51 protein-coding genes (1 of these 51 only partly in view) are annotated in these 43,110 nt (G+C 67.7%); 19 read left to right on the top strand and 32 right to left on the bottom strand.

Annotated elements, in window-relative coordinates; translation table 11 throughout:
- Positions 1-289 precede the first annotated feature (289 nt).
- The 3 genes from SOM26_RS15770 to SOM26_RS15760 are packed head-to-tail and all read left to right on the top strand — an operon-like array spanning position 290 to position 3,121.
- Positions 290-1,321 carry a glycosyltransferase family 2 protein gene (locus tag SOM26_RS15770; protein WP_320453665.1) on the top strand — a complete coding sequence of 344 codons (1,032 nt, stop codon included), beginning with the start codon at positions 290-292 and terminating at the stop codon, positions 1,319-1,321.
- Entirely contained in the window at positions 1,318-2,796 is a 1,479-nt protein-coding gene (locus tag SOM26_RS15765) for an oligosaccharide flippase family protein (RefSeq protein WP_320453664.1), read from the top strand. The genes SOM26_RS15770 and SOM26_RS15765 overlap by 4 nt, the downstream gene beginning before the upstream one ends.
- Before the next feature lie 46 nt (positions 2,797-2,842).
- Complete coding sequence (locus tag SOM26_RS15760; protein ID WP_320453663.1) at positions 2,843-3,121, top strand: hypothetical protein; 279 nt, start codon at positions 2,843-2,845, stop codon at positions 3,119-3,121.
- A 63-nt stretch (positions 3,122-3,184) separates the two neighbouring features.
- Here SOM26_RS15760 and SOM26_RS15755 read toward each other — a convergent pair whose 3' ends face one another.
- The 7 genes from SOM26_RS15755 to SOM26_RS15725 all read right to left on the bottom strand — a co-directional run bounded on the left by SOM26_RS15755 (position 3,185) and on the right by SOM26_RS15725 (position 8,353).
- A complete protein-coding gene (locus SOM26_RS15755) occupies positions 3,185-4,048 on the bottom strand; it encodes a DUF4167 domain-containing protein (RefSeq protein WP_320453662.1) in 864 nt (287 codons plus the stop codon).
- Positions 4,049-4,331: 283 nt separating this feature from the next.
- Positions 4,332-5,144 carry a peptide chain release factor N(5)-glutamine methyltransferase gene (gene prmC / locus SOM26_RS15750; protein WP_320453661.1) on the bottom strand — a complete coding sequence of 271 codons (813 nt, stop codon included), beginning with the start codon at positions 5,142-5,144 and terminating at the stop codon, positions 4,332-4,334.
- 201 nt (positions 5,145-5,345) lie between these two features.
- A complete protein-coding gene (gene prfA / locus SOM26_RS15745) occupies positions 5,346-6,419 on the bottom strand; it encodes a peptide chain release factor 1 (protein WP_320453660.1) in 1,074 nt (357 codons plus the stop codon).
- On the bottom strand, positions 6,416-7,738 hold the full coding sequence (hisS, locus tag SOM26_RS15740) for a histidine--tRNA ligase (RefSeq protein ID WP_320453659.1): 1,323 nt from the start codon (positions 7,736-7,738) through the stop codon (positions 6,416-6,418). Before hisS ends, prfA begins: the two co-directional genes overlap by 4 nt.
- Before the next feature lie 48 nt (positions 7,739-7,786).
- Complete coding sequence (locus SOM26_RS15735) at positions 7,787-7,960, bottom strand: hypothetical protein (RefSeq protein ID WP_320453658.1); 174 nt, start codon at positions 7,958-7,960, stop codon at positions 7,787-7,789.
- A 108-nt stretch (positions 7,961-8,068) separates the two neighbouring features.
- On the bottom strand, positions 8,069-8,218 hold the full coding sequence (locus SOM26_RS15730; RefSeq protein WP_320453657.1) for a hypothetical protein: 150 nt from the start codon (positions 8,216-8,218) through the stop codon (positions 8,069-8,071).
- Positions 8,219-8,224: 6 nt separating this feature from the next.
- Positions 8,225-8,353, bottom strand: a complete 129-nt coding sequence (locus SOM26_RS15725) for a hypothetical protein (protein WP_320453656.1) — start codon at positions 8,351-8,353, stop codon at positions 8,225-8,227.
- Positions 8,354-8,421: 68 nt separating this feature from the next.
- On the opposite strand from SOM26_RS15725, the gene SOM26_RS15720 reads away from it, so the two are divergent.
- The 4 genes from SOM26_RS15720 (at position 8,422) to ppa (ending at position 12,260) form a co-directional block, all read left to right on the top strand.
- The gene (locus SOM26_RS15720) at positions 8,422-8,859 is read left to right on the top strand and encodes a hypothetical protein (protein WP_320453655.1); all 438 of its coding nucleotides are present in this window, start codon (positions 8,422-8,424) and stop codon (positions 8,857-8,859) included.
- Between the two features lie 46 nt (positions 8,860-8,905).
- Entirely contained in the window at positions 8,906-9,565 is a 660-nt protein-coding gene (locus tag SOM26_RS15715; RefSeq protein ID WP_320453654.1) for a DUF1345 domain-containing protein, read from the top strand.
- Positions 9,566-9,645: 80 nt separating this feature from the next.
- The gene (locus SOM26_RS15710; RefSeq protein WP_320453653.1) at positions 9,646-11,571 is read left to right on the top strand and encodes a M61 family metallopeptidase; all 1,926 of its coding nucleotides are present in this window, start codon (positions 9,646-9,648) and stop codon (positions 11,569-11,571) included.
- Positions 11,572-11,681: 110 nt separating this feature from the next.
- On the top strand, positions 11,682-12,260 hold the full coding sequence (gene ppa, locus SOM26_RS15705; RefSeq protein ID WP_175311232.1) for an inorganic diphosphatase: 579 nt from the start codon (positions 11,682-11,684) through the stop codon (positions 12,258-12,260).
- Between the two features lie 320 nt (positions 12,261-12,580).
- Here the strand turns inward: ppa and SOM26_RS15700 are convergent, their stop codons facing one another.
- Both SOM26_RS15700 and SOM26_RS15695 read right to left on the bottom strand, forming a co-directional pair.
- The gene (locus tag SOM26_RS15700) at positions 12,581-13,057 is read right to left on the bottom strand and encodes a GNAT family N-acetyltransferase (protein WP_320453652.1); all 477 of its coding nucleotides are present in this window, start codon (positions 13,055-13,057) and stop codon (positions 12,581-12,583) included.
- On the bottom strand, positions 13,054-13,947 hold the full coding sequence (locus SOM26_RS15695) for a DMT family transporter (RefSeq protein ID WP_320453651.1): 894 nt from the start codon (positions 13,945-13,947) through the stop codon (positions 13,054-13,056). Before SOM26_RS15695 ends, SOM26_RS15700 begins: the two co-directional genes overlap by 4 nt.
- 227 nt (positions 13,948-14,174) lie before the next feature.
- On the opposite strand from SOM26_RS15695, the gene SOM26_RS15690 reads away from it, so the two are divergent.
- On the top strand, positions 14,175-14,945 hold the full coding sequence (locus SOM26_RS15690) for a transporter (RefSeq protein ID WP_320453650.1): 771 nt from the start codon (positions 14,175-14,177) through the stop codon (positions 14,943-14,945).
- Here SOM26_RS15690 and SOM26_RS15685 read toward each other — a convergent pair whose 3' ends face one another.
- The 4 genes from SOM26_RS15685 to ispG all read right to left on the bottom strand — a co-directional run bounded on the left by SOM26_RS15685 (position 14,946) and on the right by ispG (position 17,141).
- Positions 14,946-15,251 (bottom strand): hypothetical protein, encoded by a 306-nt coding sequence (locus tag SOM26_RS15685; protein WP_320453649.1) that lies wholly within the window; start codon positions 15,249-15,251, stop codon positions 14,946-14,948.
- Between the two features lie 4 nt (positions 15,252-15,255).
- Positions 15,256-15,663, bottom strand: coding sequence for an NUDIX hydrolase (locus SOM26_RS15680; protein WP_320453648.1), 408 nt, complete (start codon positions 15,661-15,663; stop codon positions 15,256-15,258).
- A 42-nt stretch (positions 15,664-15,705) separates the two neighbouring features.
- Positions 15,706-15,933 (bottom strand): hypothetical protein, encoded by a 228-nt coding sequence (locus SOM26_RS15675; protein WP_320453647.1) that lies wholly within the window; start codon positions 15,931-15,933, stop codon positions 15,706-15,708.
- Positions 15,934-16,013: 80 nt separating this feature from the next.
- On the bottom strand, positions 16,014-17,141 hold the full coding sequence (ispG, locus tag SOM26_RS15670; RefSeq protein ID WP_320453646.1) for a flavodoxin-dependent (E)-4-hydroxy-3-methylbut-2-enyl-diphosphate synthase: 1,128 nt from the start codon (positions 17,139-17,141) through the stop codon (positions 16,014-16,016).
- A gap of 88 nt (positions 17,142-17,229) precedes the next feature.
- Between ispG and SOM26_RS15665 the strand changes: the two genes are divergently transcribed.
- The 3 genes from SOM26_RS15665 to SOM26_RS15655 all read left to right on the top strand — a co-directional run bounded on the left by SOM26_RS15665 (position 17,230) and on the right by SOM26_RS15655 (position 20,252).
- Positions 17,230-18,372, top strand: coding sequence for an acyltransferase family protein (locus SOM26_RS15665; RefSeq protein WP_320453645.1), 1,143 nt, complete (start codon positions 17,230-17,232; stop codon positions 18,370-18,372).
- 70 nt (positions 18,373-18,442) lie between these two features.
- Complete coding sequence (locus tag SOM26_RS15660; RefSeq protein ID WP_320453644.1) at positions 18,443-19,369, top strand: isoaspartyl peptidase/L-asparaginase family protein; 927 nt, start codon at positions 18,443-18,445, stop codon at positions 19,367-19,369.
- Between the two features lie 10 nt (positions 19,370-19,379).
- Positions 19,380-20,252, top strand: a complete 873-nt coding sequence (locus tag SOM26_RS15655; protein ID WP_320453643.1) for a S1/P1 nuclease — start codon at positions 19,380-19,382, stop codon at positions 20,250-20,252.
- Positions 20,253-20,538: 286 nt separating this feature from the next.
- Here the strand turns inward: SOM26_RS15655 and pal are convergent, their stop codons facing one another.
- The 6 genes from pal to SOM26_RS15625 all read right to left on the bottom strand — a co-directional run bounded on the left by pal (position 20,539) and on the right by SOM26_RS15625 (position 25,250).
- Complete coding sequence (gene pal / locus SOM26_RS15650) at positions 20,539-21,066, bottom strand: peptidoglycan-associated lipoprotein Pal (protein WP_320453642.1); 528 nt, start codon at positions 21,064-21,066, stop codon at positions 20,539-20,541.
- A 70-nt stretch (positions 21,067-21,136) separates the two neighbouring features.
- Positions 21,137-22,549 carry a Tol-Pal system beta propeller repeat protein TolB gene (gene tolB / locus SOM26_RS15645; protein WP_320453641.1) on the bottom strand — a complete coding sequence of 471 codons (1,413 nt, stop codon included), beginning with the start codon at positions 22,547-22,549 and terminating at the stop codon, positions 21,137-21,139.
- An 11-nt stretch (positions 22,550-22,560) separates the two neighbouring features.
- Positions 22,561-23,607: a cell envelope integrity protein TolA gene (tolA, locus tag SOM26_RS15640; RefSeq protein ID WP_320453640.1), complete on the bottom strand. Its 1,047-nt coding sequence runs from the start codon at positions 23,605-23,607 to the stop codon at positions 22,561-22,563.
- Positions 23,607-24,077: a protein TolR gene (gene tolR, locus SOM26_RS15635; RefSeq protein ID WP_320453639.1), complete on the bottom strand. Its 471-nt coding sequence runs from the start codon at positions 24,075-24,077 to the stop codon at positions 23,607-23,609. Before tolR ends, tolA begins: the two co-directional genes overlap by 1 nt.
- Before the next feature lie 13 nt (positions 24,078-24,090).
- Positions 24,091-24,783, bottom strand: a complete 693-nt coding sequence (gene tolQ / locus SOM26_RS15630) for a protein TolQ (protein WP_320453638.1) — start codon at positions 24,781-24,783, stop codon at positions 24,091-24,093.
- Positions 24,780-25,250: a YbgC/FadM family acyl-CoA thioesterase gene (locus SOM26_RS15625; RefSeq protein ID WP_320453637.1), complete on the bottom strand. Its 471-nt coding sequence runs from the start codon at positions 25,248-25,250 to the stop codon at positions 24,780-24,782. Before SOM26_RS15625 ends, tolQ begins: the two co-directional genes overlap by 4 nt.
- Positions 25,251-25,348: 98 nt before the next feature.
- On the opposite strand from SOM26_RS15625, the gene SOM26_RS15620 reads away from it, so the two are divergent.
- Positions 25,349-25,771, top strand: a complete 423-nt coding sequence (locus SOM26_RS15620) for a hypothetical protein (protein WP_320453636.1) — start codon at positions 25,349-25,351, stop codon at positions 25,769-25,771.
- Positions 25,768-25,974, top strand: coding sequence for a helix-turn-helix transcriptional regulator (locus tag SOM26_RS15615; protein WP_320453635.1), 207 nt, complete (start codon positions 25,768-25,770; stop codon positions 25,972-25,974). The genes SOM26_RS15620 and SOM26_RS15615 overlap by 4 nt, the downstream gene beginning before the upstream one ends.
- A gap of 6 nt (positions 25,975-25,980) precedes the next feature.
- Here the strand turns inward: SOM26_RS15615 and SOM26_RS15610 are convergent, their stop codons facing one another.
- The 3 genes from SOM26_RS15610 to SOM26_RS15600 form a co-directional block, all read right to left on the bottom strand.
- Positions 25,981-26,778 carry a hypothetical protein gene (locus SOM26_RS15610; RefSeq protein ID WP_320453634.1) on the bottom strand — a complete coding sequence of 266 codons (798 nt, stop codon included), beginning with the start codon at positions 26,776-26,778 and terminating at the stop codon, positions 25,981-25,983.
- A gap of 252 nt (positions 26,779-27,030) precedes the next feature.
- Positions 27,031-28,017 carry an NAD(P)H-dependent flavin oxidoreductase gene (locus SOM26_RS15605; protein WP_475527929.1) on the bottom strand — a complete coding sequence of 329 codons (987 nt, stop codon included), beginning with the start codon at positions 28,015-28,017 and terminating at the stop codon, positions 27,031-27,033.
- Between the two features lie 350 nt (positions 28,018-28,367).
- Positions 28,368-29,618: an aspartate kinase gene (locus tag SOM26_RS15600; protein WP_320453632.1), complete on the bottom strand. Its 1,251-nt coding sequence runs from the start codon at positions 29,616-29,618 to the stop codon at positions 28,368-28,370.
- A gap of 54 nt (positions 29,619-29,672) precedes the next feature.
- On the opposite strand from SOM26_RS15600, the gene ubiG reads away from it, so the two are divergent.
- From ubiG to SOM26_RS15585, 3 genes are all read left to right on the top strand, one after another.
- Positions 29,673-30,410: a bifunctional 2-polyprenyl-6-hydroxyphenol methylase/3-demethylubiquinol 3-O-methyltransferase UbiG gene (gene ubiG, locus SOM26_RS15595; RefSeq protein ID WP_320453631.1), complete on the top strand. Its 738-nt coding sequence runs from the start codon at positions 29,673-29,675 to the stop codon at positions 30,408-30,410.
- A gap of 202 nt (positions 30,411-30,612) precedes the next feature.
- Positions 30,613-32,055: a glycosyltransferase family protein gene (locus SOM26_RS15590; protein WP_320453630.1), complete on the top strand. Its 1,443-nt coding sequence runs from the start codon at positions 30,613-30,615 to the stop codon at positions 32,053-32,055.
- Positions 32,052-32,789 carry a DUF2334 domain-containing protein gene (locus SOM26_RS15585; protein ID WP_320453629.1) on the top strand — a complete coding sequence of 246 codons (738 nt, stop codon included), beginning with the start codon at positions 32,052-32,054 and terminating at the stop codon, positions 32,787-32,789. The genes SOM26_RS15590 and SOM26_RS15585 overlap by 4 nt, the downstream gene beginning before the upstream one ends.
- Here SOM26_RS15585 and SOM26_RS15580 read toward each other — a convergent pair whose 3' ends face one another.
- The 5 genes from SOM26_RS15580 to SOM26_RS15560 all read right to left on the bottom strand — a co-directional run bounded on the left by SOM26_RS15580 (position 32,790) and on the right by SOM26_RS15560 (position 36,453).
- Positions 32,790-33,230 carry a hypothetical protein gene (locus SOM26_RS15580; RefSeq protein WP_320453628.1) on the bottom strand — a complete coding sequence of 147 codons (441 nt, stop codon included), beginning with the start codon at positions 33,228-33,230 and terminating at the stop codon, positions 32,790-32,792. It abuts the gene before it with no gap.
- 11 nt (positions 33,231-33,241) lie between these two features.
- Complete coding sequence (locus SOM26_RS15575) at positions 33,242-33,712, bottom strand: hypothetical protein (RefSeq protein WP_320453627.1); 471 nt, start codon at positions 33,710-33,712, stop codon at positions 33,242-33,244.
- Between the two features lie 69 nt (positions 33,713-33,781).
- Positions 33,782-34,966 carry a glycosyltransferase gene (locus tag SOM26_RS15570; RefSeq protein WP_320453626.1) on the bottom strand — a complete coding sequence of 395 codons (1,185 nt, stop codon included), beginning with the start codon at positions 34,964-34,966 and terminating at the stop codon, positions 33,782-33,784.
- A 9-nt stretch (positions 34,967-34,975) separates the two neighbouring features.
- Positions 34,976-35,500, bottom strand: a complete 525-nt coding sequence (locus SOM26_RS15565; RefSeq protein ID WP_414712076.1) for a DUF2141 domain-containing protein — start codon at positions 35,498-35,500, stop codon at positions 34,976-34,978.
- Complete coding sequence (locus SOM26_RS15560; protein WP_320453625.1) at positions 35,497-36,453, bottom strand: hypothetical protein; 957 nt, start codon at positions 36,451-36,453, stop codon at positions 35,497-35,499. The genes SOM26_RS15565 and SOM26_RS15560 overlap by 4 nt, the downstream gene beginning before the upstream one ends.
- A gap of 211 nt (positions 36,454-36,664) precedes the next feature.
- Here SOM26_RS15560 and SOM26_RS15555 point away from each other — a divergent pair, with 211 nt between their 5' ends.
- Positions 36,665-37,834: a glycosyltransferase gene (locus SOM26_RS15555; protein ID WP_320453624.1), complete on the top strand. Its 1,170-nt coding sequence runs from the start codon at positions 36,665-36,667 to the stop codon at positions 37,832-37,834.
- Here SOM26_RS15555 and SOM26_RS15550 read toward each other — a convergent pair.
- From SOM26_RS15550 to pyrE, 5 genes are all read right to left on the bottom strand, one after another.
- Positions 37,763-38,848 (bottom strand): AI-2E family transporter, encoded by a 1,086-nt coding sequence (locus SOM26_RS15550; RefSeq protein WP_320453623.1) that lies wholly within the window; start codon positions 38,846-38,848, stop codon positions 37,763-37,765. The genes SOM26_RS15555 and SOM26_RS15550 overlap by 72 nt on opposite strands.
- Entirely contained in the window at positions 38,845-39,825 is a 981-nt protein-coding gene (gene lepB, locus SOM26_RS15545) for a signal peptidase I (RefSeq protein WP_320453622.1), read from the bottom strand. The genes SOM26_RS15550 and lepB overlap by 4 nt, the downstream gene beginning before the upstream one ends.
- Positions 39,822-40,232 (bottom strand): holo-ACP synthase, encoded by a 411-nt coding sequence (gene acpS, locus SOM26_RS15540; RefSeq protein WP_320453621.1) that lies wholly within the window; start codon positions 40,230-40,232, stop codon positions 39,822-39,824. Before acpS ends, lepB begins: the two co-directional genes overlap by 4 nt.
- Before the next feature lie 133 nt (positions 40,233-40,365).
- On the bottom strand, positions 40,366-41,094 hold the full coding sequence (locus SOM26_RS15535) for a pyridoxine 5'-phosphate synthase (RefSeq protein ID WP_320453620.1): 729 nt from the start codon (positions 41,092-41,094) through the stop codon (positions 40,366-40,368).
- The gene (pyrE, locus tag SOM26_RS15530) at positions 41,091-41,675 is read right to left on the bottom strand and encodes an orotate phosphoribosyltransferase (RefSeq protein WP_320453619.1); all 585 of its coding nucleotides are present in this window, start codon (positions 41,673-41,675) and stop codon (positions 41,091-41,093) included. The genes SOM26_RS15535 and pyrE overlap by 4 nt, the downstream gene beginning before the upstream one ends.
- Before the next feature lie 240 nt (positions 41,676-41,915).
- Here pyrE and coxB point away from each other — a divergent pair, with 240 nt between their 5' ends.
- Both coxB and ctaD read left to right on the top strand, forming a co-directional pair.
- Positions 41,916-43,088 (top strand): cytochrome c oxidase subunit II, encoded by a 1,173-nt coding sequence (coxB, locus tag SOM26_RS15525; RefSeq protein WP_414712075.1) that lies wholly within the window; start codon positions 41,916-41,918, stop codon positions 43,086-43,088.
- Positions 43,089-43,091: 3 nt separating this feature from the next.
- Positions 43,092-43,110 carry the beginning of a cytochrome c oxidase subunit I gene (gene ctaD, locus SOM26_RS15520; RefSeq protein ID WP_320453617.1) on the top strand. The gene runs 1,655 nt beyond the window's last position, so the window shows 19 of its 1,674 coding nt (coding positions 1-19); it begins with the start codon at positions 43,092-43,094; the stop codon falls past the right edge of the window.

Genomic DNA, 43,110 nt, shown 5'->3' with positions numbered 1-43,110 from the left:
ACCACCCCGTTCCCAGGGCTTCCAGCGCACCAGTCTGTCGTAGCTGCACCGGTCAGTCGTTGCGACCACCGCTGCGGTGAAACCCCTCTAGGCCGAGGTCCCGAACCGGTCAACACAAAAAATGCCATTTTTCTGTAAAAATCGAAAAACCGCTATTTATCCGTATGTTGCATATCGCCTCCCGGTGTCTCGGGATCGGAACCTTTCCGCCATTCAGGATTAGCGCCGTCACGGCGCCTCGTTTAAGGGCATGTTTAGCCGTTGCGTTTAGGAACCGTGCGATACGACCATGACATCGCCTCGCATCACCGTCGCCCTGAGCGTCTATAACAATGCGGCCTATCTGGCGCTCGCGCTGGACAGCATGCTGGCGCAGAGCTTCACCGACTTCGAACTGCTGGCGGTCAATGACGGTTCGTCGGATGCGTCCCCTGCGATCCTCGACCGATATGCGGCGTCCGATCCGCGCGTCCGGGTGATCCATCAGAGCAACCAAGGGCTGATCCCCAGCCTGAACCGCATCATCGCCGAGGCACGCGCCCCCTATATCGCGCGCATGGATGGCGACGACATCGCCCACCCCGATCGCTTTGCGCAGCAGATCGCCTTTCTGGAGGCGCATCCCGATCATGGCGTATTGGGCACCCGCGTCTTCGGCATTACCGAGACCGGTGACCTGCGTCGCGACTGGACGATCGATCATCCGATCACGCCGGACGCGGTGATCGCTGCGCTCGAGGATGGCCCGCTCCTGTGCCATCCCTCCGTCATGATGCGCAGAGACTTGGTGCGTGCGGTCGGCGGCTATCGCGCGGCCTATCGCCATTGTGAGGATTACGACCTGTGGCTGCGCTTGGCGGAGCGGACTCATATGGCCAATCTGCCCGATCGGCTGCTCTATTATCGTTATTCGCCGACCCAGGTGTCCAATCGTCACGTCATGGCGCAGCATTATGGCGCGGCGGTCGCGCGGCTGGCACGGGCCGAGCGGCTGGCGGGGCGGCCCGATCCGACCGATGCCTGGCAGGTTCTGCCGCCGATCGACGCGCTCGACGCCGCATTCGACCGCCCCGGCACCGCGCAGGCGATCCGCGCCGAGGTGACGCGCGGCATCCTGTTCGATCCCGCTTCGCTGGCGGGTGACGGCCTGCCGCTGATCGCCGCGCATTTGGCGGAGACGCGCGGCCATGCCGGACAGCGGGTGGGAGGGCAGCGGGTACGGGGCCTGTGGCACGCGGTGGCCCGGCTGGCGCGGAGCGGCAGGCCCGTTGCGGCCTGGCGGCTCGCACGCACCCTGGCCCGCGACGCGGTCCGGCGATGACGTCGTCTTCGGTACGGGGCGCCGCGCTTTGGTCGATCGGCGCGCAATATATCGCCTTTGCCGTCCAGTTCGTGGTCAGCGTCATCATCTCGCGCTACTTCCTGACCCCGCCGGAAATGGGGCTGTATTCGATCGCGCTGTCCGCCGCGATGATGGTGTCGGTGCTGCAGGATTTCGGCATCAGCCGGTTCGTCGCGGGCGAACGCCATTTGAGCGACGCGCAGATCGAGACGTGCTTCTCGGTATCGCTGATATTCGCGCTGGGCATCGGCCTGCTGATCCTGGCGCTCGCCTGGCCGGTCGCGCAATTCTACGGCAATGCGCGGCTGACCCCGCTGCTCGTCATCATTGCCGGATCCTATCTGGTCGTGCCGTTCGGCATCGTGCCCAGTGCCATGTTGCAGCGGCGGATGGATTATCAGTCGCTGTTCCAGGTCAATGTCGGCGCCGCGATCATCAATGCGGTCTTTTCGCTCGGCCTGGCCTGGGCGGGCTATTCGGCGTTCGCGCTCGCCTGGGCAGCGGTCGCCCAGCAGGGCGCCCGCGCGCTGATCGGTCAGTGGCGATCGGGCATCCGCCCTCCCTTCCCGCCGCGCCTGAAGGGTGTCGGCCCGATCCTGCGCTTCGGGTCGAACAGTTCGTTGCTGCATATCAGCGGGGCGATCGGCACGCGCAGCCCGGACCTGGTTATCGGGCGTATCCTGACGCTGACCGCCGTCGGCTTGTTCAGCCGCGCCTCCAGCCTGGCCGCGCAGTTGCAGATGCTGGTCAGCGGCGCGGTCGACGGCGTGTTCTACCCCGCCTTCGCCCGGCTGCGCGACGAGGAGGCCGATCTGGCCGCCCCCTATCAGCGGGTCGTCGCGGCCTATAGCGCGGCGACCTGGCCCGCCATGGCGTTCCTGGCCGCCGCCGCGACGCCGATCGTGCTGATGCTCTACGGCGCGCGCTGGGCCGGGGTCGCACCGCTGCTCGCCTGGATCGCCATCGGACAGGTCTTCATGTCGGCGCTGCCGCTGCACGTCGAGCTGCCCATTTTGCTGGGCCGGATTCGCCAGCTCGTCTTCCTCAACCTGCTGGATACGGCGGCATCGATCGGGCTGTTGCTGCTGGGGGCGATGCTCGGGCTGGAGGCGGCCGCCGCGTCGCGGGTCGGCTATGGCATCTTGTGGTTCGTCATCTATGCCGGGTTGCTGCAACGGCTGACCGGCTTTGCCTGGCGGAATATGCTGGGCATCTATGCACAGGGCCTGATCGCCGCGCTGGCCACGGTGGCCCCATTGCTCGCCGTCTATCGCTGGGTCGCTTCGCCCGAAGCGGTGGGATTCGCCCTGCTGAGCCTCAGCGCCATTGCGGGCGTGCTCGCATGGCTGGCGGTCATTTACACGCTGCGCCACCCCGTCCGGCTCGAGATCAATGCGATCGTACAGGCGATGTGGGCGAAACGGCCGGGGCGGAACGCGACCTCGTCGGCCTGATCCGTGGCGGCTTGCCGAGCAGGCTCGCGCCACCCATAGTCCGGGCATGAGCCTTCCCCCACCCGGCCTCGACGATCCCAAACAGGCGGCCTTTGCCTGGGCGCGGTTCCGGATGATGATGGCGTGGATGACGGTGGCCGCCGCCATCGCGGTGGCGGTGGCGATGATCGCGCTGGCTCGAATCTATGGCCCGCTGAACGCGGTGACGATGCTGGGGGTGATCGGCGGGATCGGCGGCATGGTGATGCTGACCGGTGCGCTGATGGGGCTGGTCTTCCTCAGCTCGGGCACCGGGCATGACGAGGATGTCGACCGGCGGCCATAAAAAACCGGCCCCCGCAAATGTTGCGGAGGCCGGTCCTTGATCGATCGAAAGCGTGAAGGGCGATCAGCCCGCCGCCGCCTCCGGCTCCACCGGCGCAGCGGCGCGGATGCGCCGACGACGGGGCTTTTCTTCCGCCGCCGTTTCCGCTTCCGGCGCGGCGCTCAGCGCGGGCGGCAGGCGATCGGCGTCGAAGCCGGTCGATTCCACCACGTCCTCGGCAGGACGCTCGCGACGCGGGCGACCGCGACGGCGGGGTGCCTCCTCCTCGGCCTGCGGTGCTGCCGCGACCTCGGGGGTCATGGCGGGAGCGGTCACGACCGGCTGCGCTTCCTCGGCCATGACGGGCTGTTCGGCCCGCATCGGGCGGCGATCCTCGCGCGGTTCGCGGCGCGGGCGGTCGTCGCGGTCGCGACGGGGACGCTCTTCACGCTGCTGATTGTCGCGCGCATAGGTTTCGCGCGGCTGGTTTTCCCGCTGCTGGTTGTCGCGGCCCTGATTCTCACGGGGCTGCCGCTCACGACGCGGCTGTTCGACCTCGCCCTGCTGTTCGCCCGGACGGATCGGATCGCCCTCGTCGCCATAATCGTCGGCGTCGTTGTCGAAGCCGTCGTCATACTGGTCTTCGCGCGATTCCTGCGGCTGGCGGCGCTGGTTCTGCTCCTCGAAGCGCGAGCGGGTTTCGCTCAGCACCCGGAAATAGTGATCGGCGAACTGCCAGTAATATTCGGTGTTGACCCGGTCGCCCTGACGCTGCGCCTCGGTCGCCAGATTCTTGTACTTCTCGTACAGCTGGCTAGCGTTGCCGCGCGCGCGGTTGTCGATGCGATTGCCATTGTCGGGGCGGCCGGGATTGCCACCCGGACGCTGCCCACCGTTGTTGTTGCCGCCACGACCGCGACGGCGGCCGGCCTGCCGATTATTGATCAAGCTGTTCGTCCTTAGTCGTCAAACCAACAAGGTCCACTTTTCCCGGCACCGCGCGCGATTCGCGCGATGCGAAGCTGTCGCGCCCGAATTCGGGCGCTGCCACGGCCGCCGGACAGCAGCGACTGCATGACGAAGGGTATGGGCATCGGCCCGAAATCAGACGACCCCGAATACGGTGCCCCGAATAACGTTGGGAGTGCCGAATGTTCGCGTGCCCCTGCCCCCGCTCTAGCGGGTCCGGGCCGGGTCGTTCAAGTGAAATATAGGGCATCGTCGCGATTGTTCAATGCGCCAGCAGGGCGCGCGGCCGCCCGCCAAGGTCGCGGTGCAGGGTCACGGCAAAGCCTTGATCCGACAGCAAAGCCGTCACCGCCTCGGCCTGTTCATGCCCGATCTCGACCACCGCCGCCCCGCCGGGGGCGAGCAGGCGGCGCAGTTCGGGGGCGAGCAGGCGATAATCGTCCAGCCCGTCGGGCCCGGCAAAGAGCGCCGATCCGGGCTCATAGTCGCGCACTTCAGGCGAAAGCGGTTCGGCCGTGCCGATATAGGGCGGATTGGTGACGATGCAGTCGAACGGCCCCGTCAGCGCCGCTGCCCAGTCGCCCAGCACGAACCGCGCCCGGTCGGCCATTCCGCAGGCCGCGGCGTTGGCGACGGCATATTGCAGGGCTTGCGGGGAACGGTCGACACCCAGGCCCTTGGTATCCCGCCATTCATCGAGCAGCGCGAGCAGCAGCGTGCCCGGACCGGTGCCCAGATCGAGCAGGGTGGCGGGGGGACGCCCCCTGAAGTGCCGGAGCGCCGCATCGACCAGCGTCTCGCTGTCCACGCGCGGCACCAGCGCGCCAGGGCCGACCATCAGGTCGAGCGTCCAGAAGCCGCGCGTGCCGGTGATATAGGCGATCGGCTCCTGGCACGCGCGGCGCTCGACCAGCGGCCAGAAGCTGTCGGGAACGGGCCGGGTCAGATCGAGCAGCAGCGCGTTGCGCTCGATCCCCAGGGCGTGGGCGAGCAGCAGTTCCGCGTCGAGCCGCGCGGTGGGGGAGAAGGTGAACCGCTCTGCCGCCTGCGCGAGCGCGGTGCGGGCGTCGGTCACGCCGCCGTCTCACCACGGCGAATGCCGAAACGCAGAAGAATTTGGCTCGCGCGGAGGCGCGGAGGCGCGGAGATGTCCGGCGTGGGGCAACGCCCGGGCGTCATCAACCAGCGGAGATGGAAGGCCTGCGGCGCAGCGGGCTGGACCGCTCCGCGTCTCCGCGTCTCCGCGCGAACCTCTTTGATCGCTACGTGAGCCCCCTCACCCATCGAGCGCGGCGAGCCGCTCGGCTTCGTCCTCGGCCAGCAGCGCGCCGATCAGTTCGTCCAGCTCGCCCTCCAGAATTTCCGGCAGCCGGTGGAGGGTCAGGTTGATACGGTGATCGGTCACGCGGCCCTGCGGGAAATTGTACGTCCGGATGCGCTCGGAACGATCGCCCGATCCGACCATCGACCGCCGCGTGCCCGCGCGCTCGGCGGCCAGTCGCTCGCGCTCGGCCTCGTACAGGCGGGTGCGCAGCACCTTCATCGCCTTGGCGCGGTTCTTGTGCTGCGAGCGTTCGTCCTGCTGGATCACGACCAACCCGGTCGGGATATGGGTGATGCGGATCGCCGAGTCGGTGGTGTTGACGTGCTGGCCGCCCGCGCCCGACGAGCGATAGATGTCGATGCGGAGGTCCTTGTCGTCGATCTGGAGGTCGACCTCCTCCGCTTCCGGCAACACCGCGACGGTCGCCGCCGAGGTGTGGATGCGCCCGCCCGATTCGGTGACCGGCACGCGCTGGACGCGGTGGACGCCGGATTCGAACTTCAGCTTGGCGAACACGCCCGCGCCCGCGACCGAGGCGACGACTTCCTTATAGCCGCCGGTGTCGGGCACCGAGGCGGAGATCAGCTCGACCCGCCAGCCCTGCCGCTCGGCATAGCGCTGGTACATGCGGAACAGGTCGCCCGCGAACAACGCCGCCTCGTCTCCGCCGGTCCCGGCGCGGATTTCGAGCATCGCGGCACGCTCGTCGGCGGCATCGCGGGGCAGCAGCGCCAGCGCCAGGTGGCGATCCGCCTCGGCCAGCGCATTGCGGTTGGCGTGAAGCTCCTCCGCCGCCAGCTCGCGCAGCTCGTCGTCGCCGTCCTGCGTCATGAACGCCAGGCTGTCGGCCTCCTGCCGCAACCGGCGAACCTCGGCGGCGGCGTTGGCGACCGGTTCCAGCTCGGCATATTCCTTCGACACCGCGACGAAGCGGTCCGAGGGCAACTCGCCCGTCGCCATCATCGCCTGGAGTTCGTCGCGTCGCGCCTCGATCTGCGCGATGCGCTCGGCGGAGATGGTCTTCATCGCGCGGTCAGACGCTGCACCAAGGGAGGAAGCCGTTCGCCATGATCCGCGGCGATCTCGTCCTCGAACAACAGGTCGGACAGGCTCTGCGCCACCGTGTCGAGCGAGACCTTCGCCTGTTCGCCGGTCGTCAGCGCCTTTACCTGCACCTCGCCGTTCGCCAATTCGTCATCGCCCAGGATCAGCGCATAACGCGCACCCTGGTCGTTCGCCTTGGCCATGCGACGCTTCATATTGCCGCGAAACGCCATGTCGGTGGCGACGTCCGCGCGGCGCAGTTCCGCCACCAGCCCGGTCGCGCGCAACTCCGCCGCCGCGCCCATCGGCACCACGACCGCGTCGATCGTCGGCCTGGCCGGTTCGTCGAGCAGCATCGCCAGCCGCTCGACACCCGCCGCCCAGCCCACGCCCGCCGTGGCGGGGCCGCCCAGCGATTCGATCAGCCCGTCATAGCGCCCGCCCGCCAGCACGGTCCCCTGCGAGCCCAGCCGGTCGGTCACGAACTCGAACGCGGTGTGGCGATAATAATCAAGGCCACGCACCAGCCGCGCATTGCGCGTCCAGGCGACACCCGCCGCGTCCAGCCCCGCCGTCACCGCCTCGAAAAAGGCGCGCGCCTCGGGCGTCAGATAGGCGTCGATATCCGGCGCCGCATCGGCGATCGGCCGGTCGCGCGGATCCTTCGAATCGAGGATGCGCAGCGGGTTCTTCTCCAGCCGCACCAGGCTGTCCTCGGACAGCTCACCTCGGTGCGCCTCGAAATGCGCGACCAGCGCGTCGCGCCACGCATCGCGCGTCTCCGCATCGCCCAGCGTGTTGAGCTGCAGCGTGACGCCCTCGGCGATCCCCAGTTCGCGCAGCAACTGGTCGGCCATCACCAGCAACTCGACATCCGCCGCGGGTTCGGCCGCGCCGAGTATCTCGGCATCGATCTGGTGAAACTGGCGATAGCGGCCCTTTTGCGGGCGCTCATAGCGGAACACCGCACCCGACGTCGCAAGCTTGAGCGGCGCATATTGCTGCCACCCCTCGGTCAGGTACGCGCGCGCGATCCCGGCAGTGAACTCGGGCCGCAGGGTCAACAGGTCGCCGCCGCGATCGGGGAAGGTGTACATCTCCTTCGACACGACATCGGTCGTCTCGCCGATCGAGCGGGCAAAGACCTGCGTGTCCTCGAACACGGGCAGGTCGAGCCGCTGGAAAGCATAGAGGCCATGGACATGCTCGAACGTGGCCAGCACCTGCGCAAAGCGGCGCTGCTCCTCACCGAAGATGTCCTGCGTGCCGCGCACGCGCTTGGGGGTTTCGATCCGTGCCATAGAGGTGGCGCTATCTAAGGTAGCGAGCGCCGCTGCGCTAGAGTGCGATCACGCCTCGCGGGACAAGCCATCGGCCCCCGCCGGTTCATGGGTCGGCCGGGTCACCCCCGGTAGCGGCAGCAGCACCGGCGGGCTGGTCGCATGCAAACCCGAAAATTGCGGCTTCACCCCGAAACAACTGCGGTCACGCGGGCGAAGTGCGGTGGGCTTGGGGGGCGGCATTCATGCCGGGCTCCTCCCAAACTGCGCCCCTCAAGACCCTGGCATGGAACGACATCCATCAAACATCCGGGTCACGCCCTTGCGGACAAGAGCGGACCGCACCCGCTTTCACTCGGTCGGGATGCGATAGATTTCCTTGCCCCGGCGGATCATCAAGAGCGAAGGACCGTCCTTGTCGATGGCCACGTCCACCAGATCCTGGGTATCGGCGTTGAACAGGTGCAGCATGGGCGCGCCGGTCGGCTCGGCGATGAACATGGCATGTCAGCGGGTCTTGTCGTCCAGGGTCAGCAGGACGTTGGAATAGCCGTGATCGACCGTGGCATGGCCGCTGCGCTCCACGCCCACAACAGGGTCAGGTTTTTGCAGGGATCGTGCACGACCGGTCTTCATTCCATGCATCCGGCGCTTTGCCCTTCATCGCGGCTTGCACTCTCCCGGTACCCCATGCTCGGTCGAAAATGCGCGTGATGGAGGGCATGGTGATGAAGACCAGCAAGGCCGATTTTCGGCTGATCTTCGTGGCCCTGCCCACGACTTCGGCCAGCATCCTGGCCACGCTGCTGTTCGGGCTGTCGCTGGGGCAATGGGGCAGCAACCTGATATGGGGCAGCTATTTCGAGCTCGGATGGTGTCTGTCCGCCTTCTGGTCGGGCGGACTTTTCCATGACCGGTTTTCGATGGCGGTCGGTGTCGCCTGGGGCTGGATCGCGATGATCCCGCTCTACGCCGCGTCGGGATGGCTTTGGGAGCAACTGTCGGAGCGCGGGCGGGCGTGGGCGATCAGGATGCTGCTGCTTTCCGCCCTTCCGATGGCGCCCGGCCAGCGACTGATGGACTGGGAGGCAGCGGGGATTCACCTGCCGGATTACACCCTCCATCTTGCTCGGTCCAATTGATCCTGCCCATAGCCAAGCCGCCCCCGGCAAGCGTACATCCCCCTCCATGACCACGACCCGCTGGCAACGCCTGCAAACCCGTATCGGCGATCGGATCGCGCCGCCGCGCTTCCTGGCCTTTGCGGCGATCCTGATCGTGGCGAGTGTCCTGCTCTCCCCGCATTTCGGGATGACGCGGGGCATTCTGACCGGGTTCGACGCCGCCGCGCTGCTGTTCATCGGCTCGCTCGTCCCGCTGCTGCGACAGGGCGAGGCGGTTCGGATGCGCCGCCGGGCCGCGCGCAACGACGCCAACCGCGCGGTCCTGCTGGTCTTTTGCGGGATCGTGCTGGTCGTCGTGCTAGTCGCGGTCGGCGGCGAGTTGCGCGGGCGGAGCAGCGTCGTGACCATCGCGCTGGTCGTCGGCACGCTGATCCTGGCCTGGCTGTTCTCGAACGTCGTCTATGCGCTGCATTACGCGCACCTGTTCTACAGCGCCGGGGACAAGGGCGATGCGGGGGGCCTGCAATTCCCCGATACGGCCGAGCCCGATTACTGGGACTTCCTGTATTTCTCGGTGACGCTGGGCATGACCTTCCAGACGTCGGACGTGTCGATCGCGTCGCGCCGTATGCGGCGCGTGGTGACGGGGCAGTGCCTGGCCGCGTTCATCTTCAACCTCGGCGTGATCGCCTTCACGGTCAACGTGCTGGGCGGCGGCGGATAGGAGGCGAGGTCCAAAGGGTCTGGACGACTGGCCTATCGGATGCCTAACCTGCGGGCATCTCTCGCCGCAAAAGGCCTTCCATGATCCGCAACCCGCTTCGTTCCGTGTTCGTCGCCTCGCTGCTCGCCTCTTCCGCCGCCGCCGTCGCCCAGGTGCCGCCGGGTAACTCCGCCCCCGCCGCCGCCCTGCCCTTCGTCGAAACCATCCCCGACGCGGTCGACACCCCCTATCCGGGCACGATCAAGCTGGTCGTCGATGCGACGGATACCCAGCGCGGCATCTTCCGCGTGAAGGAGACCATCCCGGTCGCCAAGGCGGGGCCGATGGCGCTGCTGTTCCCGAAGTGGCTGCCCGGCGCGCACAATCCGCGCGGCGAGATCGAGAAGCTGGCGGGCCTGGTCATCAAGGCGAACGGCCGCCTCCTGCCCTGGACCCGCGATCCGGTCGACGTCTTCGCCTTCCATATCGACGTGCCCTCGGGCGCGAAGGCGCTGGACCTGGAGTTCCAGTTCCTGTCGGCGACCAAGCCGGACCAGGGCCGTATCGCCGTCACCCCGACGATGATCTCGCTCCAGCCCAATTCGCTGAGCCTCTATCCGGCCGGTTACTATACCCGCCAGATCCCGATCCAGATGACCGCGATCTTCCCGGCCGGCTGGACGGCGGCGGGCGCGGTGCCGTCCAAGGCATCGGGTTCGACCTATACCTATGACACGACCAACTACGAGATCCTGGTCGATTCGCCGGTGCTGGCAGGCAAGTATGGCAAGGTCTTCCCGCTGACCCCGCGCGTGAACCTGAACGTCTTTGCCGACAACGCCGCCGAGCTGAACGCCAAGCCCGAACAGATCGCCGCGCACAGCCGCCTGGTCGACCAGGCGGTCAAGGCCTTCGGTGCGCAGCATTACGACAAGTACGAGTTCCTGCTGTCGATCAGCGACCAGCTGGGCGGCATCGGCCTGGAGCATCATCGCTCGTCCGAGAATGGCGTGACGCCGGGCTATTTCACCGAATGGGATGCCGGGCCGGGCCGCCGCAACCTGTTGCCGCACGAGTTCACGCATAGCTGGGACGGCAAGTTCCGGCGCGGGGCGGACCTGTGGACGCCGGACTATCGCACGCCGATGCGCAACTCGCTGCTCTGGGTCTATGAGGGGCAGACGCAGTTCTGGGGCTATGTGCTCCAGGCGCGGTCGGGCCTGGTGTCGAAGCAGGACACGCTGGACCAGTACGCCTCGATCCTCGCCATCTACGACACCGCACCCGCGCGGCAGTGGCGCGACCTGGTCGATACCACCAACGACCCCATCATCTCGTCGCGCAAGCCCAAGGGCTGGACCAGCTGGCAGCGGTCGGAGGATTATTATAACGAGGGCCTGATGGTCTGGATGGAGGTCGACGCGATGCTCCGCCAGAAGTCGAACGGCGCCAAGTCGATCGACGATTTCGCCAAGGCCTTTTTCGGCATCCGCGACGGCGACTGGGGCGAGGTGACCTACACCTTCGACGACGTCGCCAAGACGCTGAACGGTATCGTCCCTTATGACTGGGCCGGTTTCCTGCGCCAGCGCATCACCGAGACGGGCAAGCCCGCCCCGATCGAGGGCTTTGCCATGAACGGCTACAAGCTGGTCTATACCGACACGCCGACCGCGACCTTCAAGCAGGGCGAAAAGGGCAGCACCAACGTCAACTATTCGCTGGGCATGTCGGTGTCGAACAGCGGCGAGGTGACCAGTTCAATTTGGGACAGTCCCGCGTTCAAGGCGGGCATCGATGTCGGCACGCAAATCCAGGCGGTGAACGGCGAAAGCTATACCGGCGATCGCCTGAAGGCCGCGATCCTGGCCGCCAAGGATCCGGCCAAGCCGGTCAAGCTGGTGATAAAGAACCAGGATCAGTTCCGCGACGTGACGCTCAACTATACCGGCGGTCCGCGCTATCCGCGCCTGCAAAAGGTCGGCACCGGGGAAACCGGACTCGATCGACTGCTCACGGCGCGCTAAGGTCGGACTGACCGACATCTATCGACAGGCCATGGCGGGTTGCGCTATCGCGCCCGCCATTGTTTTTCCACCGGAACTCTTCCGGTACCTAGGCAAGAAAGACCGTTTCGATGCGCATCGACCTTATCCCCGTCGGCAAGAGCCCGCCCGATGACATCAACGTCGTGATCGAAGTGCCGACCGGCGGCGAGCCCGTGAAGTATGAATTCGACAAGGCCAGCGGCGCGCTGTTCGTCGACCGCATCCTGCACACGCCGATGCGCTACCCGGCCAATTACGGCTTCGTGCCGCACACGCTATCGCCTGATGGCGACCCGCTCGACGCGCTGGTCGTGTCGCGCACGCCGTTCATCCCGGGCTGCGTCGTGCGCGCCCGTCCGATCGCCGTCCTGAACCTGGAAGACGAAGCCGGCGGCGACGAGAAGCTGGTCTGCGTGCCGGTCGACTCGACCTTCCCCTATTATTCGAACGTCGGCGGCCGCGACGACCTGCCCGAGATCGTGTTCCAGCAGATCGAGCACTTCTTCACCCACTACAAGGATCTGGAGAAGAAGAAGTGGGTGCGTATCGGCACCTGGGGCGACCGCGACGAAGCCCGCCGCATCGTCGTCGAGGCGATTGAACGCTACGAGGACGCCAAGGCCAAGGGCGAAGAGCCGCACGACCACGACGTGCCCGGCCGCGCCTGAACCCATAGGGTTTCGGTTTGAAAAACGCCCCGGTGCCCCGCGCACCGGGGCGTTTTTTGTGGGTGGCTACGCCCAAGTCCTGATCTTCTTGCTCCTCTCCCACAGGCGGGACCCCCGACTTCTGCTCCCCTCCCGCAGGCGGGAGGGGCTGGGGGAGGGCAATCCCGGAGCTTGGGGAAAGATCATCGCTTGGCCTTCGACTAGGCTCCAAGCCGAACGGGGGTGGAGAGGTGTCTCGCCGGTAGCTAACGGCATCCCGCAAAAGCCAAGCGGGTAGGAAAAAGAGACAGCCCCCCTGCGTCCTCCGCGCGAACCATCCCCTACCGCCCCGCCAACCGCGCCAAAGCCTCTCCCGACACCCGCTGCACGGTCCATTCCTCCATCGGCTGCGCCCCCATCGCGCGGTAGAATTCCACCGCGGGCGTGTTCCAGTCGAGCACCGACCATTCGAACCGCGCCCAGCCCCGGTCGCGTGCGATACCCGCCAAATGGATCAGCAACGCCTTGCCCACCCCGCCGCCGCGTGCGGACGGCGTGACGTAGAGATCCTCCAGATACAGCCCCTGCCGCCCGGTCCAGGTCGAGAAATTGGCGAAGAACAACGCAAAGCCGACCGCCTGACCGTCGCGCTCGGCGATCACCGCTTCCGCCGCCGGGCGCGGGCCGAACAGCGCCTCGGCCAGCATCGGCTCGGTGGCGACGACCGCATCGGGTTCGCGCTCGAACGCGGCGAGTTCGCGGACGAAGCCCAGGATGGTGGCGGTGTCGGCGGGCGTGGCCGCGCGAATGATGGTCATAGTCCTGCCTCGCTCTGCGGCCCCGGTCCGGGCTGGCGCACCGCCACCACGCACCCGCCGATGATCAGTGCCGCCCCGACCAGCGTGAACGGCGACACATGCTCGCCGAACACCGCATAGCCCAGGCACGCCGCCCAGACGAAAGCGGTATATTCGACCGGCGCGAGGATCTGCGCCTCGGCCCGCGCATAGGCCCAGGCCAGCAGCAGCGCCGACAGGCTACCCAGCAGGGCGGCGACCACGATGCTGGGCCATTGGTGCGACGCGGGCCAGCCGGCGGCAAAGGGCGCCGCCGGGGTCATCAGCAATGCGATCACCAGCATGGTGAACAGCGCGACCTCGGCGGGTCCCGCGACCTGCGCCTGCCGCCGGAGCAGCACCAGGCTGACCGCATAGAGGATCGAGGCGACCAGGATCGCGATCGAGCCCAGCACAACCTGTGTCGAGGCCTGCGCCTGCACCTCGCCGCCCGCGATCACCAGCACGCCAAGCCCCGCGATCAACGAGCCCAGGATCGCGGCGCGCCGGATCGTCTCGCCCAGTGCGAAGGCGGCCAGAAACAACGCGATCAGCGGCGCAAGAAAGGTCAGCGCGATGCTCTGCGCCATCGGCACGCGCGCCAGCCCCCAGAAGAACAACAGCACCGACGCGCCCCCGGTCGCCCCGCGCGCCACATGCAGGGTCAGCGCCTCACGCCCCGGCCAGCGCCCACGCTTGGCCAGGAACAGCGCCCCCGTGATCGCGACACCGACCCAGGACCGCCACAGGACCGCGCTATAGGCGCCGCTGTCGATCGACAGCCGCTTCATCAGCGTGTCCATCACCGAATAGATCGCGATGCCCAGCGCAGCCGCGCCAAAGGCGATGACGGGGGACGTGCGTGCGCTCATGCCATGGCGATACCGGGGGTGGGAGGGAAAGGCGAGAGCGGTCGAGCTACCCTCACCCTTCCGGCGCTTCGCGCCTCCCTCCCTCTCCCATCGGGAGAGGGAAGGGGCCCGCCCGCGATAGTGGGTGGGAAGGGTGAGGGTCGCTCCCACAATCAAATATCGCCGGGATTAAACCCCGCCCCGCATCCGTTGCCGTGTCGAAACGGACACCAAAGGGACAAAAGGGTATGAAAACGCTGATCGTTGCCGCCGGTCTGGCCATGTTGGCTGCCACCCCCGCTCGCGCGCAGGTGACCGCCTCGGTCGGCGGGGACTATGCTTCGGGCACCTACGGCACCGGACAGCAGGTGCGCAGCGCCAGCTCGACCGCGACGTTGCGCGCCAAGCGCAAGCGGGTGACGGTCTTTGCCGCCCTTCCCTATGTACAGGTCGATGCGCCGGGCAATGTCGTGGCGCCGGGCGGACCGCTGGGCCTGCCGATCCTGGTCGATCCCACCAGGCCCGCCACCCGCGTCCGGCGCAGCGGGCTGGGCGATGCGGTGGTCGGCGCCTCCGTCCAGTTGATCCCGCCGCGCCGCCATCACCTGGCGCTGGCACTGACCGGCAGCGCCAAGCTGCCCACCGCCTCGGCCGCGCGCGGGCTGGGCACGGGCAAGGCGGATTATTCGGTCGTCGCCGAAGCTGCGGTGCCGGGCAAGGTCACCCCCTTCGCGGCGGTCGGCCACAGCTTTGTCGGACAGCCCGACGGCTATGCCTTGCGCGACGTAACCAGCGCGCGCGGCGGCCTGGCGCTCGGCATCGGCAAGGCCAGCGAGGTCAGCGTCTCGTACAGCTACGCCTCACGAGCCAGCGATCAGGTCGCCGACCGGCAGGATATCGGCGCGGGGCTGGACACCGCGCTGTCGCAGCGCCTGTCGCTGGGGGTGCAGGGCAGCGCCGGGGTCAGCAAGGGCGCGCCGGATGTGGGCGCGGGGGTGCGGCTGGGGTTGCGGCTGTAATCAGGCGTCGGGGCGCGGCGGATCGGCGTCCGGGCCGTAATACTGGTACCGATACGCGTTCAGCGCCGTGCCTACGCACTCCACGCTGGGCGCCGCCCCGACATCGCGTTTCTGGGCCGCATCCCGGTACAGGAACCGGACATAGGGCAGGCCGCTGCGTGACATGGCGAAAATGGTCGGCGTGACCCCGCAGGTCCTGGCGATCCGGTGAAACGCACGCTTGGTCAGCAACGGCTTGCCCGTCCCCGTCGTCGCACAGCCGGTCAAGGCCAGCGCGCTCGCCATGATCACCGCAATCCGCCGCATGTCGTCACCCCCTGCCCGCTCCGCCCCGCCACCATGGCAGAATATGATTGCGAAGCAAAGGCGCGATCGGCATCGCGTCGACCGAACCCGCGTCGACCCAGATGGCCTCCGCGATCTCGGCCGCGGCGACCGGCGAGTGGTCGACGCGCAAGCGAAAGACCGTGGCGTCGACGCTGTGCCCCGGCTCATTGGCCGCCGCCGCCGAGAAGCGGCCGATCGGGTGCAGGTCACTCTCCGCGACGGTCAGGCCGATTTCCTCCTCCAATTCGCGGAGCAGCGCGGCGGCGGGGGTTTCGCCCGGCTCGATCTTGCCGCCCGCCTGCATGAAGAAGGCCGTTCCCGCCTTGCGAACCAGCAGGATGCGGCCCGCGCCGTCTTCGATCAGGGCGGCGGCGATACGGATGACGGTCATGCCCGTCTGGTACTGTACCTCCGCGCGGCCGTGCAAGCGGCCCTATCGGCAGGGACCGTCGCACATACCGGTGCCGCGACGGCGCAGCGTATCGAGCGCATTGTCCTGGTTGACCTTGTCGAGCTGCTTCCACTCCTCCGCCGAGTGGCAGATGCGGGTGGGCAGGATCGAGCCCGTTTCCGGCGCACGGCGACAGATCTTCTTGTCCGCCGCCGGCCTGGGCGGCGCGGCTGCGACCGCCCCTGGGCCCTGCATGAGCAGCGCCATCATCAACATTATCATCTTTATCCTCCCCGATCAGGATGTTAGCGCGATGCTAAACCCCGATCGGGGGGCGGGACAAGACCGGTTTACTCCGCCGCGATCGCTGCCTTGGCGACGTCGGCGGCATCCAGTTCGGCGGCCTTGGCCTCGACCAGCTTGACGATATGTTCGACCATGTCGGCATCCTCGACCGTGTGATCGGTCAGGCCCGACAGATAGACCATGTGCTTGCCGTTGCCGCCGCCGGTCACGCCGATATCGGTCTCGCGCGCCTCGCCGGGGCCGTTCACGACGCAGCCCAGCACCGACAGCGACATGGGCGTGCGGATATGCTGGAGCCGTTCCTCCAGCACCTGCACGGTGCGGATCACGTCGAAGCCCTGGCGGGCGCAGGACGGGCAGGACACGACGCGCACGCCGCGATTGCGGATGCCCAGCGCCTTAAGGATCTCGAAGCCGACGCGCACCTCTTCCTCGGGCTCGGCCGAGAGCGAGACGCGGATCGTGTCGCCGATCCCGAACCACAGGAGCGAACCGATGCCGATCGAGGACTTGACCGTCCCGCCGATCAGCCCGCCCGCCTCGGTAATGCCCAGGTGCAGCGGGCAATCGGTCGCCTCGGCCAGCCCCTGATAGGCCGCGACCGCCAGGAAGACGTCGGACGCCTTCACCGCGACCTTATATTCGTGGAAGTCGTGGTCCTGGAGCAGCTTGATATGGTCGAGCGCCGATTCGACCAACGCCTCGGGACAGGGCTCGCCATATTTTTCGAGCAGGTCCTTTTCCAACGACCCGGCATTCACCCCGATGCGGATGGCGCAACCATTGGCCTTGGCCGCGCGCACGACCTCGGCGACGCGCGCAGACGATCCGATATTGCCGGGATTGATGCGCAGGCACGCGGCGCCCGCATCGGCGGCTTCCAGCGCGCGCTTATAGTGGAAATGGATGTCCGCGACGATCGGCACCCGCGCCGCCTTGGTGATCTTGGCCAGCGCGGCGGTCGAATCGGTGTCGGGGCACGACACGCGGATGATGTCCGCCCCCGCCTCTTCGCAACGCCGGATCTGGTTCAGCGTGGCGACCGGATCGCTGGTCGGCGTGTTGGTCATGGTCTGCACGGTGACGGGGGCGTCGCCGCCCACGGGCACGTTGCCCACCATGATCTGACGGCTTTGGCGGCGGGCGATATCACGCCAGGGACGAATGGACATGGGCCCTTATATACGCGCACGGCGTTGCGGTTCAAAGTCAGTGCTGTACCTGTCGCCCCGGAATACCAGATTACCCCATGATGCCCGTATGACCGCCGCCACCGCCATCCCCCGCCATTACGGCCTCGACTGGTTGCGGGTCGGGGCGTTCGCCATCCTGATCCTGTACCATATCGGCATGGTCTTCGTGCCCTGGGGCTTCCATGTCCAGCTGGCCAGCCTGCCCTGGGTCGCGATCCCGATGCTGGCGAGCAATCCTTGGCGATTGATGCTTCTGTTCGTCGTGTCGGGCTATGCCACCCGCGCGCTGGCGGTGCGGCACCCGACGATCGTCAGCTTCGCGCGCGGGCGCAGCATCCGCCTGCTGGTGCCGCTGCTGTTCGGCATCGGCGTGCTGGTGCCGCCGCAGATCTGGGCCGAGCTGGCGAGCAAATATGGCTATGGCGGCTCCTACCTGTCGTTCTGGCTGCATGACTGGCTGGGCTTTCGCGCGATCGGCGGGGTGGTGCCGACGCCCGCCTGGAATCACCTTTGGTTCGTCGGTTACCTGTGGGTCTATACCATGGCGATCGCGGCGATGCTGGCGCTGGGCCATCGCTGGGCCAGCGCCGCGCAAAGGGCTTTCGACCGGGTGCTGGGCCGCTGGGGCGGCGCGGTGCTGCCGGTCGTCTGGCTGCTGCTGGTCGATATCCGCCTGTTTCCCGGCCAATCGGAGACGCACGGCCTGCTCGACGACTGGCTGGCCCATGCCATTTATCTGCCCGCGCTGCTGTTCGGCTTCGGCATGGCCGGGTCGGAGCGGGTGCTGGACAGTTTCTGCCGGGGATGGCCGGTTGCCGCCGCCATCGCGGTGGCCAGCTACGGGGTCGCGGCCGGGTTGGAGTGGCGCTGGCCGGGTATGGCGGGCGCGCCGCCGGGGCTGGGCATCGTCTTTGCCGGGGCACGCGCGGTGCAGGGCTGGATGGCGGTCGTCGCGCTGATCGGGGTGGCGGAGCGGTTCTGGAATCACGACCACCCATGGCGACCGACCCTGACCGAGGCGGTCTTTCCCTTCTACCTGATCCACCAGACGATCATCATTCTGGTCGCCTTCGCGCTGCATGGCCTGTCACTGCCGCTATGGCTGGACGCGGTCATCCTGATCGCGGCGACGGTGGCGGGGTGCTGGGCCTTCTACCTCGTCGGGCGGCAGGTGCGCTGGCTGCGCCCGCTGATCGGCCTGCGACCGTGAGGGATGGCAGGCAGGCCGCGATCTGATAGGGGCACGGGGCTATTTCCCTGTCCCTGCTGGAGTTTCGCCCATGTCCCCATCCTGGTCGCTGGTCATCCATGGCGGCGCGGGCCGGATCACCCGCGAGGTGCTGAGCCCCGAACAGGATGCGGGCGCGCGGGCCGCGCTCGACGCCGCGCTGGCTGCCGGGTCGGCCATACTGGCCGACGGCGGCACCGCGCTGGACGCGGTCGAGGCCGCGGTGCGCGTGCTGGAGGACGATCCGCACTTCAACGCGGGGCGCGGCGCGTGCTTCACGCGGGACGGCACCAACGAGCTCGACGCCGCGATCATGGATGGGCGCGAGCGGCGGGCGGGGTCGGTCGCGGGGGCCACGCGCACCCGCAATCCGGTGTCGCTGGCACGCGTCGTCATGGAGGCGAGCCCCCACGTCCTGCTGGCCGGGGCGGGCGCGGACCAATTCGCGGTCGAACAGAGGCTGGAGCAGGTCGACCCCGCCTGGTTCCACACCGACGAACGCCGCCGCCAGCTCGACGAGCTGCTGTCGCAGGGCGCCGATGCCTTCGACAGCGACATGAAATACGGCACAGTCGGCGCGGTCGCCTGTGACGCGCAGGGGCATGTCGCCGCCGCGACATCGACCGGGGGCGTGACCGGCAAGCGCTGGGGCCGGATCGGCGACTCCCCGCTGATCGGGGCAGGGACCTTTGCCGACGACCGCGCCTGCGCGGTGTCGTGCACGGGCTCTGGCGAGGTCTTCATCCGCGTCGGCGTCGGGCATGAGATCGCGGCGCGCCGCCGCTTCACCGGCGCGGAGCTCCAGGCCGCCGCCGACACCGTCCTGGCCGAGGTGAAGGATCTGGGCGGCACCGGCGGCACCATCGTCGCCGGACCCGACGGCACCATCGCCTGGAGCATGACGACGGCGGGCATGTATCGCGGCCGCGCCACGTCGGGCGGCGAACACCGGGTGGCGATCTACGCCGACGAAGGATAAAAGGCGGCCCATGAAGCACTTGCGTATCCTCACCGGGATGCTGGCGGGCCTGTTCGCCAGCCTGTTCATCGCCTCCCCCGCCCCCGCCTATTGGGAATATGGCCACGAAACCGTCGCGGCCATCGCCTGGGCCAACATCACGCCGCAGGCGCGGAGCCAGATCCGCCAGATCCTGAAGGCGCAAGCCACGCTCGACACCCCGACCTGCCCGGTGCGCACGATCGAGGAGGCCAGCGTCTGGCCCGATTGCGTGAAGCCGCTGAAGGACGAAAACGGCAAGTCGCGCTTCAGCTATGCCTATGTCTGGCACTATCAGAATATCGACATCTGCCAGCCCTTCCGCCTGCCCCCGGCCTGCGACACCGGCGACTGCGTCTCGGCGCAGATTCCTCGCCAGCTCGCCATCCTGAAGGACAGGCGCGCGGGCGCGAAGGAGCGGGTGATGGCGCTGGCCTTCCTCGTCCATTTCGTCGGCGACCTGCACCAGCCGCTGCATGCGGGGGACAAGAGCGACAAGGGCGGCAACGACACCCATGTCGATTACGGCGTGTACGCGACGCCGCGCCTGAACCTGCATTCGATCTGGGACGGCCTGCTGGCCGAGCGGGCGATCTCCGCCCCGCCCAAGCTCGTCCGCGCCTATCCGGCCGCCGAACAGCGGCGCGAGGCGGCGGGCGACGTGACGGATTGGAGCCGCGAGAACTGGGCCATCGCCAAGCGCGCCTATGCCGCCGCCATGGGGGGCGACCCGTGCCGGCCGACGCCCGCGCATATGAAGATGGATGAAGCCGCGATTCGCGAAATGGCCCCGGTCGAGCGCGAACAAGTGAAGCGCGGCGGCCTGCGGCTGGCGAAACTGCTGAACAGCGCCTTCCGCGGGTAATCGTTCGTACCGAGAAGGCAACGCGCACGCCCGGCGCTTTGCCGCGAAGGCCTGTCCCGTGGCCTTCGACTTCGCTCAGGCTGAACGGGGGCTCGGGACTCGGTTTCGGGACAACCCCATTCCTCCCCAAGCTCTGCTTGGGGAGGGGGACCGCCGCAAAGCGGTGGTGGAGGGGCAAGAACGCAATAGCCTGCCCACACCGATCGCCCTGACGGACGACGCCGCTCAACCCCATACCGTGGACGCGGTCCCCCCTCCCCATCCGAAATGGGGAGGATAAACCCGGTCAGCTCAGGACGACGGTCACCGCACGGCGGTTCTGCGCATAGCTGGCCTCGTCCGAACCCAGCGCGATCGGGCGTTCCTTGCCATAGCTGATGACGTTCATGCGGTCCGCCGACACGCCGCGCGCAGCCAGATAGTTCTTGGCCGCATTCGCCCGGCGATCGCCCAGCGCGAGGTTGTATTCGCGAGTACCGCGCTCGTCGCAATGCCCCTCGATGGTGATGCGGACATTGGGATAGCGCGCCAGCCACTGCGCCTGGTTGTCCAGGATCGCGCGCGCCTCGGGGTCGATGTCATACTGGTCGAGCCCGAAATGGACGGTGTTCGACGTGACCGAACGGCGAAAATCGGCGTCCGAGCCGGGGACGATCGCGCCGTCCGGATTGCCGGTGTTGGCCCCCGCATTGGGATCGACACCGGCATTCTGGTCGACCGGTGCGGGCGGCAGCACGGCGGGCCGCTTCTTCGCGCAGCCGGCGATCGCAAGCGCCATGGTGGCGACGACGAGCGTGGTCTTGATCTTGTTCATCGGACTCTCAACTCCCTCTGGGTTTGTTTCGCCCCCGAAACTTGCGCAGTTGTTCGTTATGGACGCGGGCTCATGGGCGCAGCGGCCCCCAGGCCGGGTCCGATCCGTCGAGCGGGGTCGGAATGCGACGCTCGTTGACGCCGGTCAGGTCGACCATCCACACATCCGCCTTGCCCGACGCCCCTTGCGTCGAACGTTGGAAGGTGATGACGCGGCCATTGGGGGACCAGCTCGGCCCCTCGTCCTGCCAGCTGTTGGTCAACAGCTTTTCGCCGCCGCCCGAGGGGTTCATGATGCCGATGCGGAACGCCCCGCCCAGCTTGGTGAAGGCGATCAGGTCGCCGCGCGGGCTCCAGACCGGGGTCGCATAGCGACCGCCGCCAAAGCTGATCCGCTGCTGGTTCGACCCGTCCGCATTCATGACATAGATTTGCTGCCCGCCCGAGCGATCGCTCTCGAACACGATCTTCGATCCATCAGGCGAATAGCTGCCGCCGGTATCGATGCCGGGCGCGTTGGTCAGCCGCTGTGGCGTGCCCCCTTGCGCCGATACGCGATAAATGTCGGTATTGCCGCCTTGCGCCATCGAGAACAGGATCCAGCGGCCATCGGGCGAGAAGCGCGGCGCGAAGGTCGTCGCGGCATTCTGCACCACCAGCCGCTGGCGTCCCGATCCGATGTCATAGACATAGATGGCGGGCCGCTTGTCGACATAGGACATATAGACGATCGACTGCTGGTTCGGCGCGAAACGCGGGGTCAGCACGATCGACTGGCCGTTCGTCAGGAAGCGGTGGTTCGCCCCGTCCTGGTCCATGATCGCCAGCCGCTTGATACGCCGCCCCTTTGGCCCCGTTTCCGAGACATAGGTCACGCGGCTGTCGAAGTAGGGGCCTTCGCCGGTCAGCTTGGTATAGATGGTGTCGGCGCATTTGTGCGCCGCGCGCCGCCAGTCACCGGGCGAGACGACGAAGCCCTGCCGCGCCAGCTCGCTCTTGGCCAGCACATCGTACAGATAGCAGCCGACGGTCAGCGTGCCGTCGCCATTGGCGCGGACATAACCCTGGACCAGCGCCTGCGCGCCGGTGCCGTTCCAATAGTCGAAGGCGGGCGCGGTCACTTCCGGAAAGGACACGGTGCGCAGCTGCGCCGGGGGGATCGGCGTGAACAGGCCCGAATTGCGCAGGTCGTTGGCGATGATCTGCGACAGCTGCTGCCCGACGACGTCTGTCGTGCCCGCCGGGGTCTGCACCACCGCGCTGGTCGGCATCGCAGGGATCGCGATCGGCATCGGCGCGGAAATGCCGCCCTCGACATCGACGACCAGCCCTTCCTGGCCCGCCGCCGCCGGGGCGGCAGGCTGCTGTTGCCCGGCCGGGGCAGGCGCCTGATCCTGGGGTGCGGGCGCGGGCACGTCCTGCGCGCCGACGGCACTGGCGGCTAACGCCAGGGTGAGCGGAAGAGTCAGCAGGGAACGGGGCATAAGCATCATCCTCAACCCGGAAGTTTGTAGCGCAGCGTGAAATTGCTCCAGCCGCCCGGTACGTCGTAAAGGTCACTGGGCAGCCCGCGCAGCGGCGAGCAACCCTTGAAGGTGGCGATCGCCAGCGCGTCGACGCGGTCGACATAACGATCATTCTCGCCGTCGACGCCGCTATGCCCCATCACGCGCGGCTCGGCGGCCAGGCTGCCGTCGCGGTTCAGCCGCAGGTTCATCGTCACCCGAATCCGCTCCGCCCCCGGGCCCGGCGTGACCTGGCGATTGGCGCAGGGCTGCACCTGACGCAAAATGGCCGAGGCGATGTTGGCCAGTTGCTGCGCGCCGATCCTGGTGGCGGGCGCGGCCTCGGACCTGGACGGCGACGGATCGGCGGACAGGCCCTTCAGGAAATTGTCGCCCAGATGCGATCCGCGCGGCTTGGCCGTGGTCGCGTGTGCGCTGTTGCCGCTGCCGCGCGCGGGCGTCGCAGGCTTCGTCGCCGAGGGCCTGGCCGCCTGGCTGGCCTTGGCGGGAGCGGCGGGTGCGGGCTTGGCCGGTGCGGGTTTCGCAGGCGCAGGCTTGGCGGGTGCCGGTTTGGCGGGGGTCGGCTTGGCAGGCCGGGGCTTGGGCGGCTGGGGCCGGGGCTGCGGCTTTTCCGCCGGTTTGGGCTGCGGGCGCGGCTGGGGCTTAGGTTCCGGGCGCGGCTCGGGCTTGGCCGGTTCGGGTTTCGGCTGGGGCCTGGGCTGCGGTTTCGGCTGCGGTTTCGGCTGCGGTGCCGGGGGCGGCGGTGCGGGTTGGGGCTCGGGTTCGGCCTCCACCGGCTCGGGCGGCGCGGCGTCTTCGGGCGTGCCTTCTTCGGGGGCGATCGACTGGGCGGCCTGCTGGTTGGGGGTCGGCGACGCCGCCTCCAGCGCGACGTCCTTGACCAGCGAGATGTCGATCGGCGTGACCTTCAGCTTCTCCGGGTTCGGCGTCGCCAGAAAGCCGACCGACAACAGGCCGAACAGGACCAGATGCCCCGCGACCGCGATCGCCAGTCCTGTCCGCTCGCCACGCTCCATCAGCGGGTGCCCGCTCCCTGACCCGCGCCCTGGGCTGGCCCGCCCTCGACGGTGACCAGCGACACGCGGTTCAGGCCCGCGCGGTTCAGCTCGCCCATCACCCGCATCACCCGGCCATAGTCGAGCGCCCGGTCGGCGCGCAGATAGACCTGCGGCACCTGTCCGTCGGGACCTTTACGCGCCGCGATGGCGTCCAGCCTGGCGGGCAGGTCGGCCTCGGTGATCTCGTCATCGTTCAGGAACATGCGGCCCTGTTCGTCGATCGCGATCTGTTCGGGCTTCTGCTCCTGGTCCAGCGCCTTGGCGCGGCTGTCGGGCAGGTTCACCGGCACGCCCGTGGTCAGCAGCGGCGCGGTCACCATGAAGATGATCAGCAGCACCAGCATCACGTCGACAAGCGGCGTGACGTTGATGTCCGCCATCGGTGCGCGACGACCCCGGCCGGATCGGGAGGGAAGGTTCATGGCCATCGCCGTTACCCCTTCAACGCGCCTGGTCGAGCTGGCGGCTGAGCGTCGTGTGGAAGCCGTCGGCGAAGCGATTCAGCGACGCCTCGACCCGGTTCACGCCGTGGCTGAAGCGGTTATACGCGATCACCGCCGGGATGGCGGCGAACAGGCCGATCGCGGTGGCGAACAATGCCTCCGAGATGCCCGGCGCGACGACCGCCAGCGAGGTGTTCTGCGCCTGCGCGATGCCGGTGAAGCTGCGCATGATGCCCCAGACGGTGCCGAACAGCCCGACGAACGGCGCGACCGAGCCGACCGTCGCCAGCACGTTCAGCCGGTCCGACAGCTTGTCGATCTCGCCCGCCACGGCCGATCCCATAGCGGTGGCCAGGCGCTCGCGCGTGCCGTCGCGGTCGATATGCCCGCCCGCGGTCGAACGCCGCCATTCCTGTACGCCCGCCGAAAAGACGCGCGCGGAGGGAAGCTCGTTATCCTGCTCCATCCGGTGAAAGGCGTCGATATCCTCGGCCTTCCAGAAATCGCGTTCGAACCGGACCATGCCCTTCTTGGTGCGCGACAGCTTGCGCGAAAAGGCGACGATGATCGTCCAGGTCCACACGCTGGCAAGCAGCAGGCCGATCATCACGAACTTCACCACCCAGTCGGCGTGGATGAACAGCGCGACGGGCGACAAGGAAGCGGCATCCATGTTGAAGACGGGATTCATGGGTGTTGGGTGTCCCCCTGCCAGACAAGGCGTTGGTAGATGGCGATCCAGTCGGCGGGCTGCCGACGCGGGCGACCGTTCGGGCCGACCCACGCGACGGTCACGCGCGCATCGGTCAGCTTGAGCGCGCCGCACCTGACTGTCTGATGAATGACGACGCGCACCGCACTGACCTCGATCAGTCTGGACGTGACGACCAGGTCGTCGTCCAGCCGGGCAGAGGCGGCATAGCGGATGGCGATGTCGGTGACGGCATAGGCGCCCTGCCCCGCTTCGTGCGCGGCGCGCTGGTCGATCCCGGCTGTCCGCAACATGTCGGAGCGCGCGCGCTCCATGTAGCGCAGGTAGTTGGCGTGATAGACCACACCCGACAGGTCGGTATCCTCGAAATAGACACGCACCGCAAAGCGATGCTCATGGCCCTCGAAGCGGCCGCCCTTCGGCTGGTCTTCTCCTGTCACCGTCATGGTGACCGCCCGTTAACCCATCCGCCCGGGGGAAGGAAGGCACTTGCGACGGTGTTACCTATGGGTTACATGATACCTATGGGTTACAGGAGGTCGTGATGAATCTCGTGGAAAAGGCGGAAAAACGCAGTCAAGTGCGAGCGGTGCTATTCTACGCGCTGGCGACGATATTGCTGCTGATGACGATCCTGGCCCTGGCGACACCCGGCGAATCCATGACCCGGCTTCTGCCCTGGCTGCTCGTAATCGGGCTGGCCGCCTTGAACCTCAGCAGCCTCCCGTTCCGCTGGAGCCGGTGTGGACCGGTATCCCGTCTCATGAATGACGAGACGACCAAGGATCACCGGCGATCAAGTTTTGCCGCCGGCTTTTGGGCAATGATCCTGTCGGCGGCGGCGACCATGGTGGTGGCGACCTTCCAACCATTGGGTGCAGCGGCCATGGGCCGAATCACGATCACCGCCGGGCTTGCCGCTGCGCTCATCGCCTTCGCCACGCTGGAGCTGCGTGCCAGCCGATGAACGAGACGCTCGCCAACGACCTGAAGGCCGCGCGCGAGGCCGCCGGGCTGACCCAGGGCGGCCTCGCCGAGGCGATCGGGGTCAGCCGCAAGACGATCAACACGGTGGAGAACGGCGTCTTCCAGCCCTCCACCCTGCTCGCGCTCAAGCTGGGGCGCGCGCTGGGCCGTTCGGTCGAATCGCTGTTCTGGATCGCCGAGTGACCGCGCTTATCGCAGCGCGGTCGGATCGACGCTCAGCGACGGCGGGTTGATGACTGGCGGCGCATAGGGCTTGGCGGCGGGCACCGGCTGGCTGGACAGCACCGGCGAGTTCGGGCTGCGCGGTGCGACCGCCGGATTGGCCTGGGCCGCGATGGTCAACGGCGCGGCGGTCCGCTCGACCGGCACCATCGTGCCATTGCGCCACGCGTCATAGGCGCGGAAGAAGGCGATGAAGGGCGCGTTCAGTCGATCCAGATGGGTCGCTGCGGCGACCTCGAACCCCTCGGCGGGGGCGGTGCTGATGTCGGCCAGCACCTGTTCGGCCGCGACGCAGAAGGTCTTGCGCACCGGGGTGACCGAGAAGAAATTGTACAGCCGCGTCATCGCGTCGTCATAGCGGTCGCGCCAGTCGCCGCCCTTCGACTGATATTCCGCCGAATAGCGCTTTTCCGCCGCCGCCAGCGTGATCCGCTGCACGGTCAGCATGGTGTTGTAGCGCGTGACGATCTGCCCCTCGTCCGCCCCGCGACAGGCCAGCGCGGCGACGTTCAGCGCCGAACGCAGGTGCCAGATGGTCGCGGCACTGGTCAGCGAGCGGTTGGGCGTGTCGTAATTGCCGTCGGACAGCAGGATGGGGATCCGCATTCCCGGCGTGGCGCCCGGCGGCAGCGGCGCCTTGGCATATTGCGGCTGCGGCGCGGGGATCATCACCGGCGGCGGCGCGACCTTGGCCGTTTCCCGCGCGGCGCAGCCCGCCAGCGACAGACCGATCGCGACACCCGATACAACACGCAAACTCGCCATGACCCTGATCCTTGGAAAACCCCGCCCCGGCTCCTGACGCACCTCATGCCGAATCAAGGTTAACACGTCGTAAGCCGTGCGACGAAACGAGCCTTATGTCAGGGGATTGGAAAGAGGATGAAATTCCTCCCCTACAAGGGGAGGGGGACCGCCGCAAAGCGGTGGTGGAGGGGTGTCGCGCTTCTCGAAGGCGGGACACCCCTCCGTCAGGGCTGCGCCCTGCCACCTCCCCTTACAGGGGAGGAATAGAAATCAGGCCGCGCGCGCGACCAGCGCGGCGGCGGCCTCGGTCATCAGTTGCGCCAGGATATCGGCGATCGGCTCTTCCTTCGTGACCATGCCGACCGACTGGCCCGCCATGACCGAGCCATGCTCGACATCGCCGTCGATCACCGCACGGCGCAGCGCCCCGGCCCAGTAATGTTCGATCTGAAGCTGTGCCTCCATCATCGCGACCTTGCCCTCGTCCAGCGACTGGGCGACTTCGCGCTGCTTGGCGGTGAACAGCTCGCCGCCCGCATTCTTGAGCGCGCGGACCGGGATGACCGGCAGGCGCGGATCGATCTGCACGCTCGCCACCGCATCACGGGCCGAGGCGCGGATGAACGCCTTCTTGAAATTGGCGTGCGCGATCGATTCGGTCGCGCAGACGAAGCGCGTGCCGAGCTGTACGCCCGCCGCGCCCATGTCGAGATAGGCGGCGATCGCCTCGCCCCGGCCGATGCCGCCCGCGACGAAGACGGGAAGCTGAGCGGCGATCTCGGGCAGCATCTCCTGCGCCAGCACGCTGGTCGAAACCGGGCCGATATGGCCGCCAGCCTCCATCCCCTCGATCACCAGCGCATCGACGCCCGAGCGGATCAGCTTCTTGGCGAGGCTGAGCGCGGGGGCGAAGCAGATGACCTTGGCCCCCGTCTCCTTGATCGCCTCCAGCGCGCCCTTGGGGGGCAGGCCACCGGCCAGCACGACATGGCCGACCTGGTGACGGCCGCACACCGCGATCAGGTCGAACAGCTGCGGATGCATGGTGATCAGGTTCACGCCGAACGGGCGGCTGGTCATCGCCTTGGTCGCGGCGATCTCGGTATCGAGCAGTTCGGGCGTCATCGCGCCGCACGCGATCACGCCGAAGCCGCCCGCGTTCGACATGGCGGAGACGAGGTTGCGCTCCGACACCCAGGACATGGCGCCCGCCATGATCGCCATCTCGGCGCCCAGGAATTCGGCCCCGCGCGCCATGCGGGTGGCCAGGCGCTGTTCGCCGGTGGTGGTGATATGGGTGTCGGTCATCGCCGCTCCATGCCTTGGGCCGGGGCGGACGGCAAGATTTGGTTCACGCGAAGCCGCGGTGACGCGAAGAAGAATGGGTTCGCGCAGAGGCGCGGAGGGCGCAGAGAGGTTTCCTGCGCGGCAGCACAATCCTCTCTCTAACGATCAGTGATCAAGAAGGGGAAGTGCAGCTGGATACGCCACCTCTGCGCCCTCCGCGCCTCTGCGCGAACCAACTTCCTTAAAACGCTTCGCGTCCTCGCGTCTTCGCACGAACGAAAAGCTCCTCCCCAGACCCGTCCCAGGGAGGAACCGAAAAGTTACGCCGCGTCGGCGTCCAAGCCGTAGGCGGTGTGCAGCACACGCACCGCCAGTTCGGTATAGTCCTCTTCGATCAGCACGCTGACCTTGATCTCCGAGGTGGTGATCGCAAGGATGTTGATGCCGCGCGCGCCCAGCGTCTGGAACATGGTCGACGCCACGCCCGCATGGCTGCGCATGCCGACGCCGACGACCGATATCTTGGCGACGCGGGTGTCGTGGACGAGATTGCCGTAACCGATCTCGCCGCTCGCCTTTTCCAGCACGTCCAGGCTGCGCGCCAGGTCGGCCGAGGGCACGGTGAAGGTCACGTCGGTCGAGCCGGTCGAATGCGCGATGTTCTGGACGATCATGTCCACATTGATCCCCGCATCGGCCAGCGGCGCGAAGATTGCGCCGACCGCGCCGGGGCGATCCGGCACGGCGGTCAGGGTGATCTTGGCTTCGTTCTTGTCATGCGCGATGCCGGTGATGAGCTGGCGTTCCATATCGTCGATTTCCTCTTCGCCCACGATCAACGTGCCGCGATGTCCGTCTTCGTCCCGTGCCTCGTCGAACGAGCTGAGCACGCGAACCCGCACCTGTTCCTTCATCGCCAGACCCACCGAGCGGGTCTGGAGCACCTTGGCGCCGACGCTGGCGAGTTCCAGCATCTCTTCATAGGTGACCTTCGACAGCTTGCGCGCGCGCGGCACGATGCGCGGGTCGGTCGTATAGACGCCGTCGACATCGGTATAGATGTCGCACCGCTCCGCCTTCATCGCCGCCGCGACCGCGACCGCGCTGGTGTCCGATCCGCCGCGACCCAGCGTCGTGACCCGGTTACCCTCGGCCACGCCCTGGAAGCCGGGGATCACCGCGACCACGCCGCTGGCCAGGCTCTGGTCGAGCGCGGTCGTGTCGATCTCGCCGATCCGCGCCTTCGCGAACGCGGTGTCGGTGTGGATCGGCAACTGCCAGCCCAGCCACGAACGGGCGGGGACGCCCATCGCCTGGAGCGTGATCGCCAGCAGGCCGCTGGTGATCTGTTCGCCCGCCGAGACGACGACGTCATATTCCTGGGGATCGTAAAGCGACGAGGCCTCGCGGCAGAAACCGACCAGCCGGTCGGTCTCGCCCGCCATCGCGGAGACGACGACCGCGACCTCATGGCCCGCCTCCACCTCGCGTTTGACCCGCGCCGCCACGTTGCGGATGCGCTCGATTCCGGCCATCGAGGTGCCGCCGAACTTCATCACGATACGGGCCATGCGGTTTTTGCCAATCTCCTTGGGGTAAAACGGCGGTCCTGATAGGTAGCCCCCATGACGAACGCAAGCCATTTGAACGATTCTACCATTATTGGGGCCGAAGCCGCACATTTCGGAAAGATGGCCGCCGAATGGTGGGACCCCAAGGGATCGAGCGCGATGCTGCACCGGCTGAACCCGCCCCGGCTGCGCTATATTCGCGAGCAGATCGACCTGCACTGGGATGCGGACGGCCAAGGATTCACCCCGCTGAAGGGCAAGCGCGCGCTGGATGTCGGGTGCGGCGCGGGGTTGCTCTGCGAACCGCTGGCCCGGCTGGGGGCGGAGGTGACGGGGCTCGACGCCGCGCCGGAGAATGTCGCGGTCGCCGCCGCCCATGCCGCCCAGTCGGGGCTGGAGATCCATTACCGCGCGGGCAGTGTCGAGGGACTGGCGGGCGAAACGTTCGACCTCGTCACTTCGCTGGAGGTGATCGAGCATGTCGCCGATCCGGCGCGATTCGTGCGCGGGCTGGCGGATGCGCTGGCGCCGGGCGGCCTGATGATCCTGTCGACGCCCAACCGCACCCCGCTGTCCAAGTTGGCGCTGATCACGCTGGCCGAGGGGACGGGCAAGATTCCCAAGGGCACGCATGACTGGTCGAAGTTCCTGACGCCTGACGAACTGTCGGCGCTGCTGACCGAGGCCGGGCTGACCGTGCGCGACGTGCGGGGCCTGAGCTTCTCGGCCACCAAGGGGTTCATGGTCAGCGACTCGACCGCGCTCGATTATTTCATCACCGCGACTCGGTAGGCCCCTTCCTCCCCTGCAAGGGGAGGTGGCGGGCCGTAGGCCTGACGGAGGGGTGTCACCCCTCTCGATAGCGGGACACCCCTCCGCCAGCTTCGTGTACGAGCGAGATTGTGCCCCCGGCACAATCTTCGTCTGCCGGGGGCAGACCAAAGCTCGAACACCCCTTCCCCTTGCAGGGGAGGAATGATTCGGACCTTTTCGAATGTCGAGACTTCTGACCAATCGCCCCGCCACCTCGGGCCATCACCGCCTCCTGATCCTGCTCGCCGTCGCGGTCCTCGCCCGCGTGGCAACCTTCGGCAATCCGGTGGTCCATGTGGACGAGGAGTTCTATTTCTTCACCGGCCATTCGATGTGGCAGGGTGCATGGCCCTTCGTCGATGTGTGGGACCGCAAGCCGATCGGGCTGTTCCTGCTCTATGCCGTGCCTGCCGCATTCGGTTTTCCGGCGGGCATCTGGGCCTATCAGGCGATGGCGCTGGCCAGCGTGGTGGCGACCAGCTGGCTGATCGCACGGATGGCCGACCGGCTCGGCTGGGGCGCGGGCGCGACGGCGGCGGGGATCGCCTATATCCTGTGGCTGAACCTGCTCGGCGGACAGGGCGGGCAGGCGCCGGTCTTCTACAATCTGCTGATGATGGGTGCCGCCTGGGCGATCCTCGAATCGGATCGGCTACGACGGCGCAGCATGGGGCTGGTCGCGATGGCGCTGGTCGGCATCGTCCTCCAGATCAAATATTCGGCGGTGTTCGAGGGAGTGGTGTTCGGCCTCTGGCTGCTCGCTTCCGAATGGCGGCGGAGTCGTTCGCCGGTCGCCCTGATCCTGTACGGCGCGGCGCTGGTCGCGGTGTCGCTGCTCCCCACCCTGTTGGCGGCGGGAGTCTATGCGGCGATCGGACAGTGGGACGCCTTTCTCTACGCCAATTTCCTCTCGATCTTCCACCGCAACCCCGATCCGCTGGCCGAGCTGGCGGGCAATCTGGGGCAGATGGTCCTGATCCTCTCGCCGATCGTCACGCTGGCGGTGCTGGGATTGAAGCGGACATGGCGGGCGGATGCTGAAAAGACCTTCCTTGCCATCTGGCTGGGCGCGGGCGTGGTCGGCGTGCTGCTGTTCCGGCCGTGGTTCGACCATTATGGCCTGCCGATCCTGCTCCCCGCCTGCACCGCCGCCGCCGCGATGCTGGGGAGTCGGGACTGGCGGCGGCGCTATACCCCGGCGCTGCTGATCACCGTCGCGCTGGCGGGGCAGATCGTGCTGCTGAGCCTGCGCCATGAGCGCGGCGACGCGACCGAGTTCACCGCCCTGTCCCAGGCGGTCGGCACGGAGCCGGGCTGTCTCTACGTCTATTCGGGCAGCACCATGCTCTATGTCGCGACCCGGCGCTGCGCCCTGTCGCGCTATATCGTCCCCGCGCATCTCAGCCGCGCCCGCGAAGCCGGCGCGACCGGCGTCGACCAGGATAGCGAGATCGCCCGCATCCTGTCGCGACACCCGGCCGTGGTGGTGATGCGCCCGCCCTATAATGGCGAGCGGCCCGCCGCCCATGCCCGTGTGCTGGCGGCGATGGCCGATGGCTATCGGCTGACCGCGAAACTGCCGATGGGCAATGAGACGATCAGCGTCTATAAATCCACGCGATGAAACGCCTTCTCGCCTCGATCCATGACGTATCCCCCCGGTTCGAGGGGGCGGTCGATGCGCTGTTCGACCGGCTGTCGGGCCATCTCGGCGGCCCTCGCCTGGCCATGCTGGTCATCCCCGACCATTGGAACAGCGCACCGATCGCGCCGGGCACGCCCTTTGCCACCCGGCTGCGCGACTGGGCGGACATGGGGATCGAGATGTTCGTCCATGGCTGGTCGCACAAGGACGACATGGTCCACACCGACCAGAAGACCGCGCTGAAGGCGAAGCACATGACGGCGGGCGAAGGCGAATTCGTCGGCCTGGACCGGGCCGAGGCGCTGCGCCGGATGCAACGCGGCACCGCGCTGATCGAGGATATCATCGGCCGCCGGGCGACGGGCTTCATCGCGCCCGCCTGGCTCTATTCGGACGAAGCGCGGCTGGCCTTGGGCGATGCGGGATTCGGGCTGGCGGAGGATCATTTCCGGGTGTGGACCCCGACCGACGGCAGGATCATCGCGCGCGGCCCCGTCGTCACCTGGGCCAGCCGTTCGCGTGGGCGCCAGCTGAGTTCGCTCGCCGCCGCCGCCGTGCTGCGTCACGGCCTGCGCCCGACCCCGGTCGCGCGGGTCGCCGTGCATCCCGGCGACAATGGCGTGCCCGCGCTGCTCGACAGCATCGACAAGACCTATTCGCGGCTGGCGAAGACCCATATCCCGTCGCGCTACGCGGACCTGCTCGCCGCCTGATCAGCGCGCGCCCAGCGTGTGGAGGTAGCGATGCCGTGCCTCCGATCCGCGCGGATACCGGGCGAGTTGCTCGATCTCATCTCGGGTGAGCGCAAACTTGCGATAGCCTTTGCGACCCAGGCATTGTTCGACATCCGCGACCTGAATCCCGTGAAGCAGTCTCTTCTGTCGATCGGGCTTCACCCGCTGCACCGAATCGATCCATGCATCAATGTCGGGCGCACCCGGCATGTTCAGGCCGTTATCAGCCGTCTCGAACCCCCTGATGAACCGCTTGGCCGGTTCGTCCTGCGACACGTCCCGAAAGTAGCCCTGCTTCGCGCACGCGATCGAGTCGGCGCGATACTGGTCGAAACCGACGCCGGGCTTGCCCCAGCTTTCGACGGCTCCGCGTGGTGCGGCCGGGGCCGGGGCGGCGGCACCCAGTAAAAGCAGGGCCAATACGACCCGCATCATGATGCGACCACCGAACGGGCGGCCAGTTGGTGGAGATACCGGTGCCGCGCCTCGGATCCACCCGGATAACGCTTCAACATTTTGACCTCGGCGGCCGACAGGCGGAAGCGGCTATAGCCCCTGGCCGTCAGGCATTGTTCGACATCGCCGACCTGGATCGCATGCAGGAGCCGCTTCTGCCGATCGGGCTGAGTCCGCAATATCGCATCGATCCAGCTTCCAGCCGTCCCACCGCCATTCAGCGCGTTATCGGCAGCCCCAAAACCGGCGATGAAACGCTTGGCGGGTTCGTCCTGCGATACGTCACGGAAATACCCGCTCCTGGCGCATTCCACCGAGTCGGCGCGATACTGGTCGAAACTGACGCCGGGCTTGCCCCAGCTTTCGATCGGAGGACGGTCGGCGGCGCGGGCCGTGCCCGATGCCGCCAGAATGATGCCGATCACGACCGCCACGCCACGACTCATCGACCGTCTCCCATGACATTTTTGTCATGATGACAAATTCTCGAAGCCTGGGAAAGGTCCGCTTCGGCTTTACGCCGCGTCGCGCTGGCGTTCGCCCTCGTTCAGCAGCGCCTGGTAGCGCGCAATCAGGGCCTCGGCGTGATCGCGGTCGCTGAACACCTTGCCCGCCGCCACGCGCGCGGCGTTGCGCAGGACACGCTGGTCGCGCGACAGCAACCGCTCGATCGCCTGGGCACAGGCCGCGCCGTCGCGGGCGCGGAAGGTTTCGGCGAACAGCGGATGGGCGACCTCGGCACACCCGCCATAATCGGGCACGACCAGCGGCAGGCCCGAGGCCAAAGCCTCCGAGGCGACCAGCCCGAACGTCTCGGTCTCGCACCCGTGCACCAGCGCGTCGCAGCTTGCCATGATCCGGGCCAGGCGCGGCCGGTCATAGACCGGGCGGAACAGGCGGATATGCGGGCTTCCGGCGATCCGCTTCTCCAGCGTGCGGCTGGCGACGCCGCCGCCGATCAGGACCAGGCCGACCGGCCGGGTCGAGGCCACCCGCTCGACCGCGTCGATGACCATCGGCCAGCGCTTTTCGGGGTGATGCCGCCCCAGCCCCAGCAGCAGATGCGCGTCCTCGGGCAGCGCGCACTGCGCCAGCAATGCGGCGCGCAGCCGGTCGTCACGGTGATCGGGCGAGAAGAAATGGCGCTCAATGCCCAGCGGAATCCCCTCGTCCACCCGCACGCCGCGCTTGCCCAGGCGCTTGACCAGCGCCGGGCCATTGGACAGCACCAGGTCGTAATGGTCGAGGAAGCGGTTCATGTAGCGGCTGTACCAGCTGAACCAGTCCTCAACCCGCTCCTGCGCGACCAGCCCGTCCAGCCAGCGGACCGGATAGGTGCCGACATTGTCGTTGTGCATGAAGAAGACCTTCTTCGCACGCCCCTGCCAACTGGCGACGAACCAGGCGGGCTTGGCGGGCGAGGAGACTTCGACGATGTCGGGGTCCAGCTCGTCGAGCAGGCGACAGACGGGCGCGCCGTCCCAGAACATGCCGTAATTGGTGTCCAGGATCAGGCGCGGCGCCTTGATATAGATGATCTTGCCGCCGCCCGGACGCTCCTCGACCACGTCCTCGGTGCCGGGGGCGAGCACGATCAGCTCATGGCCCATCTCCGCCAGGATCGACATCTTGCGGTCGATATAGGTTCGCACGCCCCCGCCGGTGGGAGAGTAGAACTCGTTGACGTCGACGATGCGCATCGCCTGTCCTTACTCTACCGGGCCGAAACCGCCCAGCCCCCGCAGATACTGGGCCCGGATCGTCGTCGTCGCCACGCCATTGGGCACGTCGATCAGCGCGGAGGCGAGCGGCGGCTTGCGACGGCCCAGCTTGGTGTTGGCCGGAAAGCCCGCGCCATCGCTCCAGAAGTTGAACTTGTTCTTGCCGTCGCGGTCATGGGTGAAGAGCAGCGCATAGCGGCCGGGGTGCGGCACGCGGATGCACATCTCGACCCGACCGCCGCCCGCCGGCGTCGGCACCTGGACGCGGCGGAACGTCTTGCCCGCACGGACCAGCACGCCGTCGTCCTGAAGGAAATCCTCGTCATTGGCCGGATAGAGTTCCAGCTTCAGATTGCCCTTGCGATCCTTCAGCCCGTCGATCCGGGCCAGGATGGCGGGACCGCCGCCGGTGCAGGCCGCCGCATCGCTGCCCAATATCTGTGCGCCCGCCGCCTGGGGAATCGCCGCCAGTGCCGCCACCGCTACCGTCACCATCTTCATCACGCGAATCATGCGCGTACCTTCCGAACCAGGGCCGCGAGACCGAATCCGGCGATCAACACGACATGCACCAACAGGGTCAGTGCCGCGGTGAACGCGATCAGCTCGCTCAGTTCCTGATCCTGCCCGATCAACAGGATCGCGAAATTGGCGAAAAGAAGGTCCTTGTTAGGCACCAGCGGCAGGCGCGAGACCAGCAGCCGCGCCGCCGACAGGAACAGCCACATGCCCAGCGACACGCTCGGCATCCCGTAATGCCACGCCAGCGCCACCAGCAGCGAGTTGGCGATCAGGCGGATGCAGTGGACCATGAAGACCCACCAGAGCGTCTTGCGGTCGAGCGAGAAGACCCGCCGCGAGAAGATGATGAAGGGCAGCGAGGTCGCCATGACGATCGCGATCGATCCCCAGACCAGCCGCAACTGTTCGGGCGTCAGCAGCTCGCGCCCGACCGGCAGGGCTAGGCCGATCATCAGCAGGGTGATCGCATTGCCCGCGATCGCCGAGAGAATGCCGACGTCCTTGACCGCGCCGAAGGGCGCCGCGACCATCTTCGCATGGGCGCGCGCCCAGGCGTAGAAATAGGCCTCGCCCGAATAGCTGAACGCCACTTCGTTGGCGATCCGCTTGCGGATCAGCGCGGCCATGCCGCTGATCGGGATGCCCCACAACCGCCGGAAGATGATGTAGTCGCCGATCGGCAACGCCATGTAGAGCCCGACGAAGACGATATAGAATAGCGGGTTGCCGGGCACCGAATGGCTCAGCCCGACCAGTCCGCGGCCGAGCAGCTCATGCCCCAGCCCCACGATCATGGCGAGCGTCAGCGCGCCGCCGATGATGGCGGGCAGGCGGTTCTTGACCGTCTTCAACGGCTCCAGCGCAGCCATGTCGCGCGCCACCGGGCCGCTTTCACCGCCCGCTCCGGGAGCCAGGCCGCCAGGCAATGCCTGTTGCGGGGTCATGGGATCATCTCGTTCATTCTGCACGTTAGGGAGATTCCTCGGCGGCGTTCGCCGGTGGCGCCCGCTAACCTCAACACTGCTTTCTCGCACCTGAATAAGAATTCATCTCTGTCGTGCGATTGTGTCCACCTTAGGGCTGATACTGACATAATTGCGCGACAAGCTCCGATTAGCCCTCGTGCCGATCCTTTCCGCCAGCCCTTCGGAGCCTATGCCCGCCGATCACATCCTGACCTATGCGCTCGCGATGCGGGGCGGCGTGGAAGCGGCGCTGGGCCGTATGCTGCAGGGCTGGCTCGACCAGGACCGCCGCGTCACCCTGGTGCTGGGCGACGATGACGGGCAGTTTCAGGGCGGCGTGCCGCACGGCGTGGACATGGTGACGCTGGGCCATCAGCGCTATGGCGGGCTGTGCACCGCGCTGCCCGGCTTGATCGAGCAGGCGCGGCCCGACGTCATCTTCTGTCCGGGCAATCACTATACCGCCATGGCCGCCTGGACGCGGCTGCGCCTCGCCGGCGCCTGCCCGCCGATCGTCGCCAAGATGTCGAACGCGGTCGATCGCGGCGACCAGGCGGGTTGGATGGCCTGGGGCCAGCGGCAATGGCTGGCGGGGCATCGCCACTTCCTGGACGCGCTGGTCGCGATGACCCCGGCGACGGCGCGCGAGGCGCAAGGGGCGACCGGCCTGTCGGTCGCGGTGATCCCCAATCCGCCCAGCGTGCTGCCCGGTTTCGCGTCCAATCGACCGCCGGTGGCGAGCCGCCGCATCCTGGGCGTCGGGCGGCTGGAGCCGCAGAAACGCTGGGACCGGCTGATCACCGCGATGACCCATTTGCCCGAGGATATCGGGCTGACCATCTTGGGCGAGGGTAGCCTGCGTCCCGCGCTGACCGCGCAGATCGAGATATTGGGGCTGTCGCACCGTGTCTCGCTCCCCGGCCACAGCGCCGATGCGCCCGGCGCGATGGCCGCCGCGCCGGTGGTCGCGCTTGCCTCCGACTATGAAGGCGTGCCCGGCGTCCTGCGCGAGGCTCTGGCGGTGGGGACCCCGGTCGTCACCACCGATTCGAGCCCGGCGGTGTATGAGATCGTGACCGATCCGACGCTCGGCACCATCGTCCCGCGTCAGGACGTGCACGCGCTGGCGGCGGCGCTGCGCCATTGGCTCGATCCGGTCGCGCCGCGCCCCGATCCCGTGCCGCAGCCGGGACAGGATTCGGCCGAGCGTTATCTGGCGCTGTTCGATTCGATCGTCGCGGCGCGCGGGCGGCAGGCGCCGATCTGGTCCGAGCCTGAGCGGATGCCGTCAGCCGAGATCGGCTTGGGCGCGCGCGCCGTCGCCGTCGCGCGCCGCCTCGCGCTCCGACCGGCGCTTTAGCGCGGTCTTGACCATCGCGGTCATCGGATCGGCAAGCGCCAGACCCAATATGCCGAACAGCGCGCTCGCCATGATCTGCGTCGACAGGGTCAGCGCCGGTGGCATGTCGACGGTGCGCTTGGCGACCATCGGCACGACGACATAGCCGTCGAAGGTCTGCACCAGCAGATAGGTGCCGATCGCCCAGAAGCCCGTATCCTGCCCGGCCGAAAAGCCGACCGCGATCATCAGCGTGCCGGTGATGATCGCCCCGATATTGGGGATGAAGGCCAGGATGCCCGCGATGATGCCCAGCAGCATCGCCATCGGCACGCCCCCGATCATCAGAGCGATACCGATCAGCACCCCCTCCACCGCCATGCCGAGCAACCGCCCGGCGAGCAGACGGCGCAGCGTGTACATGACGCGGCCTTGCGTGACCGCGAATTCGGCGCGTGCGGAACGCGGCACCACCCATTGCAGGCCGCGCGCATAGCCTTCCGGGTCCATCGCCAGGAACAGGCCGATGACGAGGATCATGACCATCGTCGTGACCGCCCCCACCGCCGTGCCTACCCAGGAGGTGAGCTTGCCGATCGAGCCGACCGACTGTTTCAACAGGCCGTTGATGTCCGAGGTGCCCGGCATGACGCCGTGCGACGACAGCCAGCCGGTGACCTTGCCCGCCTGCGCCTCCAGCGTCGAGCGAAGCTGTGTCACCTGTTGCGCCATCTCGACGCCGGTCAGGTAGAAGGTGCCGAGCAGGAAGGCGACCACCGCCAGCACGACGATCAGCAAGCGCCAGCCGCGCCCGATCGGCAGCACCCGGCCGAGCAGCCGCACACCGCCGTCGAGCAGCGTGGCGAAGACCAGCCCGGCAAAGATCACCAGCAGCGGCTGGACCAGCAGCACCGCCACCGCCATGGCCGCGATCAGCCCCAGCCAGATCGCGGCGCGCGTCAGCTCCCGCCGGACGAACCCCTCGCGAAACTCGATCGGCGCGGGATCGTCGGTTAGCGGGCGCTGCTCGCTCATGATCCGGGCTTTACGGTCGTCGGATGGAGCGAGGTGCCCGCCCGGCCGGAGCGCAGCGAACCCCACCAGGTCAGCGGGTTCAGCGTCGCGTCGCCGTCCAGGCTGAAGGTCACGAATTCGGCGCGACCGCCCAGATTCTCATAGGGAACCGCACCGCCCAGGCCCAGCTCGGCCAGCGAGAAGCGGCTGTCGGCCGAACGATCGCGATTGTCGCCCATCAGGAAGACATGGTCGGCCGGAATGGTGATCGGCCCGTAATTGTCGCCGGGGCTCCAGCCCAGCTCGACCGTGTCGTACCGCCGGTTGTTGGGCAGGGTTTCGGTCACGATCGGCAGGTGGCAGACCCATTGGCCGCTCGCCAGGCGGATCTTCGCCTGGTCGCCATAGTCGGACGCCTTGCACGGGCTGTTCGTGTCGACGGGGATGTCGATATAATGGAGCGGTCCGCGCTCGACCGGCTTGCCGTTCAGGATGACAACGCCGTCGCGCACCTCCAGCCGGTCGCCCGGCAGGCCGATGACCCGCTTGATATAGTCGTTGTGCGTGCCCGGCGGGGTCACGATCACCACGTCGCCACGGGTTGGCAGCGAGCCGAACAGGCGGCCGTGAATGAACGGCAGCTGATAGCTCCAGCTATCCTCCGGCTGGCGCAGGACCACCGACTTGAAGATCGCGATCGGGTTCGGGATGGTCGGCGAGACATAGGACCAGCCATAGGCGAACTTGCTCACCACCAGCCGGTCGCCGACCTGAAGGCCCGGCAGCATCGATTCGGAGGGAATGTAGAAGGGCTTGGCGATGAAGCTGTGGAAACCCAGCACGATCAGCAGCAGCCAGAACAGCCCCTTGACCTCGGACCACCAGTCGGTGCCCTTCTTCCTGGCAGCAGGCGGCGGGGGCGGCGCGGTCACCGATGGGTCGGCCGCCGGCCGTTCGGCGGGCGAGCCCGGATTCGTGTCCAACACCGCGTCCTTCATGCGGAAACTTCCGGTCGTGCCTCGATCACGACAAAGGCCTGCGCCCAGGGGTGATCGTCGGTCATGGTCAAGTGAATATGGGCGACGTGGCCCGGCGGGGTCATCGCGTCAAGCCGTTCGCGCGCGCCGCCGGTCAAAGACAGCGTCGGCGCGCCGCCGGGAAGGTTTACCACGCCGATGTCGCGCATGAACACGCCCTGCGCGAAACCGGTGCCGACCGCCTTGGAAAAGGCCTCCTTGGCGGCGAAGCGCTTGGCATAGGTGCCCGCGCGGGTGAAGGGGCGTCTGGCCGCCTTGGCCTGCTCGATATCGGTGAAGCAGCGCGCCTCGAACCGGCCGCCGTGCCGATCGAGCGCCGTCTGGATGCGCTCGATATTGCAGAGGTCGGAGCCCAGACCGATGATCATGCGATCCTCCCCGATACGGGGAGGGGGACCGTCGCGAAGCGATGGTGGAGGGGGCTCTCCACCACGCGGGTCATCTGGGGCGCCCCCCCACCACCAGCCTGCGGCTGGTCCCCCTCCCCGTGCCGGGGAGGATTCACCGCGCCAGGTCCATCGCGGCGCGCATCTTGCGCACCACTTCGGGCAGGCCGACGAACACCGCATCGGCGATCAGGAAATGCCCGATGTTCAGCTCACGCACCTGCGGGATCGCCGCGATGGGCGTGACATTGTCATAGGTCAGGCCGTGGCCCGCATGAACCTCGATCCCGTTCTTCGCCGCCAGCGCCGCCGCGTCGGACAGGCGGCGCAGTTCGTCGGTACGCGCCTCGCCGTCCAGTTCGGCATAGCGGCCGGTGTGCAGCTCGACCACCGGCACGCGCAAGGACAGCGCCGCCTCGATCTGGCGGGGATCGGGTTCGATGAACAACGAGACGCGGATGCCCGCCTCGCCCAGCTCGGCCACCATGGGCGCCAGCCACTCGCGCTGCCCGGCAGCATCCAGCCCGCCCTCGGTCGTGCGCTCCTCGCGCTTTTCGGGGACGATGCAGGCGGCGTGGGGGCGATGCTTCAGCGCGATGGCGAGCATCTCCTCGGTCGCCGCCATCTCCAGGTTGAGCGGCACGGTCAGCTCGGCGGACAGCCGCGCGATGTCATCGTCGGTGATGTGCCGCCGATCCTCGCGCAGATGCGCGGTGATACCGTCCGCCCCCGCCTGCGCCGCGACCAGCGCCGCCTGGACAGGATCGGGATAGCCCGCGCCGCGCGCATTCCGCACGGTCGCGACATGGTCGATATTGACGCCCAGGCGCAGATGCTCGGTCATGCCGCCGCGCGGCTCCCCGGCTTGATCGCAGGGATGGCCGCCAGCTCGGGGGGCAGGTCGTCGGGGCTGTAGCTCGGCACGTCGAGCCGGATCAGCGGGAAGAACGGCACGCCCAGATCGGCCGCCCCGTTCGAGCGATCGACCAGCGAGGCGGCGGCGATCGTCTCGCCGCCCTCGCGCGCGATGGCGGCGATCGCCTCGCGGCTGGACAGGCCGGTCGTGACCACGTCTTCCATCATCAGCACCTTCTGCCCCTGCTCCAGCCGGAAGCCGCGGCGCAGGTGGAAGGTTCCCTCGGGCCGCTCCAGGAACATGCCGGGCACGCCCAGCGCGCGCGCCATCTCGTGGCCGACGATGACGCCACCCATGGCGGGGGCGACGACGGCGCTGATCTGGTCGCGGATGTCCGCCGGAATCTTGGCGGCGACCGCCTCGCACAGGCGGGCGGCGCGCGCCGGGTCCATCAGGACGCGCGCGCATTGCAGGTAACGCGGGCTGCGCAGGCCCGACGAGAGGATGAAATGCCCTTCGAGCAGCGCCTCGGCGGCGCGGAACTCGGCGAGGACGTCTTCATCGGTCATGGGGCAACTCCGGCATCGGTCAGATGACCCGGCCTCATAGGATCGCCCCAGCGTGGGCGCAATCTGGCATGTTGCGCTCTAGGGTTGAGGGGGCGAAGACCCGTGCTATAGTCCGCCTAACAAAAACGACATGACGCCCCGCCCCAAGACCGTCGGACGACCGATGGACGGGCGAGGGAGATGGGAGACGAGAGCGGGATGAGCGAGGTCAAGCGCATGTCCGGACCCCGGAGGATGAGGATGCCGAAACGGATGAAGGCGCTGGCGATCGCCGCCGGGCTGGGCTGCGCCGCGCTGTCGGGAGCGGCCTTCGCGACTCCGACCGCTGCCCCGGCCCCCGCGCCGCAAACCGCCGCCGAACCGGCGGGGGTGTCCAACACCGCCCCGACCACCGCTGCCGCCCCGGCGACTGCCGCGCCCACCAGCCCGCTGCTGGCGCAGGACGGTGCCCCCGCGATCACCATCGATCCCAAGGTCGGCCTGCCGATCAGCGGCAAGATCGGGCTCCAGCCGCAGGTGACGAAGAACGGCGAGTTCGCGCACTGGATGCACAACGATGTGCTGATGCCGGTCATCACCATCATCTGCGTCCTCGTCCTCCTGCTGCTCGCCTGGGTGGTGTTCCGCTTCAACCGCCGCGCCAATCCGGTCGCGTCGAAGACCAGCCACAACACCTTCGTCGAAGTGCTGTGGACGCTGGGCCCGGTGGTCGTGCTGGTCGCCATCGCCATTCCGTCGATCGGTCTGCTCCAGGCGCAGTTCAAGCCCGCGCCCGCCGGGGCCGTGACGCTGAAGGCGATCGGCAACCAGTGGTACTGGACCTATCAATATCCGGATCATGGCGGCATCGAGATCACCGCCAACATGCTGAAGGAAAAGGACCAGGTATCGCCCGGTGAGCGCGCGCGCACCGATGTCGACGGCCCGCGCCTGCTGGCGGTGGACAATCGCATCGTCCTGCCGGTCGGCGTGCCGATCCGCCTGATCACCACCTCGAACGACGTCATCCACAGCTGGGCGATCCCGGCCTTCTGGATGAAGCTGGACGCGGTACCCGGCCGGTTGAACGAGACGAGCTTCACCATCGAGAAGCCCGGCCTGTATTTCGGCCAGTGTTCCGAGCTGTGCGGCGCACGCCATGCCTTCATGCCGATCGCGGTGCAGGCGGTGTCCCCGGCGCAGTTCGCCGCCTGGGTCGCGGCCAAGGGCGGCAAGATGCCGGGTTCGGCGGCCCCCTCCTCCTCGGTCATCCCGCAGCCGGGCGCCGAAGGATCGGCCGCCGAGGCGACCCAGGCCAATGCCGCCGAGGCGGTGACGGGTCCGGCGGACAACGCCTCGACGCCCGCCCAGTCTCCCACCTCCGCGCAGGGCGCCACCGCCAATCCGGCCGGCCCCGGCAACGCTGGACAATAAGCCATGACCGACACCGCACTTC

This window comes from Sphingomonas sp. CFBP8993 (genome assembly GCF_034044895.1).
Taxonomy (GTDB): Bacteria; Pseudomonadota; Alphaproteobacteria; order Sphingomonadales; family Sphingomonadaceae; genus Sphingomonas.
Note: the sequence above shows the minus strand (reverse complement) of the source record. Positions and strands in the feature narration are given on the sequence as shown.

Excerpts from the sequence above, each read along its gene's own strand:
- SOM26_RS15770 (WP_320453665.1), top strand. The coding sequence starts at position 290 with ATGACATCGCCTCGCATCACCGTCGCCCTGAGCGTCTATAACAATGCG.
- SOM26_RS15765 (WP_320453664.1), top strand. The coding sequence starts at position 1,318 with ATGACGTCGTCTTCGGTACGGGGCGCCGCGCTTTGGTCGATCGGCGCG.
- SOM26_RS15760 (WP_320453663.1), top strand. The coding sequence starts at position 2,843 with ATGAGCCTTCCCCCACCCGGCCTCGACGATCCCAAACAGGCGGCCTTT.
- prfA (WP_320453660.1), bottom strand. The coding sequence starts at position 6,419 with ATGAAGACCATCTCCGCCGAGCGCATCGCGCAGATCGAGGCGCGACGC.
- hisS (WP_320453659.1), bottom strand. The coding sequence starts at position 7,738 with ATGGCACGGATCGAAACCCCCAAGCGCGTGCGCGGCACGCAGGACATC.
- SOM26_RS15735 (WP_320453658.1), bottom strand. The coding sequence starts at position 7,960 with ATGCCGCCCCCCAAGCCCACCGCACTTCGCCCGCGTGACCGCAGTTGT.
- SOM26_RS15730 (WP_320453657.1), bottom strand. The coding sequence starts at position 8,218 with ATGTTCATCGCCGAGCCGACCGGCGCGCCCATGCTGCACCTGTTCAAC.
- SOM26_RS15725 (WP_320453656.1), bottom strand. The coding sequence starts at position 8,353 with ATGAAGACCGGTCGTGCACGATCCCTGCAAAAACCTGACCCTGTTGTG.
- SOM26_RS15720 (WP_320453655.1), top strand. The coding sequence starts at position 8,422 with ATGCGCGTGATGGAGGGCATGGTGATGAAGACCAGCAAGGCCGATTTT.
- SOM26_RS15715 (WP_320453654.1), top strand. The coding sequence starts at position 8,906 with ATGACCACGACCCGCTGGCAACGCCTGCAAACCCGTATCGGCGATCGG.
- SOM26_RS15710 (WP_320453653.1), top strand. The coding sequence starts at position 9,646 with ATGATCCGCAACCCGCTTCGTTCCGTGTTCGTCGCCTCGCTGCTCGCC.
- ppa (WP_175311232.1), top strand. The coding sequence starts at position 11,682 with ATGCGCATCGACCTTATCCCCGTCGGCAAGAGCCCGCCCGATGACATC.
- SOM26_RS15700 (WP_320453652.1), bottom strand. The coding sequence starts at position 13,057 with ATGACCATCATTCGCGCGGCCACGCCCGCCGACACCGCCACCATCCTG.
- SOM26_RS15695 (WP_320453651.1), bottom strand. The coding sequence starts at position 13,947 with ATGAGCGCACGCACGTCCCCCGTCATCGCCTTTGGCGCGGCTGCGCTG.
- SOM26_RS15690 (WP_320453650.1), top strand. The coding sequence starts at position 14,175 with ATGAAAACGCTGATCGTTGCCGCCGGTCTGGCCATGTTGGCTGCCACC.
- SOM26_RS15685 (WP_320453649.1), bottom strand. The coding sequence starts at position 15,251 with ATGCGGCGGATTGCGGTGATCATGGCGAGCGCGCTGGCCTTGACCGGC.
- SOM26_RS15680 (WP_320453648.1), bottom strand. The coding sequence starts at position 15,663 with ATGACCGTCATCCGTATCGCCGCCGCCCTGATCGAAGACGGCGCGGGC.
- SOM26_RS15675 (WP_320453647.1), bottom strand. The coding sequence starts at position 15,933 with ATGATGGCGCTGCTCATGCAGGGCCCAGGGGCGGTCGCAGCCGCGCCG.
- ispG (WP_320453646.1), bottom strand. The coding sequence starts at position 17,141 with ATGTCCATTCGTCCCTGGCGTGATATCGCCCGCCGCCAAAGCCGTCAG.
- SOM26_RS15665 (WP_320453645.1), top strand. The coding sequence starts at position 17,230 with ATGACCGCCGCCACCGCCATCCCCCGCCATTACGGCCTCGACTGGTTG.
- SOM26_RS15660 (WP_320453644.1), top strand. The coding sequence starts at position 18,443 with ATGTCCCCATCCTGGTCGCTGGTCATCCATGGCGGCGCGGGCCGGATC.
- SOM26_RS15655 (WP_320453643.1), top strand. The coding sequence starts at position 19,380 with ATGAAGCACTTGCGTATCCTCACCGGGATGCTGGCGGGCCTGTTCGCC.
- pal (WP_320453642.1), bottom strand. The coding sequence starts at position 21,066 with ATGAACAAGATCAAGACCACGCTCGTCGTCGCCACCATGGCGCTTGCG.
- tolB (WP_320453641.1), bottom strand. The coding sequence starts at position 22,549 with ATGCCCCGTTCCCTGCTGACTCTTCCGCTCACCCTGGCGTTAGCCGCC.
- tolA (WP_320453640.1), bottom strand. The coding sequence starts at position 23,607 with ATGGAGCGTGGCGAGCGGACAGGACTGGCGATCGCGGTCGCGGGGCAT.
- tolR (WP_320453639.1), bottom strand. The coding sequence starts at position 24,077 with ATGGCCATGAACCTTCCCTCCCGATCCGGCCGGGGTCGTCGCGCACCG.
- tolQ (WP_320453638.1), bottom strand. The coding sequence starts at position 24,783 with ATGAATCCCGTCTTCAACATGGATGCCGCTTCCTTGTCGCCCGTCGCG.
- SOM26_RS15625 (WP_320453637.1), bottom strand. The coding sequence starts at position 25,250 with ATGACGGTGACAGGAGAAGACCAGCCGAAGGGCGGCCGCTTCGAGGGC.
- SOM26_RS15620 (WP_320453636.1), top strand. The coding sequence starts at position 25,349 with ATGAATCTCGTGGAAAAGGCGGAAAAACGCAGTCAAGTGCGAGCGGTG.
- SOM26_RS15615 (WP_320453635.1), top strand. The coding sequence starts at position 25,768 with ATGAACGAGACGCTCGCCAACGACCTGAAGGCCGCGCGCGAGGCCGCC.
- SOM26_RS15610 (WP_320453634.1), bottom strand. The coding sequence starts at position 26,778 with ATGGCGAGTTTGCGTGTTGTATCGGGTGTCGCGATCGGTCTGTCGCTG.
- SOM26_RS15605 (WP_475527929.1), bottom strand. The coding sequence starts at position 28,017 with ATGGCGCGCGGGGCCGAATTCCTGGGCGCCGAGATGGCGATCATGGCG.
- SOM26_RS15600 (WP_320453632.1), bottom strand. The coding sequence starts at position 29,618 with ATGGCCCGTATCGTGATGAAGTTCGGCGGCACCTCGATGGCCGGAATC.
- ubiG (WP_320453631.1), top strand. The coding sequence starts at position 29,673 with ATGACGAACGCAAGCCATTTGAACGATTCTACCATTATTGGGGCCGAA.
- SOM26_RS15590 (WP_320453630.1), top strand. The coding sequence starts at position 30,613 with ATGTCGAGACTTCTGACCAATCGCCCCGCCACCTCGGGCCATCACCGC.
- SOM26_RS15585 (WP_320453629.1), top strand. The coding sequence starts at position 32,052 with ATGAAACGCCTTCTCGCCTCGATCCATGACGTATCCCCCCGGTTCGAG.
- SOM26_RS15575 (WP_320453627.1), bottom strand. The coding sequence starts at position 33,712 with ATGAGTCGTGGCGTGGCGGTCGTGATCGGCATCATTCTGGCGGCATCG.
- SOM26_RS15570 (WP_320453626.1), bottom strand. The coding sequence starts at position 34,966 with ATGCGCATCGTCGACGTCAACGAGTTCTACTCTCCCACCGGCGGGGGC.
- SOM26_RS15565 (WP_414712076.1), bottom strand. The coding sequence starts at position 35,500 with ATGATTCGCGTGATGAAGATGGTGACGGTAGCGGTGGCGGCACTGGCG.
- SOM26_RS15560 (WP_320453625.1), bottom strand. The coding sequence starts at position 36,453 with ATGACCCCGCAACAGGCATTGCCTGGCGGCCTGGCTCCCGGAGCGGGC.
- SOM26_RS15555 (WP_320453624.1), top strand. The coding sequence starts at position 36,665 with ATGCCCGCCGATCACATCCTGACCTATGCGCTCGCGATGCGGGGCGGC.
- SOM26_RS15550 (WP_320453623.1), bottom strand. The coding sequence starts at position 38,848 with ATGAGCGAGCAGCGCCCGCTAACCGACGATCCCGCGCCGATCGAGTTT.
- lepB (WP_320453622.1), bottom strand. The coding sequence starts at position 39,825 with ATGAAGGACGCGGTGTTGGACACGAATCCGGGCTCGCCCGCCGAACGG.
- acpS (WP_320453621.1), bottom strand. The coding sequence starts at position 40,232 with ATGATCATCGGTCTGGGCTCCGACCTCTGCAATATCGAGCGCATCCAG.
- SOM26_RS15535 (WP_320453620.1), bottom strand. The coding sequence starts at position 41,094 with ATGACCGAGCATCTGCGCCTGGGCGTCAATATCGACCATGTCGCGACC.
- pyrE (WP_320453619.1), bottom strand. The coding sequence starts at position 41,675 with ATGACCGATGAAGACGTCCTCGCCGAGTTCCGCGCCGCCGAGGCGCTG.
- coxB (WP_414712075.1), top strand. The coding sequence starts at position 41,916 with ATGCCGAAACGGATGAAGGCGCTGGCGATCGCCGCCGGGCTGGGCTGC.